We start from the raw sequence: 45,493 nt of genomic DNA, 5'->3' as shown, positions 1-45,493 counted from the left end.
CTCTGGGGCGTCTCGGCACAGATCGCCATCCGCGAAGCGCAGATACGAAAGAAGGGTTCTTCATGACCGAGCGAGGAAGAGTTCCGTCAGTTCCGCTCGTGAGTCAACAAGTTGGCACCGGCGAAGTACGCGCTATGCATCTCTGCTCTTAAACTTCAGAGACTGGTTGACGACTCACCACGGCGTCGGTCGGTGAATCGTCCGCGGTTTTTGGGGATCCCTCGGTCGCCCAAGCGCGGCTGGCTTCCGGGCCTGGGCGGCTCGTCAGGGAGTTGGAGCGCCCGGGTGCCGTCGTCCCGAGGCAGGGGCTGGACCGCCTCTGCTAGCACGGTCTTCATCCAGCTGCTGTTGTGCCTGAGGGCGAAGAACCTCGCCTTGTTGAACTCTTCCCGCAGCTCCGCACCCGTGGCGAATTTTGTCATGTCGAGCTCGTAGCCTGCATCCGCCGCCAACAACTTGAAGAACACGAACTGGCTACGGGTGTTGCCCTCACGGAATACGTGCACGAAGTTGACCTCGGACCATGCCTCAGCCAAGTCAGTCAAGAATGGATCGAATTCAAGACCCACCAGATTCTGGTGGTCGGTGATCAATCGATAGGCGCGATCCGCTGTGGATTCGAGGGCCGTATCAGATTCGTATGTGTGGCCCGTGTCGGTGTCGCCGGGGTCGACTCCTGGCCCAGCCGATACGTCGGGGCCACCCTTGACCATCAGACTCGGGAATGGCGGTCCGTCGCGGCTTTCACCCGCCCACTCGTAAACGTCCTGGAAGATCCAACGGTGCACCGATTTCATGAAGTCAAAATCGTAGGTTTCCGTCGATAGGGACACGAGCGCTTCGTCAATCCGGGCGACGGTGACGACGCTCTCGAACGTTTCGAGTTCTGAACCGTCCCGGATCTTGCGGATGTTTCGCAGCACCTTGGTGCCCGGATAGACGTAGTCGTCCCAGGACGTGAACTTGCGAGCCATTGTTAGTCGCGGACGGCTGTGATGCGCGCGTACGCAAGGTCAGCGACTTCCTCTGGCGTGATATCACCGCGAATAGACCTACGTACAAGGTCACGTCCTGCGTCGTCGAGGTAATGGCCAGCAACGGCGCTGATACCTTCGGCGGTCTGGAGACGGTGCTCCACCTCGGCCTCGGTGAGTTGCGCGTGCGCTGCGGTCGCTTTCGTCATGGTCATTAGATTCTACCTCCGCAACCTCTATGCGCGGCAGGTGGCGCAGGGAGCTCGCTGCCGCGTTTGTGGTGCTTCAGCAAGCTCAGAAAACAGTTTCTATCTCACTGGAATCGTAAGGCTGACATAGATTCGAATGCCTTGCGCCAAATCTGTGGAGAACTCTTATGCACAACTGCGGCGCGGAGTGGAGGTGAAAGCTGGACACGCGAGAGAGCGCCGGCCACGCAGGAGACCGCGGCACACGCGGGACACAGCTGGACCCGCGGGAGGGCGCCGGACGCGCGCGCGGCACCAATGCCGCGCGCAGCACCGACTGCCGCGCGCGGTGCCAATACCGCGAGCGACACCAAAAGGGTGCGCGGCACCAGTGCCGCGCCCACCCGATGCGCGTACCCCCTCGGCGGGTAGACCGATCGGGTGTTGACCAGTCCGTTGGCTCGTCGTAGGGTTCGAAGGGCGAGTCGCTGGCCGGCTCGGCAGGTTGGGCAAACGGGATTCTCACAGAGGAGACATCGTGATTCGACGCGGATTCGTTCTGCCAGCGGCCATCGCCGCCTTCGCCCTTGCGGCCGTTTCCCTCGGCACTTCGAGTGCCACGGCGGTGCCCGGGGCGGCGGGAACGGAAGCCGTCGGATCCCCCGGCCTCGTGAGCCACCAGGGCCAGTCACGCAAGGACTGCGTGGGCACCGCCCGCAACACCGAATCGAAGATCTGGTTCACCGTGGCGAACGGCATCCTCTCCGATGTCTACGCCCCGACGGTCGATGCGACGAACGTCGAGACCCTGCAATACATCGTCACCGACGGGTCCACGTTCACCGATCTGCAGGCCCGGGACATGACGTACACCGTTTCGTCGGATCCGACGGGCATGGTCTGCACCGTGACGTCGACGGCCAAGAGCGGCAAGTACAGCCTGGTGAACACCTACCTCACCGACCCCGCCCGCGACAGCGTGGTGGTGAGCACCAGGCTTGTCGGGCTCGCCAAGGGGGCGAAGGACTTCAAGCTCTTCGTGCGACTGGATGCGAATGCCGGCGGCAACGGCGGTGGAGGGTCGGCAAACGGCGGGGCGGATACCGCCGTCGTCGACACGTCGACCGGATCCGCGGTGCCCGTCTCATTCGACACGAAGACCACCAGCCAGGCCAACCGCATCGCCTATGCCGTGCCGTCCTACCTGGCGCTGAAGGCGGACCGGCCGTTCGACTCGGTCGGCAGCGGATTCGTCGGCACCGCGAGCGACGGTCTCACCCAACTCGACTCCGCCCACGCCCTTGGACCGGTGGCCACGACGGCGACCGACGGCAACGTGGAACAGACGGCTGGCGTCCGGCTCGGCCGCGACGGCCGGGCCACGATCGCCCTCGGGTTCGGCACGAGCCAGGCCGAAGCGGTGAAGACCGCGAGCGACACGGCGAAGACCCCGGTCGCACGCCTGACCGCGGGCTATCTCTCCGGCTGGGCGCGCTACGACGCGGCGCTCACTCCCCCGATCCTCACGGCGAAGGGTCTCACGGGCAGCCAGCGGCTCACCGCCATCAAGAACTACTACCAGTCGGCGAATGTGGTGAAGGCGTCCGAGGACAAGAAGTACCCGGGAGCGATCGTCGCCGGTCTGGATGCCCCGTGGGGTCAGTCCATCCCGGCCAACGACCCGAACAACCTCTTCGTCGGCGGCTACAAGGAGGTGTTCGCGCGCGACCTCTACGAGGCGTGGACGGCGCTCTACACCGACGGCGACATCCAGACGGCGCGGGACACCGTGCGCTACCTGCTGCTGAAGAGCCAGCAGGCGAACGGATCGCAGCCCCGCAACTCGCTTCTCGACGGCACGAAGGCCGCCGACGCCTTCAACGACCAGCTGGACGAGACGGCCTATCCCATCCTGATGGCGCTGCAGTCCGGCCTCGCCGGCGACAACGCCCTCTGGCCGAAGGTGCGGTCGGCCGCGAACTTCCTGATCAGCCACGGGCCGAGCTTCGGGGTGGAACGCTGGGAGGAACAGACCGGCTACTCCCCCTCCACGATCGCCGCCGAGATCGCCGGTCTGGTCGCCGCCGCCACCATCGCCGACCAGCACAACGACCCGGCAAGCGCCCGCGTCTGGCGCGCCACGGCGGACCAGTACCAGCGCACGATCAAGGCCTGGGGCGTCACGACGAACGGCCCGCTCTCGGCGGACCCGTACTTCATCCGGCTCTCCAAGACCGGCGACCCCAACGCGGCGATCAGCTACAACGTGGGCAACGGCGGCCCCACCCTCGACCAGCGAGCGGTGGCGGATGCCGGCTTCCTCGAATATGTGCGTCTCGGAATCCTTCCCGCGACCGATCCCGTGATCCTCAATTCGCTCGTCGTCACCGACGCCACCATCCAGCGGCCGACCGACAGCGGCACGGGGTGGCTGCGCTACAACGGCGACGGCTATGGTGACTGCTTCGTAGGTGCCGGCACGAGCTGTGCGGTGACCGGCGCACCGTGGACGAACAACTTCTCGGGTCTCGGGCACCCGTGGCCGGTGCTCGGCGCCGAACGTGCCCAGCAGTATCTGGCCCAGGGGCAGGCGACCGCGGCCTCCGGCGTGCTGCTGTCGATAAACCGGATGAACTCCGGCCCCGGGCTCGTTCCCGAACAGGTGTGGGACCGAGCGGATGTGCCGGCCTCGCCGTACGGGTCGGACCCGGCGACGGCATCCATCGGCTTCGTCAACGGCAAGGCGGACGGCTCGGCCTCGCCCCTCACCTGGGGCTCGGCGTCGCAGGTGCGGCTCACCGCTGACCTCGCGGCCGGCCGTAGCCTCGAACAGCCGGCCCAGGTACGCGACCGCTACGTGACGCACACGCAGGGCACCACTCCGCTCACCGTCACCTCCCCCGCCGACGGGTCGGCGACCGGCGCCACCACCACCGTGGCGGGTACAGCGGCGCCCGGGGCCACCGTCGACATCGCGGACGTAGCGACCGATGCCAACAGCGCCACGACGCTCACCAACACCACCGCTGCCGCGGACGGTTCGTTCAGCGTGGACGTGACGTCGGCCGCCGGCACCAATGTGTTCGTGATCTCGAGCACAACCGAGGGCGGCACGGCGCAACTCGTCCGCTCCGTCGTGAACGATGTCGTCAACGGCACGCTCATCTTCAGCGCCGACGACCCGACCGGCGACGACAACGGGCCGGGCAACTACGCCTATCCCCCCGCGGGCGACTTCCACGCCGGAGCCTTCGATCTCACGAAGTTCCAGGTCTACGACACCGGCTCGACGGTGACCTTCCGCGTGCAGACGCGTGACCTCACCCCCACATTCGGCTCATCGAACGGGGCCCAGCTGGTTGACGTCTATGTTCGCGCTCCCGGTGCGGCGCCCACCTCGACCGCCTCGTCGTACGACGGCATGAAGTACGCCGTGTCGCCGTGGAGCAGGCTCATCGAGGCGCAGGGCTTCGGCAACAACCGGTTCGTCGACACGACGGGCACGAGCGCGGGCACGGTCACCGTGGCCGCCAACTCGGTCTCGCGCTACATCACGTTCAGCGTCGACAAGGCGGCGCTCGGAGGCACTCCGGCGAGCGGGTGGGGATTCGCCGTGGCACTCACCGGCCAGGACGGCACTCACGGCTTCGACCAGACCCGCGCGTTCACCAGCACGCCGGGCCAATACAGCTTCGGGGTCTGCGCCGCGGCCAGCGCCTCGCCGTTCTGCGTCGCCGATCCGAATGCCGTTCCCAAGGTGATGGACACCATCACCCCGAGCGGAGTGAGCCAGTCCGCCGAGCTCGACTACACGGCGACGAACCCGGTGACGCTGCAGGCGCTCGTGATTCCCTAGCCGGAGAAGCCTAAACTGGGGCGCACATGCGACTCCTCCTGATCCGTCACGGCCAGACCCCGGCCAATGTGCTCGGGCAGCTCGACACCGCGAGCCCCGGGCCCGGGCTCACCGACCTCGGCGCGCGCCAGGCGGCGGTGATCCCGGATGCGATGCGCTTCGAGTCGATCGATGCCATCTTCGCGTCGACACTGGTTCGCACCCAGCTCACCGCAGAGCCGCTCTCGCTCGACCGTGGACTGGAGGTGCGCGTGGGACGCGGCCTGCACGAGATCGAGGCCGGGGCGCTCGAGGGGCGAAGCGATCGGGACTCCGTTCGGGCCTACCTGGACACGATCTTCGCGTGGGGCACCGGCGACCTGGACGTGACGATGCCGGGCGCGGCGGACGGGCATTCCTTCTTCCGCCGCTTCGACGCTGACATCGAGATCGCGGCCGCGGAGTCCGACACGGCCGCGGTGTTCAGCCACGGGGCGGCGATCAGGGTGTGGACGGCGGCTCGGGCACAGAACGTGCCGCCCAGCTTCGCGGGCACGAACGAGCTCGGCAACACCGGGGTGGTCGAGCTGATCGGTTCGCCACAGGACGGCTGGACGCTCGTTTCTGGGCCGGGCTGCCGGTGGGCGGGGCGAGGCTCGCTGACGAATCCGCCCAGGATCCGACCGGCGGGCCGGTCTCGAACGCCTAGGTGTACTGCCTGGCACGCCTTGTGCAGGACGCTGCCGCCGTCCACGGGCACACACCGCGCGGACTCCCGTTGTGCAGGACGGGTTGTTCAGGACCGTTCCGGCGTCCAGGGGTGCCCACCCCACAGACTCCCGTTGTGCAGGACGGGTTGTGCAGGACGGCGCGAGCGGAGAGCGAGGACCATTTGTTCAGAACCGACGGGAGCGTCCTGCAGACCGGGACCGTCCGGGTCGCCACACCCCTGTGTGTCCCGCTAAAACTGTGTTGCCCGGGCCGTCTTGCCCAAGCCGTCCTGCACAAGCTGTCCTGCACAACTGGAGTCTGCCGGGCAAGGGCCCACACCGCCGAGGCCTGTAGCGGTGTTTGCAGTCACAGCAGCGTCAGCGTGGGACACGAGGACCTCGCTCACGTTCACAGACCGAACCGAGTCGTGACACCCAATGCTGCCTGGGCAGCAGGCCCAGGCGGCAGTCGCCGCGGCGTCTCCATCAAGAAGGCGCGCACTGCGCGGCTCTTCGACATGGAGAGCGGCGCCATCGGCGAACTCTCCCAGCCCGGTGGGCCGCTGTACAACATCGAGGTCTCGAACGGCGGCCTCATCACGTTCCCGGGCGGGGTGCCCCTCATTCAGGGCGGTGTCGTGATCGGCGCGCTCGGCGTGAGCGGAAGTCTCGTCGAGAACGACCGCCGGGTCGCCCTGGCGGGTGCCGCCACGATCTCGTGATCGCACAACCCGGGTGAGACCTGCACGACGAGGAATGGCCCGGAGCGTGTGCTCCGGGCCATTCCCGTGTCGATCGTGGTGCCTTCGGCTAGGCGGCCGGGACCTCGGCGGCCTCCGTCGGGGCCACCGAGCCATTGCTGATCTCGATCTTGCGAGCGCGCGCCTTCTCGCTCACCGGAAGGGTCAGGTTGAGAACTCCGTTGTCGTACCGGGCCGCGATCTTCTCGGTGTCGATGTTGCGGCCGAGCGTGAGCTGACGCAGGAACGAGCCGGCCTGGCGCTCGCGCGACAGCCAGGTGACGTTGTCGCCGGCGGGGGCGGTGCGCTCGGCCCGGATGCTGAGCAGCTGACCGTCGACGTCGATGTCCACCGTGGTCGGGTCGATCCCGGGCAGGTCGGCCGTCACGATGTAGTTGTCGCCGTCGCGGTAGAGATCCAGCGGGATCGAGCGGGTGGCGGTGCGGGCGGTGTAAAGGGGGCGGTTGGGGTAGAGAATCGCAGTCACAGTCAAACTCCTTGTGAGTCCTTAAACTTGAGTCGGTGTGACTCAACTAGGTCCGAATTAGCACTCGGACATCGAGAGTGCCAGCCGAATCGACCCTTCGGATTCCGCCCTCAGCGATACGCCGCCGTCCCGGACTCGCGGACCGGCTGTGGAGCGCCCTGTTAGGGTTGCCGCGTGAGTGTACGAGTCGAGAAGGTCGATCTGCCGGGCATCGGCACGCGTCATGACGTGATCACCAAGAAGGGCAGACGCATCGGCGTCGTCTCCCATCGGTCGGGTGAGCGGGAGCTCGCGCTGTTCGGTGTCGACGACCCGGACGAGGCCATCGACTCCATCGCGCTCACCGACGACGAGGCGGCCGCCCTCGCCGACGTGCTCGGCGCCTCGCTCATGCTGGGCCAGCTCGCCGGCATCCGGGAGCAGGCCGCCGGCCTCTTCACCGAACAGCTGCTCATCTCGGCCGGATCCCCCTACGCGGGAGAGGTGCTCGGTGCCACCAGGGCTCGCACCAGAACGCACACCTCGATCGTCGCCATCGTGCGCGGCGCGGACGTGATCCCCTCCCCCACCCCCGATTCAGCCCTGCAGGCCGGCGACACCATCATCGCCGTGGGCACCAGGCCGGGCCTCGACGCGCTCGCCCGCGTGCTCACCGACGGCTGAAAGGCACCCATCACCCATGCATGACGCCGCCCTGCTCCTCATCGAAGTCGGGGCCGTACTGCTGGGACTGAGCCTGCTTTCCCGGCTCGCCGACAAGATCGGCATCTCCGCGATTCCGCTCTACCTCATCGCGGGGCTCGCCTTCGGGGTCGGCGGCTTCGCACCGCTCGACGCCGGCAACGAGTTCTTCCGCTTCGGCAGCGAGCTCGGCGTGATCCTGTTGCTGGCGATGCTCGGCCTCGAGTACTCGCCGACCGAGCTGATCACGAGCCTCAAACGGTCGAGGCTCGCGGGCATCCTGGATGCCGTGCTCAACGCCCTGCCCGGCGCGGCCTGCGCGCTCATCCTGGGCTGGGGTCCGATCGCCGCGGTCGCGCTGGCCGGCATCACCTGGGTGTCGTCCTCCGGCGTGATCGCCAAGGTTCTGCGCGACCTGCGCCGGCTCGGCAACCGGGAGACCCCAACCATCCTCTCCATCCTCGTGATCGAGGACCTCGCGATGGCGTTCTACCTGCCCGTGCTCTCGGCGCTCGTGATCGGCGCCGGATTCCTCGCCGGTGCGACCGCCCTCGTGGTGGCCGTGCTCGTGGTGGTGGTGATTCTCTACGTGGCGCTTCGCCACGGCAAGATCATCTCGCGGCTGTTCGCCGCCCACCATCCCGAGTCACTGCTGCTCGGGGTGCTCGGTCTCACGATGCTCGTGGCCGGCGTCGCCCAGCAGGTGAATGTCTCCGCGGCTGTCGGCGCGTTCCTGGTGGGCATCGCGCTCTCCGGACGCGTCGCCCACAACTCGCAACAGCTCCTCTCGCCGCTGCGCGACCTGTTCGCCGCCGTCTTCTTCGTCTTCTTCGGCCTGTCGACCGAGCCGGCCAGCATCCTCCCGGTGCTGCTGCCCGCGGCGATCCTCGCGGTCGTCACGATCGCCACCAAGACGCTCACCGGCTATCGCGCGGCTGCCGCGGCGGGCATCGGAATCCCCGGTCGGTGGCGCACCGGCTTCGCCCTCACCCCGCGCGGCGAGTTCTCCATCGTGATCGCGGGACTCGCCGCCGGGTCGGGCATCGAACCGCGGCTCGCCCCGCTCGCCACGGCGTACGTTCTGCTCACCGTGGTGGCCGGTCCCCTCCTGGCCAGGATGACGGACGCCCCCTGGTTCCGTCGCCTCCTGGTGGCCCGCGGCACGCGGACGGCAACCATCGCGCAGGGCGCGGACGGACACTAGCCTTTACCTGTTCGTGCCAACTCCATATCGAAGGGAATCTGCCATGCACACGAGATCCCGCCTCACGGCCGTCGCCACGGCGGCCGTCGCGGTACTCGCGCTGACCGCCACCGCGGCCAGTGCGGCTCCCCACCAAGACGCATCCAACGGTGCGTCGGCCCACCACGACGGGCCGTCCTTCGACCACATCTTCGTGATCATGCTCGAGAATCACTCGCAGTCGAGCGTCATCGGCGACGCGAATGCGCCGTACCTGACCAGCCTCGCCAGCCAGTATTCGACGGCCGACAACTACTACGGCGTCACCCATCCCTCGATGCCCAACTACATCGCCACCATCGCCGGTGACAACTTCGGCATCCAGGACGACAACGACCAGAACGTGGTCAACCTCAACCGGGTGAATCTCGTGGACCAGCTGGAGTCCCGCCACATCGGCTGGGGCGCCTATCTCGAGACCCTGCCGGCCAACAAACTGGACCGCTTCGGCCCGGCCCTCCCCGACGGCACCGTCGCGTCGCTCTATGCCAAGAAGCACAACCCGTTCGTGCTCTTCGACGACGTGAAGAACAACCCGGCACGGATGGCGCAGGTGAAGGACTACTCTCAGCTCTCCGCCGACCTCAACGGGCCGAAGGCGCCGCAGTTCGTCTGGATCAGCCCCAACCAGTGCAACGACATGCACGGTGGGGTCTACGCGGCGATTGTGGGGCATCCGGAGACACCGTGCCCCTACGGCAGCGTCAAGGATGATGCCAACGACGCCGCGCTGAAGCAGAAGGCAGACGGCTTCGTGAAGACGGCGGTCGCCACCATCACCGGGTCGAAGGCGTGGACCAAGCGTTCGGCTATCGTGATCGTCACCGACGAGAACGACTACACCGGCAACACCACGACCGGCGGCTGGGAGAGCGCGGCCGGATGCTGCGACTCGCCGTACGTGAGCGCCGCCGACCCGCGGATCAGCGCGAGCTGGCCCGGCGGAACCTACGGTGGCGGCCTCATCCCCGCGATCGTGGTCACGGCCTCAGGACCGCGGCACTTCGTGGACCACACGGCATACAACCACTACTCCTTGCTCACCACCATCGAGCAGAACTTCGGCCTGGGCTATCTCGGCCATGCCGGGGACACGGCGGGCGGCGTGGTGCCAATGTGGCCCATGTTCACCGGCCGGCGGTAGGGCACTCGGCTCAGATCGGCCCGGCGGCGCGTCCGTCCCTCGACCTCGTGGTTGAGGCGGCGGGCGCGCCGCTCTGTGGTGGCAGCGCCAATGCCGCCGCTAGAGGTCGCTGAGTTCGCTCACGTTCTGCCGGCCGGGCTCGATCGTCCCCACCGGCGCGGTGTCCGCGTGCACGTACTTGCCGCCGGCCGAGAGCGACGCGACCGCGCCGATCAGGGACATGATCGCCGCCGCGATGAACACGATCACGAGCCCGGAGTGGAAGGGCTGCGAGATCAGCTCGGGAAAGAAGGTCTTGCCGGTGAGCGCCGCGGCGTTCGTGGTGGACAGGTTCTTGAGCGCTCCGGTGGGCCCCAGGATGCTCTCGATCGGGTTGTAGCCCAGGAACGCGGCGAACAGGCTGCCGACCGGCGGGGTCGCGGCCACCTGGTTGGCCACGGCCGTGCCGACCCCATGCGACGTGAGCCCGCTGCGGAGGGCGTTGGGGAGGGTGTCCGCGAGGCCCGCGATCATCAGGGAGAAGAAGATGCCGATCGAGAGCGAGTTGCCCGCGTTCTGAAAGGTGCCGGTCATGCCCGACGCCGCGCCGCGCTGGTTCGCCGGCACGCTGTTCATGATGGCCGTGCGGTTGGGCGCGGCGAACATGCCAGACCCGACTCCGTTGAGGAAGGTGATGAGGGCGAAGACCGGATAGCTGAAGTCGACCGGGATGAGCAGCAACGCGATGAAGGTCGCCGCGACGAGCACGAGCCCACCGGTGGCGAAGAGGCGTGCGCCGAACCGGTCGCTCAGGGTGCCCGAGATGGGTCCGGAGACGAGGAATCCGATCGTGAGCGGGAGAAGATAGATGCCCGCCCAGAGCGGTGTGCTCTCGTAGGAGAACCCGTGCAGCGGCAGCCAGATGCCCTGAAGCCAGATGATGAGCATGAACTGCAGTCCGCCCCGCCCGACCGACGCGAGCAGGCCGGCGAAGTTGCCCCGGGCGAAGGCCTGGATGCGGAACAGCCGCATGTTGAACATGGGCTCCGCGGTGTGCAGCTGCAGGAACACGAATCCGATGAGCAGCGCGACGCCACCGATGATGCCGGCGAGCACCCAGGGGTTCAGCCAGCCGGTGGAGCTCGAGCCGTAGGGCTGGATACCGTAGGTGATTTCCGCGAGCAGGGCGGTGAGTCCGACGGCGAAGACGATGTTGCCCGGCCAGTCCACCCTTCCAGGGCTCTTCACGCCGACCTCGTGCAGTGACTTGTATGACCAGATGGTGCCGAGGATGCCGAACGGCACGCTCACCAGAAAGATCGCGCGCCAGTCGATCTCGGCGAGCACCCCGCCGATGATCAGGCCGAGGAAGGTGCCCGCGATGGCCGCGATCTGGTTGATACCGATGGCCATGCCCCGCTTGTTGGCGGGGAACGCATCGGTGAGGATGGCCGTCGAGTTGGCGAAGATCATCGATCCGCCCACGGCCTGGAGCACACGCCACCCGATCAGCCACATCGCGCCGGCACCCGACGTGAACGGGTCGAAGACGAGCGCGATCGCGGCCACGGTGAAGATCACGAACCCGAGGTTGTAGATGCGCACGCGCCCGTAGATGTCGCCGAGCCGTCCGAAGCTCACCACGAGAACGGCCGTCACCAGGATGTAGCCCATCAGCATCCACAGCAGGTAGCTGACATTGCCCGGCTGCAGCGGGTCGAGCTTGATGCCCTTGAAGATCGCCGGGAGCGAGATGAGCACGATCGACCCGTTGATCGTGGCCATGAGCATGCCGAGCGTCGTGTTGCTCAGCGCGACCCACTTGTAGCGGGGGTGATCCTTGTTGAACATTCCGGTGCGCGTCGCGGTTGCGGTCACGGGGGCCTCCAGGGTGCGGGGCGTCGACGTTGAGCGCCAATAGTTAGTTGTTGTGTACTAATAATACGCCCGTCGCGGGCGTGCGCCGGCGGGGTGCCGCCGGCTCACGAGCCGGTCTTCGGAATCGACCCGTCTCGATGGCGGTGGGCGGCCGTTGCTGTCACAGTGGGTGACGAGGGATCGGAGCGATGATGAGATTCATGATCATGGTGTTCGGCGAGCGGGCGGAACTCCACGCGAGACCGACCGAATGGATCGAGAGGATGGTGGCCTTCATGGTGCGCCTCGACGACGAGCTGGCCCAGAGCGGCGAACTGGTCTACTCCGAGGTGCTGGAGGCCGCCGATGCCGCGACCCTCGTCGGTTCGGACGGTGCCGCGGGCCGCGGCGCGTTCAATGTCTCGGACGCACCGCTTTCGCGCTACTGGGTGGTGAAGGTGCCCGACGAGTCCCGCGCGATCGCCATCGCCGCGAGCGTGGCCGCGATGGTCGAGTCCCCGGTCGAGGTTCGCCAGTGCATGGAGCAGTCCCTGCGGCCCTGACGGCGCGCCCGCTACTCGACGCGGGCAAACCGCGGGACGCTCTGCCCGTCGACCTCGACGGTCTCCCGGAACATCCCGAGCGGTCGCACCCAGAGTCCGTTGTCGCCGTAGAGCGCCCGGTAGACGACCAGCCTCTCCTCGGTCTCTGAATGGGTGGCGGTGTCGACGACCTCGTAGAGGTTGCCCTTGTAGTGACGGTAGAGGCCGGGTTCCAGTTCGGACATCTGCACACGGTACCGGACTCACCCGCGGGGATGTCGAATTGCGGAGTTCGGAATCGTCTCCGTGCTGATCGTGCCTCTCTGGCACGATGGACGAAGATCAAGGAAACGAGGAAACCATGAAATACCTCCTGATGATGCAGGTCGATCGCGGCGTCTTGGACTCGCTGACGGCGGAACAGAATGAAGCGATCGGCACCGGCCACGGCGCGTTCATGGATGCGATCACGGCATCCGGCGAGTTCATTCTCACGCAGGCCCTCGGCGACCCGGCCGAAAGCAGCGTGATCCGGGCCTCGGGCGGCGTGCCCCAGGTTCAGGACGGCCCCTTCCTGGAGGCGAAGGAGTTTCTGGGCGGGTTCTACCTGGTTGATGTGGACTCGAAGGAGCGCGCCCTCGAACTGGCCGCGATGATCCCCGACTCGAAGATCGACGGCCTGGCCATCGAGGTGCGTCCCGTCATGTTCTCGAAGGCGGCGGATTTCTGAACACCCCTGCCTCGATCGGGGGCCTGCTGCGCGAACTCGCGCCGCAGGTCCTCGGGCGGTTGATTCGCCGGTACGGCCAGTTCGACCTCGGCGAGGATGCGGTGCAGGATGCCCTGCTCAAGGCCACGACGCTCTGGCCGGAAGAGGGAGTCCCAGACAGCCCCGCCGCGTGGCTGTACACGGTCGCCTCCCACCGGTTGATCGACCTGATCCGGAGCGAGGTCGCGCGCCGATCCCGGGAGAAGGACTATGCCCTGGACGACTTCGCGCTGACCGAGGGACGCCACGAGCCTGCCGACGCCAGGGACGACACACTGGATCTGCTCTTCCTCTGCTGTCACGACTCCCTGTCTGCGTCATCGCAAATCGCCCTCACCCTGCGTGCCGTGGGCGGACTGACAACCGGCGAGATCGCCAGTGCCTACCTGGTGCCGGAGTCGACGATGGCCCAGCGCATAAGCCGGGCCAAGCAGACGATCAAGGCGGCCGGCGCGACCTTCGGCGAACTCTCCCCCGAGCAACGACGGGAGCGCTCGGAGGCGGTCACGCGGGTGCTCTACCTCATGTTCAACGAGGGATACACCGCGACCGGCGGAGACGAACTGCTGCGGGTGGATCTCTCGGCCGAGGCGATCCGACTCGCGCGACAACTCGTGCGACTTCAGCCCGACGACGGCGAGAGCGTGGGGGCGCTCTGCCTGATGCTCCTGACCGACGCGAGACGACCGGCGCGCATCACGGCCCGCGGCGACCTGGTTCCGCTCGATGAGCAGGATCGCTCGCTGTGGAACCGGGAGGCCGTCGCGGAGGCCATCGCGCTGTTGGTCACCGCGCTGAGGACGTCGACGGCGGGTCCGTATCTGGTTCAGGCCGCGATCGCCGCGATCCACGCCGAGTCGTCGTCGACCGAGACGACGGATTGGGAGCAGATGTCCGCCTGTACACCCTGCTCGAGCACATGGTGTCCAATCCGATGGTCACGCTGAACCGTGCCGTGGCCGTGGCGATGGTCGACGGCCCCGAGGCGGCGCTCAGACTGCTCGATCAGCTGGCGGATGACCCGAAGATCGCCGGGCACTATCGGCTGACCTCGGTGCGAGCCCACCTCCTGGAGTCATCGGGCGACCTTGTGGGTGCCCGGGAGGCCTACCGGGCGGCCGCCCGCGCAACGTTGAGTTCGCCGGAGCGCCGCTATCTGCAGGGGCGTGCGGACAGGCTCTGACGCCTTTCGGACGGAAACGCATCGGAGTTCGGATGTCGAATTCCTTGTCTCGTCACCGTCTCCTTCCCGACACGGAGGTGTCGCTCCACCACGAGAGGGAAGACCATGACCGCACAGCCAGCACGTGACGAGACAGAGACGTCGAGCAAGGACTCGCCCGAGCGGGCCCCCGTGATTCGAGACGTGCCGGAGACGGCCGGCCCACGACAGTGGATCGGGTTGGCCGTGCTCGCGGTCCCGCAGTTGCTCGTGTCGGTCGACACGTCATTCGTTCTCCTCGCCCTGCCCCGCATCGGCGAGGCGCTCCACGCCAACGCGAGCCAACAGCTCTGGATCACCGACATCTACTCGTTCATGCTCGCCGGCTTCCTCATCACCATGGGGACCCTGGGCGACCGCATCGGACGCCGACGGCTCCTGATCATCGGCGGTACGGGCTTCGCCGCGGCCTCGATCGCCGCCGCCTTCGCCGCCTCGCCCGAGATGCTCATCGTCGCCCGGGCGCTGATGGGGATCGCGGGGGCGACGCTCGCGCCCTCGACGCTCGCCTTGATCGCCAACATGTTCACAAACGCCGCCCAGCGGGGAGTGGCCGTCGGCATCTGGTTCGTCGCCTTCATGGGCGGCCTTGCCGTGGGTCCCGTTCTCGGTGGCGCCCTCCTCACTCACCTGTGGTGGGGATCCGTGTTCCTGGTCGGGGTGCCGGTCATGGTGCTCCTGGCGATCCTTGCGCCCCTCTTTCTGCCGGAATACCGCGCGCCGTCGGCCGGGAGGATCGACCTCACCAGCGTCGTCCTGTCGCTGGTGGCGGTGCTCACGGTCGTCTATGGGCTCAAGCAGATCGCCCAGTCCGGCTGGGGCACCGTGCCCGTCGGGATGCTGCTCGTCGGGGTCGCCGTCGGTGTCGCCTTCGTCGCCCGGCAGCGTCGGCTCGCCCATCCGCTGCTCGAGCTGAGCCTGTTCCGAAACCGGGCCTTTGCGGCGGCCATACTCTGCCTGCTGATCGGCACGCTGGTGACCGGTCCGATGATGCTGTTCAATACCCAGTATTTTCAGCTCGTTGCCGGTCTGTCGCCTTTGGCCGCGGGACTCTGGACGCTGCCGTCGGTGCTCGGCTCGCTCACGAGTTTCGGACTCTCCCCGGTGCTGGCCCGGCGCATCCGTCCCGCCTACCTGATCTCCGGCGGCCTGGCACTGTCCGTGAGTGGTGCCGTCGTCGCGGCCCAGGTGACCCCGTCCTCCGGCATCCTCCCCCTCGTGATCGGGTTCACCCTGGTTTCGATCGGGAGCGGCCCCCTCGTCACCCTGAGCACCACCCTCGTGCTCGGTTCGGTTCCTGCCGAGCGGGCGGGGTCCGCGGCATCCCTGTCTGAAACGGCCGGCCAATTCGGCTACGCGATCGGGATAGCGATCCTCGGGAGTGTGGTGACGCTGATCTACCGTGCACAACTCGCACACCTGCCGGCCTCCCTACCCGCCGCCGCGGCAGCCGGGGCCCGGGACGGCCTCGCGACGGGTCGCACCGCGGCGCTGGCCCTCGCCGATCCTGCTGGCGCCACCCTCCTGGCGGCGGCACAGGCCGCGTTCACCAGCGCCATTGCTGCCACCGCCGTGATCAGCGCCATCGCTCTGGCTATCGTGGCCGTCATCGCCGCGGTCGCCTTCCGCGGGGTCCCACCGACGAAGTCGGAGTAGGGGCTATGCGAGCCCCAGCAGTCGGGATGCCACCGCCATGCCTGCGCCCACCAGCAGAACAACCCCGCCGCCGAACCAGAGCGTCTGGCGCTGTGCGGCAGACCGCACCGCCGCGTCGAGCGCCGCGAAGCGGCCCGGAACATCCGCCGCCTGCTCCGGCGTCTCCCGCCAGACGGCGGGATTGTCGAGGAGATGGGCGAGATCCGCGACCTCGGACGCACCGAGCATCTCCGGCTGCTTGAGGATCCAGCGCACCAGATGCCGTGCGTCGATCACCGTGACGAGCTCTGGCCGCTCACGGATTCTGATCGACCCGGGATCGACGAGAACGATCATCGCCCGCACGAGGGTGCCGCTCGGCAGGTGCCTCGCGATCAGTTTGCCGACGCTCGCCGCCTCGGATTCGGCCCTGTCGATGTACGGCATGCTTCTGCCGGACACCAGGAATCCGCGCCCGCCCACCCAGATCTTCTTGCCGCTGTGGTGCTTGGTGTTGATCGTGAAGACACCGGCCGGCCCCACGAGCAGGTGATCGATGTCGCTCTCCGTCTTGCCCACGGGCAGGGAGTGCAGCACGGTCCATGCGGCGGGGAGGCGCCCGAGGGCTCGCGCCACGGCGATCTCGCCCCGCGCGCCCACGTACCAGGGCGTCTCGGTGGCGTTCAGCGGCGGCAGCCCGAAGAGCCTCGCCAGCCGGGACTGCGCCGGGCGCACGTCGTGTAGCGCGAGCAGCTTCTCCATGAGTGATTGGGCGGCGGGTCGTGACCGCATCGTGCCGACGTCAGGCATCGAGCATCTTCCTCAGGTGTTGCTCGCCCGGAAGGAGCTGGGTCGCCTGGGGGTCCATCACGGGGAATCCCGGCATTGCTGGTCCCCCGCTTTCGGACGCGTCGACAGGCTTCGACGTTATCGAGTTTCCCTCTGCTCCTGAATCCCCAGTGCGAGGGGTGCGGGGCGGGCGTGGTCGCTGCGCCGATCGAAACGTGCCTGGCGCCGGCCGCCCGCTGCCAGGCCGCCGGAGCGGTGCGGGCCATCTCTTCGAGAGGTCCCGGTCGAGTCGGATGCGAAGCCCATCGAGTTGGGGGGCGACTACTCCTTCACAGCGGACGGCGGCGGGCGACAGTCCACAGGAAGTGCTGGTCAAGGGGTGGTTTGAGCGGAAGAATGTCGGTGGGTGGTGCGAGAGTTGGGGCATGAACAGCCTCACCGTGACCGCCGCTCCGCCGGTGGATCGAGCGTGGTCGGACCGGTCAGATCCGGCCTGCGGCGGGCTCACCGACGGCGAGCTCATGCGCGCCCTCGCGGAGCAGTTTTCGGCGCGACGAACGACGGAGGCGAACATCGTGCGCCTGACCGCGGAGGTGGCGGAACGCTCCCGGTCCACCCTGGGTCGGGGCGGTCTCGCGCATCGGATGATGGACACCAGTCCGGTCGGCTCGCTAATCCGAGTGGGGAGGATCGGGCGACAGGAAGCGGCGCGGCTAGTGCGGGTTGCCACCGCCACCTTCCCGTCTCTCAGCATCACCGGAGAGATGATCGCGCCGCGTTATCCGCATGTTGCAGCCGCCCTCGACGAGTGTGCGATCGGAGTGGATGCCGCAGCCGCCATCGTCACCAACCTCGACCAGGCGAGCCCCCGAGCCCATCCAGACGATGTCGCGTACGCGGAAGAATTCACGGTCGACTTTGCTCGCACGGCCCCGGCCGACCTGGTGCGCAAGCTGGCGATCCAGTGCCGTGACCGTCTCGACACCGACGGCATCGAACCCCGCGAAGAAGACCTTGTGCGTCGACGGAAGCTGTCGATCGTCGAACTGGCGAACGGCATGCACCGGCTGGTTTGGGAGATGGACCCGCTCACCGCCGCCTCCGTGCGTGGGTTCCTCGACGGGTATGTCGACAGCGTCTACCGTGCGGGCAGGCGCAACGATCCAGAGGACGGCCCAAACCGTGCGGACACGAACGAGGGTGGCGCGGAGTTGATCTGCGAGCTTTTTGACGGCCCGCCGCCCATCGTTGCGGAGCTGCGGGACCCACGCACCCGCGCGAACATGGCGTCGGATGCGATGCTGGCGTTGTTCGGGCACGTCTCGAACTGTGCCCACGCGGTGAGTCCGCTGCCGAAAACCACCCTTGTCGTGCGGCTGACTCTCGACGCTCTGCTCTCCGGTCTCGGCGAGGCTCGTCTCGACGGCATGGACCAGCCCATCGCGGCGGGGACCGCCAGGCGGATGGCCGCCGAGGCCGGCATCATCCCGGTAGTGATGGGCGGCCCGAGCGAGGTGCTCGATCTGGGACGTGAGCAGCGCCTGTTCACCAAGAAGCATCGGCTGGCGATCGGTGAACTGTATTCCGCCTGCGCGGCCTGCGGCGGGCCGGCGGCGTGGGCCGAACTCCACCACATCGACTGGTTTGTGAGGGACGGCGGGTTGACGAACCTGAAGAATGCGATTCCCCTCTGCGCGTCCGATCACCATGCGGTTCACGCGAACGGATGGGAGGTCTCTATTCGGCGTGGAATTGCGTGGTTCATTCCGCCGAGCTGGATCGATGCGTTCCGCACGCCGAGGCGCGGAAGCTCACCGCCGCGCATCGAGTTCCCGCGTCGACAGTGAATCCTCACGTCGGAATGATCGGGAAGATATCCACGAGTCCCGAGCAACGGCTCTCGGTATTGAGTCGACAGTTGGACGATGCGGGAATTCCCCCACATCCTCGCCGGTTGCCCCAGACATGAGCACACCCATCACGATGTACGGCGCCGACTGGTGCATAGACTGCCGCCGGTCGAAGCGCGTCCTCGACGAACTGGGGGTGGCCTATGACTATGTGGACCTCGAGGCCGACGTCACCGGGGCCGATCGGGCATACGCCATCAGCGGGAGGACCAACATCCCGGTGATCGTCTTCGCCGACGACAGCCATCTTGTCGAGCCCAGCGATGCCGACTTGCGCGAGCGCGTGGCGGCCCTCTCGGCGTAGCGCGCCCAATCCTTAGTGCGTCGTGGGCGACAGCTGTGCCTCGAGGGCTGCCACGTCTTCCGGGCGGCACAGGTCGGTGGCCGGGGTCATGGTCGTGGCTGTTCCCGCGGCGACGGCGGTGCGGAACGCTGTCTCCGGATCGTGACCCTGGGCGAGCCGCAGCACGAAGGCGCCGAGGAAGCCGTCGCCGGCTCCCACCGTGCTCAACACGCGCACCGGCGGAACGGTCAGCCGGGAGATGCCCGCGGATGACGCGAGCAGGGCGCCCTCCGCGCCGCGGGTGAGGGCCACGAGTTCGGTGGAACCCTTGGCCACGAGTTCGGATGCCGCATCCGCCTCGCCCTGGTCGCTCTCCAGACGCTCGCCGAGGAGTTCGCCGAGCTCGCGCCGGCTCGGTTTGACCAGGTAGACGCCCTCGGAGAGCGCCTCGCGCAGGGAGTCGCCCGAGGCATCCAACACCAGTCGCGCATCGCGGTCGCGGGCCAGACGGGCCACTCGAGCGTAGAAGTCGTCGGGCACGCCCGGCGGCAGGCTGCCGCTCGCCACGACGTAGCCGCCCGTCACGATGGTCTGCTCGAGCGCGGAGAGGCAGGAGCGCCACTCGGCCTCGGTGAGTTCCGGCCCCTGCAGCACGAAGCGGAACTGCTTGCCGGTGTCCGTCTCGTCCACGGTGAAGCTCTGGCGGGTGGTGCCGGCGATGGGGATGGCGCGGCTGGAGATGCCCTCGGTGTCGAGCATGCGGCGCAGCGACTCCCCGGTGAGCCCGCCCACGGCGAAGATGGCGAGCGACTCGCCGCCCAGCCGGTGCACCACCCGCGACACGTTGATGCCGCCGCCGCCCGGGTCGAGCCTGGTGGGGCCGCACCGGAGCTTGTGCTCGCTCACGACCGTTGCCGTGGAGGTGCTGAGGTCGAGCGCCGGGTTGACGGTGATCGTGACGATAGCCCGCGTCGCGCCAGAGGTCGAACCCGCGATGGATGCCATGCCCCACTGTACGGCGCGCGTCCGCGGCGCGGAGGGATTTCGGAGCGGTCGGCACGACCCGCGAACAGGGACTGACCGTTCCGCCGATCCCCGCCTAGGTTCGACTGAGGACACCTAAAGAAAAGCGAGCCGATGCCCGAGAGTTTTGAACCCGTGCGAGTCTCGCGCTATTTCACCCGACCGAGCTTCTGGATCGCCGCTGGGCTGATTGCGGTGTTTGCCATCTTCGCCGTCCCCACCGGCGGCATCGGCGGGTTCCTCATTATGCTGGCCTTCGGATGCCTGCTCACGGGCTTGTACTCGCTCGTCACCGGGCGCCGGAGTTGGGCATCCATCCCGAGTCGCAGGGCTGCGGCGCTCGTCGTGGCGGCGTCGGTGTTCGCCGCCATCATCGGCGGGGCTCTCGTGCCGGCCGAGCACCGCGCGGACTCGGCGGCCAGGAGCGTTGCCCCCGCCTCGGGGCAGGCTCGGTTCGATTTCACCGCCGAATCGGCACCCGACCCGCGCCGGGTGACCGAGCCGACGGGCTCCGCGTCGACGGGTACCACGCTGGTGGTCATTGCCGATTCATCCGGCACCGATTCGACCGCGCTCGCCCTTCTCGCCAAGCTCCCGGTCAAGGGCAAGGCGCCGATGACGGGATATGCCCGAACGGTGATGTTCGGAGCGGCCTGGATCGACCAGGACCGGAACGGATGCGACACCCGCAATGACATCCTGAACCGGGACCTCGTGAAGGTGTCCAAATCGGGAGGCTGCCGGGTGATGAGCGGCGAGCTGGTGTCGCCGTACACGGGCAAGACGATCGATTTCGTGCGTGGGAATCGCACATCCACCGCCGTGCAGATCGACCATGTGGTGTCGCTCGGCGACGCCTGGCGCACCGGAGCGCAGCAGTTGAGCCAGGCGCAGCGGGTGGCCCTGGCCAACGATCCGATCAACCTGTTCGCGGTGGACGGCCGGTCCAACGAGCAGAAGAGCGACGGCGATACCGCCACCTGGCTGCCCGCCGCGAAGGCATTCCGCTGTGAGTATGTAAGCCACCAGGTGTCGGTCAAGGCGACCTACGGGCTCTGGGTGACGGTGGCGGAGCGCGCCGCGATGCTCCGTGTGCTGTCCACCTGCCCGGCCGAGGCTGCCGTCTCGTCGCCGTTCGCGTCGGCCCCGGCTCCGGCCGTAGTCGCTCCCCCGGTCGTCGCCGCGCCCCCGGTTGTTGCGCCGGCACCAGCGCCCGCTCCGGTCGCTCCGGCTCCCGCGCCTGCCCCGGCGGGAGTCGTCCATCCCGGCGCCTTCTGTTCGACCGCGGGCGCGACGGGCGTGACGGCGAAGGGCACCGCCATGCGCTGCACGACCACCGCCACCGATCCGCGGCTGCGCTGGCGTTCAGCCTAGGTACTGAGAGACTGGGGGCATCGATACCTCCACCGCCCTCACCGACTGGGCAGCGCTCTTCGCCCGAACGGCACCCGTCGCGATCTCCCCTCCGCTGCTGATCGGCATCCTTGTCGCGGCCGCGGCGCTGAGCATTCCGCGCGCAACCTGGCAGTACTTCGGGTTGTTCACCACCCTCGTACACGAACTCGGTCACGCGTTGGCCGCGGTGCTGTCCGGGCGGGTGGTGCACGGCATCCGGATCCGGCGCAATCATTCGGGCGACGCGCTCAGCAGCGGGCGGGGCGGCTTCGGCACCGTCGTGAGCGGCGTGCTCGGCTATCCGGCACCCGCCATCGTGGGCGCCGCGCAGCTCTGGAGCGTGTTCAACGGCTATACGGCCATCGCGCTGTTCGCGGGTGGAGTTGTGCTTCTCCTCACCCTGCTCGTGATCCGAAACGTGTTCGGCGCCCTGGTCGTGCTCGCCTCGGCGGCGGTGAGCGCGGCCCTCTGGGTCTACGCGACCCCCGCGGTGCAGAGTTATGCGCTGCTCGTGCTCGGGGCGGCACTGCTTGTCGGCGCGGTGCGCGGGCTCGCCACGGTGATCGGCGTGCACGTGCGACGCCGCGACCAGCTGCCCACCTCGGACGCGTACCTGCTTTACCGACGCACCGGGGTTCCCTCTGTCGTCTGGCTGGCGATCTTCGCTGCGCTGATCGGCGGATGCTGGCTTCTGACGGTCATGGCGTACCTGGCTCGATGACTGGCCTGGGCATCCCCGGCGACCCCAGCACCGTGTCGATCGGGATCTCGATCACCACGCGTCGGGGATTGACCCCGGGCTGCCGATAGCGCCGCGAGTACAGCTCCACGGCGTGGGCCACGGCTGCCGGATCCCGGTTGATCGCTGCGGTGCCGACGAAGGTGATCCAACGTCGACCGTCCACCTGCGCCACCGTCGCCTGCCCGGACCGCTCGACATTTCGCACCTTCTGGGTGCCGTCGGAGGTGATGATGCGCACGACGCCGCCCTCCACGGTGAACCCGACCGGCACCGAGTGGATGCGACCGGTCGGGCCGAGCGTCGACAGCACAGCAAGGTGGCGTTCGGTGACGAACTCCACGGCGTCTGACGTGAGCCCGGCGTTCACGCGGGCGTCCGGCGCGGCACTCTCGGCCGCACGAGCGCGTGGCTGGAGGCGAGGAGTTGCTCGACCAACTCCTCCGGAACTCCCTCGAGCCGCACCGTGACCCAGTGCCGCTTGTTCATGTGGTATCCGGGCGTGATCTGGGCGAACTCCGCCTGGAGGGCGACGCTCTCCTCGGGGTCGCACTTGAGGGTGACCGAGAGCGGCTCGGCGCCGAGAGCCGCGATGGCGAAGATCTTGTCGTTCCCGCTCGTTTTGAAGACGCTGGTCTCCTCGCCGAAGGGGAACGTCTCGGTCGCCTGGGGCAGGGCGAGGCAGGCGTCGCGGAGGTCATCCGGGGTCATGCGGCGGTTACTCCGCCGGGTCGGTGATGACGCCGGTGGGCTCGGAGGGCACCACGATGTGGGCCGTGCCGAGCTGCCGAGCGAGCGAGCGGCCGGCCTCGACGGCCTCCTCCCTGCTGGAGAAGCTCTCCGAGAGTTCTGGCTCGCCAATCACCCGGTTCACCCACTGGCCACCCTTGTCGATGGTTTCCACGTCGCCGTCAGGCATGGTCGCTCCGTTTCGTCAGGGTTACTCCCCTAGCCTGCCATCGTGGGCTCTTCTCCGCATGACATCTGTGCGTAAGAAGCTATCTCCATTGCCGCAAGGTGGTCGAACAAGCGCGCGAGTGAGGCATGGAATCGGCAGTGTCATGGGGAATTCCGCCCACTCCTGGCGCTAGGCGTGGGCACCGACGGTGACCTCGCCGATCGTGAGTTCGGCATCGCCCTCGAGGATCTCGCCGATTCGCTGCGTCTCCGCCTCGAGCTGGGCGCGCTGCCGGGCGCGCAGCGGCGAGAAAGACTCGACCGACACGGCAATGCGTCGTCCCGAGCGGCGCTGGTGCCAGATTCCGCCGACGGTCCCGTCGACGAGCAGCACCGGAAACACCCCGGCCTGGCCGTTCCCCAGCGCGCGCTCGGACGCGCGCCCGGGGAAGAGCATTGCCCTCGGGTGGGAACCGACAACATACGGATCGAAGTAGGGAAGCAGCCGGACGCCGCGCGCGAGCGGGTCTACCGGCTCAGCATCGCCGGAGTTGAGCCACGCCTCCGTTCCCTCAAGGCTCACCGGTTCCAGGTCGGAGCGGTCGAACACGCTCGACGCCCAGGCCACGGGAGCGGCGAGCCATTGCGCAAAGTCCCGTGGTGTGGCCGGACCGTAGACGTGCAGGTATCGACTCAGCAGCCCGAGAGCCGGATCGGGATCGGGCTCGCCAGCCATCGACGAGACGGGGGCCCGCGAGTAGGTGGTCTTGGGTCCGCGGTTGGGGCCGAAGACGACGACACCCGCGTAGGCGGCGGCGGCAATCGCCTGTCGCCAGCGCGGGGCCATCGAGCCGAACATCGGAACGACCGGGTCGGCCGCCCACGGGCCAGTGCGCTCGATGACCTCGGAATCGAGCTCGTCGATGGTGAGGCACGCACCATAGGGGGTGACCCCACCCGCAGCTGTCGGGGCGAGAGTGTCGAGATCGAGCGCGTCGGCGATCGCCTGAATCACCAGCGTGGTCTGCGCCGCGGAGAGCCGCGAGGCCTCCGGCAGGCCGCTGCGGGAGGGAATTGCGGAGAGCGCACCGTTCCACATCGCGAGGTCCGACGCGGGAAGCCAATGCACGGTTCCCCGCGGACCGTAGGTCTTCACGAGGGACTGGTCGGTCCAGAGCGCGCGCCGCACGTCGGAACGAGTGATCGCGGCCACTCTGATGCCGAGCTGCAGTTCGGCGGAAGAGGCGATCTGGGCGTGCACGCCACAGATCGCGGCCGCCACGGCGGGGATGCCGGCGGGCGCGGGCGCGTCGACGGGCGCAGTGAGGTGCTGGCGTGCCATCCGCCGTCTCACGACCTGGCGCCACGTCCAATTCATGCAATCAGGCTAGCCGGGACGGCCGACGGCGCCGCCCGCCCGTAGGTCATCCCAGGTGCGCGACGAGGGCGGCAAAGCTTGGGGAGGCGAGGGTCAAAAACGCCGCGATGTTGAGGAGCACGGTGCCCCAAAATGCCAGTTGAAAACTCACCTTGCGCGTCTTGTGACGCAGTCTCTGCTGGGCGAAGATCGACCCCGGCCACCCCCCGAGGAGGCCGAGCACGAGCAGAGTGCTCTCGGACGTGCGCCACCGTCCGGCCGTCGCCGCGACTTTGTCCGAGGCGTAGGTGAAAAAGCTGAGGACGCTCATCACGAGATAGAGCGCGATCGGCCAATACGGCACGGTCCACGCAACGCTGACGACCACGTAAAGCGCGATGAACGCGAGGATGGCCAGATAGCTCACCGGACTCTGGTTGGCCGGCCCGGGGATGCGGGGCGGCACTGCGGCGTGCTGCACGGCCGTGCGGCGCTGAGCGGCGCGATTCGTGGACTTGGGCACGGGCATCGCGACCGGTTTCACGCCTCTCGCCTGCTCCCGACCTCCCGCGCCGACGGACCTCTCAAAGGTCAGCAGCTCGCCGGTGAACGGTCGGGTGTCACGGTGCGCGAACGCGGAGATGTGCACGAAGACGGTGCTACCGCCGCCCGAGGGGGTGATGAACCCGAAACCGCGCTCGTCATTCCACGTGGTGAGGGTGCCTTCGAGGCGCCCGACGACGGGTTCTCGCGGGACGGCCATGAGTCGATCTTAACGGCAGGATCGGGCGCTCGACGGCAGCACGGCGCCCGTGCGCCGCCGCGTTCCGACCGCGCGGCGCCGACGACGGGTGGCCCGACTAGACCGTCGCGCCGCTCATCGCCTCGGCGGTGAGTTCCACGGACCGCAGCCGGTCGGCCACGTCCCGGGACTGGTGCGCCAGAATGAGCTCGTCGGCCGCGGTGGAGGCGGCGAAGTCCTCGAGCCAGGCGCGAACCTCGGCGGGTGTGCCCACGGCCGTGTAGCGCATCATGTTGGCGATGTTGCGCCCCTCCGGCGTGGTGAGGAACGCATCGATCTGGTCGTCGGAGTAGTCCGGAGCCGACGGCCCACGGGCGATCATGCCGCGCACCCGGGAGCGTCGGGTCGTCTCGAACTGGAGGGCGGCATCCGCCCCGTCCTCGGCGGCGATCACGTTGGCCGCCACGATCAGGTGCGGCTCCGCGAGTTGTTGCGACGGCTGGAAGTCGCGCCGGTAGGTCGCGATTGCCTCGTGCAGAGCATCCGGCGCAAAGTGCGAGGCGAACGCGTACGGCAGACCGAGGGCGGCCGCGAGCTGCGCGCCGAAGAGGGAAGAACCGAGGATGTAAAGGGGCACGTTGGTGCCCGCACCGGGGACCGCCTGCACGCCGGGGATTATCGACTCGCCGCGCAGGTAGGCCTGCAGCTCGAGCACGTCCTGCGGAAACTGGTCGGAGGCGCGAGGGTCGCGTCGCATCGCGCGGGCCGTGGTCTGGTCGCTGCCGGGAGCCCGGCCGAGACCGAGGTCGATGCGGTCCGGATAGAGCTCGGCGAGGGTGCCGAACTGCTCCGCGATGGTCAGCGGCGAGTGGTTCGGCAGCATGACGCCCCCCGAGCCGAGGCGGATCGTCGACGTGTGGGCGGCGATGTATCCCACCAGCACGCTCGTGGCCGACGACGCGATGGTGGGCATGTTGTGGTGCTCGGCGTACCAGACTCGCGCGTAGCCGTGCCGTTCCGCGGTCTGCGCGAGCGCTACGCTCGCGGCAAAACTCTCCCGAACGGTGTGCCCCGGCGCGATGGGGGCGAGGTCGAGAATGGAAAGCGGGATGGTCATGAAGCGAGCCTCTCTGTCGTGCGCCGCCGAGGCGCACTCCTCATGCCAACCGCGTCGACGCCCCAATCGTTCCCGATTCCGTAGACCTCGCCCGCGCGGCCACTCGATCCGCGATGAACGCCGCGTCCCGGCCGACTCCCCCGATGAGCCCGGAGGTGAGCGCGTACTGGAACGGCATCCCCACGAAATAGAGGCCGGGAACGTCGTCGACCACGCCGCGTCTGGTGGCCGGCAGCCCATCCTCGTTCAGCGGCAGGTCGGGCAGCCAGCGGAGGTCCGGGCGATAGCCGGTGGCCCAGATCACGGTGGCCGGGGATTCCGGCGACCAGACCGAACCGGCCTCTCCCGCGACGCGGCGGCCGCCATGCGCGCCGGTGATGCGGGGCAGGCGCGTGACTCCCGCGGCATCCAGTTGGCGCATCGAGACGCTGATGAGCGGCGCTCCCCGCTTGCCGAACCCCGCGGCGACCCGGCGGCCGGGCGGAGTGTCCACCGTGAGCAGGTTGCTCACCAACCACCAGTAGGGAGCCCCGGCGTAACGGAACACCGCATCCGGGATGTGCACCGTCGGCCGGCCGGCGATGGTCACCCGGTGGGTGGCCGCGAGTTCGAGCGCGATCTGCGCCCCGGAGGTGCCGGCGCCGACGACGAGCACGTCTCCCGCCGGCAGCTGCGACGGGTTGCGGTACTCCGACGAGTGCAGCTGTCGGATGCCCGGGTCGAGTTCCCGGGCGAAGTCGGGAACGCGCGGCAGCCGGTTCGGTCCGCCGGCGACCACCACCTGCCGGGCGCTCATCGGCCCCGCCGTGGTCGTCAGGACGAACCCGTCGGCGACGCGGCCGAGGGCGGTCACGGTGACGCCGGAACGGGTGGGCAGGGCGAACGCGGTCGCGTAGGCCCGCAGGTAGTCGGCAAACTCGTCCCGGGTGGCGGTGGAGTCGCGCCCGACGGGGTTGGGCATCCCGGGTAGCCCGCTGAACCTGCCAGGAGTGAAAAGTCGCAACGAGTCCCAATGCCGGCGCCAGCCGTCGCCGATGCGCTGCTCGCTGTCCAGGATCACGAACGTGCCGTCGAGCCGGGCGAGGTGGTACCCCGTGGCGAGGCCGGCCTGGCCGCCTCCGACCACGATGGTGTCGATGTGTTCCATGGCTCCTCCTTGAGTTCTCACTAGAATAGCGTTCTAATCAGTGGAACGCTATGCTAACTTTTGTGACCAACGAGGCCGTCCCGACCCTGCGCGAAGCTCAGGCCGCCGTGACCCGGCGGCAGGTGGTCGACGCGGCGAGCACGCTCTTTCTGGCCAACGGCTACGTGGGGACCTCGATCGGCGCCGTCGCGCGCCTCGCCGGGGTCTCGGTGCAGACGATCTACAACTCCGTGGGCAACAAGGCCGCGCTGCTCTCGGCGATGCTGGATTCCGCGGCGTCCGGGCCGGCGTCCCCGACCCCGGTTGCCGAATTCATGAGGGAGCGATCGCGCGCCGCCGTGGACGCCGCGGGGGTGGTCGACGTGCTCGCCGACTGGTTCGTGGAGGTGCACGGGAGAACGGCGACCGTCTGGGCGGTGATTCACCAGGCCGCCGCTGTGGACGGGGAGGCGGCCGCAGTGGAGCGCGCGCGCAATGAGCAGCGGTTGCGCAACTACCGGCTCGCTGCCGCCGACCTTCGATCGCGCGGATGCCTCGAGGGGCTCACCGACGACGAGGCAGCCGCGGCGATCTGGGCCATCGGCAACCCGGAGGCCTACCAGGTGCTGGTCGGCGGGGCGGGCTGGACGGTCGCGGCCTACCGCGACTGGGTGCGCAAGGCACTCGGAGGCGCGCTCGGCATCGTCTGAGCGGCACGTCGTGGGCATCGGTCGCGACTAGCGTTTCCGCAGCCGTCCGATGCCCGGCAGGAATCGGCCGACCCGCGCGGCGTAGTCCGCGAATTCCGCGTGTTCGGCGAGCAGCATCCTCTCCTCCCAGCGCGTCTTGAACGACAGCAGCAGCACCAGTGATAGCCAGGCGACGATGTGCCAGACCGAGTCGCCGAGCAGCGTCAGGCCCACGCCGCCGGCAAGGAGACCGGTGTAGATCGGATTACGCACCACCGCGTAGACGCCGCCGGTGACGAGCGACGCGTTCTGCTTCGGAATCGGACTCGCCGTGAGCGCCGGGCCGAGTCCCACGAGACCCAGGACGGCGAGCAGCAGCCCGGCAGCGACAACCACGACCGCAACCGCGACCACGATGCCGCTGACGGGCCAGAGCGTGCCGCGCGGCAAGAAGACCAGTGCGGCGAGCAGCACGAACTGCGCACCGACCAGACCGAACGCCAGCGCACGTCTCATGGGTCGAGGCTACGCCGTGACGCGCGGTGTTCTCTAAGGTGCGACCGAGCCGAATTCGCTACGCTGTGTTCTCGACGGCGGCCGTCGATCGTGCCGCCCGGCGCGGTTCGAGCGGCTCGAAGAGGGTGATGCGAATGCGCAAGGGGATCACGCTCCTCGTGCTGCTCGCCGGGCTCCTCGCTGCGGCGGTGGCCGGAACCGCCGTCTTCGCTCCGGCGATCTTCGCGCGAATCTGGAGCACGGCATCCGCTCCCGTCTGCCCATCTGCCACCACGATCACGGTGCGGGACATCTCCGTGCCGGCCGGTCCGGTGGCCGGGTACTGCCAGGACCGGCTCGCGAATGCTGCGCAGGTGATCGCGGCCGCGCGTTCGCTCGGCATCGGGCGGCACACCCAGGCCATCGGGGTGATGACCGCGATGGGCGAGTCCGGACTCCGCGTGCTCGACCACGGCGACGCTGCGGGAGCCGACAGCCGAGGGCTGTTCCAGCAGCGCGCCAACGGCGCCTGGGGCTCGCTCGCCGACCGGATGGACCCATACACCTCGGCTCTCAACTTCTTCAAGAAGCTCGTGACCATCCCGGGCTGGAAGAACATGACACCGGGCCAGGCGGCCCACGCCGTGCAGGTGAACGACGACCCGCATCACTACGACCGTTACTGGGAGCGCGCGCAGTTCATCGTGGAGGCGCTGGGCTCGTAGCCGCGTCCTCGGCCGGCTCGGCATCCAGCGCGGCGCGGGCGAGCAGGGTGGCTCCCGCGACCGCCGCCGGCATGATCACCACGGCGGCGAAGGGCACCAGGAACAACAGGTAGGTGGGGATGCCGAAGCCGAGAGCCGCGGCCCGGTTCGCCCCGAGAGCCCGGCGCCGCTGCCGCAGGCGCTGTCCGCGCGCGTCGAAGGCGAAGCCGGAGAGCTCGAGCGCCAGGATCCAGCCGCCGAGGAACGCCCCCAGCACCGGGACCACGGTCTGGCCGACCACGGGGATGAAGCCGCAGGCGAAAAGCAGCGCGCCCACGGCGACGGTGAGCCCGAACAGGCGGATGCCGCTGCCGATTCCGCGCGCGACCGCGCGCCAGGCGGGTTCGCCGAGGTCTGCGGGCTCCTCCCCCAGCGTCCGCTCCGTCGCCCGCCAGATCTTCTCGTAGAAGGGGTCGCCCACCGCGAGGGTCACCGCGGCGAAGGTGAAGACCGCCGCGAACGCCAGCCCGCCGACAAGTGCGGTCGCCGCGACAACCCGCATCGCCGTGCGCCACGGCTCACCCCACTGGGCTGCGAAGGGAACCGCCCAGGAGGCGATCGCCTCGAGGTTCACCAGCACGAGCACGAAAGCCGCCGTGTAGACGATGCCGACGATGAACGCCGGGATCGCCCCGAGCAGCATGAGCCTGGGCGAGGTCACCCAGAGACGGAGTCCGGAGCCGAGGTAGCCCACCCCGGTTCCGAATCGCCGCGCAACGCCCATGATCCGGCGCCCCGCTAGAGCAGGACCGAGAGCAGCAGCACGACGGCGAGCCCGACGACGGAGATGATTGTCTCCATCACGGACCAGGTCTTGAGGGTCTGTCCGACGGTGAGACCGAAGTATTCCTTCACCAACCAGAATCCCGCGTCGTTCACGTGGGAGAAGATGAGCGACCCGGCGCCGATCGCCAGCACGAGCAGCGCGAGGTGCGCGGGCGAGAGGCCGGCCGCGAGGGGCGCCACGATCCCCGCCGCGGTGACCGTCGCGACGGTCGCGGAGCCGGTGGCGAGGCGGATGAGCGCTGCGACGATCCAGCTCAGCACGAGCACGGACACGTTCGTGGCGATGGCGATCTTGGCGATCGCGGTGCCGGTTCCGCCGTCCACGAGCATCTGCTTGAAGCCGCCGCCGGCACCGACGATGAAGATCACCCCGACGATGGGCAGCAGGCTCTGCCCGATCTTGGTGCTGAGCGTCGACGCGCCGAAGCCCACGCTGGTGCCGAAGGTGACCATGGCCAGCAGCACGGCGAAGAGCAGCGCGAACACCGGGTCGCCCACGAAGTCGAGGAACGCGCGGATGCCGGAGCCGGCCGGCAGCCAGATGTCCGCCGCCGCCTTGACGAGCATGAGCACGAGCGGCGACAGCAGCGTGACGAGGGTGAGGGCAAAGGACGGCGTGCGCGTGGCATCCGAATCCTGGGCCCGCCCCGGCTTGCCGTCTGCCGTCGAGCCGCCGGTGACCGCGAGGGCCGCGCCCGCCGCGCCGATCGGCACCCAGCGCGCGGCGAGTCGACCGAACAGCGGCCCGGCGACGATCACGGCCGGGATCGCCACGAGAAGGCCGAGGGCGAGGGTGATTCCGACATTGGCGTGCAGGATTCCGATCGCGGCGAGGGGCCCGGGATGCGGCGGAATGAAGCCGTGCAGCACACTGAGCCCGGCCAGTGCCGGGATGCCGAGGCGCATGGCCGGTCCCTTGACGCGGTGCACGGCGAGCATCACGATCGGGATGAGCAGCACGAGGCCGATCTCGAAGAACATCGGGATGCCGATGATGGACGCGATGAGCGCCATCTTCCAGGGCAGGCTGGCCGGCTTTCCTCGCAGCAGGGTGTCGACGACGCGGTCGGCTCCCCCGGAATCGGCGAGAAGCTTGCCGAGCATGGCTCCGAGGGCGATGAGCACGCCGACGTAGCCGAGTACGCCTCCGACCCCGGTCTCAAACGAGAGGGTGATCTTGTCGAGGGCGATGCCGGAGGCGATCCCCACGAAGAGCGCCCCGATGGTGAGGGCCAGGAAGGCGTGGAACTTCGCCACCACGATGAGCAGAACGACCATCGCGATGCCGATCGCGGCCACCACGAGAACCTGGGTGTCGTGCGCGGTCCAGGGTTTGTCCGCCGGATTGACCGCCGCGAGGTGGCTGCCGGCTAATGCTGCTCGTTGGATGATGCTCACGGTGAATCCCCCGGTGGTCGTGGTCTGGCTTCGGGGCCGCTCTCGACCCCCGCCCGACGTTAGACACTACGCCTCATTTGAGGCGTGTCACCCCGCTGCCGCGACCGGGACATCCGCGCTGTAGGAGGCGGTGACCAGAATCGGAAGGTGGTCTGACGTGCCGCGCGGGAGGGTGGTCACGTTGTCGATCGTGAGTCCGATCGATGTTGCGAGGTCGAAGTGGCCTCGGAAGAACTTGTAGCGCGTGTAGGTGCGCCGATCGCTGAGGGTGAGGTCGTAGCCCGACTCGAGCATCCTCTCGTTGAGGTGGTTCTTGAAGATCGGGTAGTTGTAGTCGCCCACCATGAGGGTGGGCAGGTTGGGTCCAAGCACACGCAGCTGCTCGTGGGCGGCGGCGATCTGGTGCCGACGCAGGGAGTTGAGCGCGGTCAGCGGTGCGGCGTGGAACGAGGCGACCACGAGCTCCCGCTTGGCCGCCGTGTCGACCAGCCGGGTGGCGATGAGCCGCTCGTGGGCGGGCCGCAGCAGGCGGTCGTGCAGGGACTTCTTCAACTCGAAGGCCTGGGTCTTCACCGCGCTGAAGCGGTCCTCCCGGTAGTAGAGGGCGAGGCCGAGACGGTTCCGCAGGGTCGAATCGGCGAGGTGAAGCACGCCGAGATCCGACGGGAGCGCCGACGTGTCCGCCTCCTGGAGGCACAACACATCTGGCTCGAAGTCGGCGGCGAGAGCGGCGAGCTCGGTGCTCGCGCGATTCTTGCGGAGGTTGTAGCTGATGACCTGCACTCGTGACCTGCCCCGGGGATCGATGTTGCGACATTCCAGCCTAAGGTCAGTGGGCGTGCGGCGCCGACTCGGCGGGTGAAATGCTCAGAGCCGACCGGTGAACGCGCGGAACTGGAGCGACGCCTGCAACTCGTCGAGCCTGACCGACTGGAGGCGTTCGATCGCCCACGCCTGGCGGATGTCGCGCAGCCGGCCGGAGAATTCTGTGAGCGCAGCGGGGGCCGGGAGGGGAATGGGCATCGATATCAGGCTCTTCGCGGTGATCGAAGCCAGGGATCGGAGGGCTGCCCTCCCCGGGACGCTGTTGAGGTAGGCGGCAAGGAAGTCCCCCGCGTCCGCCAGGGCCGGCCGAATCCGGAGCAGCGGGGCGCCATAGGACGCCCCATCGCCGCGAAACACCGCCGCCTTCGCAATGGTCGCGGAGTTGCCGGTCCGGCAGAACAGGACGTCGCCGCTTCGCACCAGCCGGTTCTGGTCGGCCGATTCCAGGCCGCGCGAGTCGAGGCCGCGAGCGTCGGTGCCGGTCTCGGTGAGGCCGGCTGGATCGATTTCGCCGTCGAGGATGTTCGATGCCCGGATGAACGGCAGGGCAGCCCCGCCGCCCGGCTTCCCCAGGAAACCCGGGGTCGCCGACTCGATCAGGTCCCGGAGCCGACCTACTCGCTCGGCGGATTCCAGTAGATCCAGGAGAGTCGCGTCGACCAGTTCGTCGAGAAGGGCGATGGCTCTACGCCTCTGGTGCCGAAGCTGATCTGACTGGTCCAGAACGTCTGCCGCCCGGCGTTGGTCGGGTAGCGAAGGAACCGGAATCGACGACTCCCGCACCTGAAGATCGGAGACGACCGGCGTCGCGCCGCCGGTGGCAAGCCGCGTCATCTCGGCCACGAACGAGGGCGCCTGCACCCAGTGGAACAGGTAGCGGTCATCGATGAGCTCGGGCCTCGGCCGAAGCACGGAGAATGCGGTCGAGGCCGTCGCGCCCTCGAGCGGCGGAGAGACCGATGCCACACAATTCAGTGCGGGCCGCACGGTCGAGACCAGCACGTCACCGCGTCGCAGGCGTTGCCGGGCGCGGGAGGACGCCGCAGAAACGAGGGTGGGTTTCGGGGAGGAGACAAGCTTGGAAACCGCATCCACGGATCCGAGGTCGACGTACAGGAACTCCGGCGAACCGGGGTCCGGTACCGATGGCTCGACGATGTCGGTGACGTCCGAGATCCGCATCGCGGTGTTCACTGCCAGGCGCCCGGCTGGGGCGCGCCCGCCGGGAGCTCGCTCAACGATCGGGCGAGGGCGGCCGCGGCCTGCTGGATCTGCAGCTCGAGCCGAGCGATGTCGATGAGGATGTCGTTGGGCGAGCGATGCACGACGCGCTCGGCGGGCACGACGCGATACCGGTTGAAGGTGAGGTCGTAGTCGTGCTCGGCGATCTCCTCGCGCGGCACGAGAAACGACTGCGCGGTGCGTGGGCGTTTGTGCTCTGAGACTTCGGGAGGCGATCCCTCTGCCTCGGCCGAAAGAGATCGCCAACGGAACAGGAGGTCTGGCAGGTCGTTCGATTCGCTCGGCAGGCCACTCTCGCCGGCGGTGATACCGTCCGCCCGCACGTCGTAGAACCAGACGTTCTTGGTGACGCCGCCCCGGCGAACGAGGAGGATCGACACAGACTGGCTGCCCGCCGACGGGGAGCTTGGGCGCACGGCGCCGGCAGGAAGGCGCACGACGGCCTCCAGCGAGTGCTCATCGACGAGCGTGCGCTTCAGGTCCCTGTGCGCCTTCGTCGTGCCGAACAGCACGGTGTCCGGCACGATGATCGCCGCGCGGCCGCCGTCGCTCACCAGGCGCAGGCTGTGGGCGACGAAGAGAAGGTCGGTCTTTCTGGTCTTGACCACGGAGAGCAGCTGCTTCGCCGCGACGAGGTCGCGCGTACCGTCCGTCGGCGGGTTCGCGAAGACGAGCGAATACCGGCCGCCACCGCCCTCCTCAGCCAGCGAGTCGCGGTGCAGGACCTCGGGGTTCTGCACCCCGTGCAGTCGGAGGTTCATGCGTGCGATGCTGCACAGTGCGGCGTCGGAGTCGACGCCGGTGAAGGCGGCATTGTTGAAGTGCTCGCGCAGGTCGGTGTCAAGCCAGGCCGTGGGGTGGTGATCGCGCAGATAGTCGGCCGCGGTCACGAGGAAGCCGCCGGTGCCGACCGCCGGGTCAATGATGGTGTCGGTGGGCGTCGGGGCGGACATCTCGACCATGAGAGAGACGATGTGGCGGGGTGTCGGGGCCGTTGGCGATGCCCCGGACTCGCCGAGCTTGCCGAGCAGGTACTCGTAGACGCGCTCCTGGGTAGCGCGGTCCCGCATCGGCGCGCTGTCGAGAAGCCCCACGACCTCGGAGCGGAGCTCCGGACTGCGGAACGCCGACGTGACGCTGGCGCGATCGTCGAGCAGGCTGGTGATCTGTTCGATCGCCTCGAGCGGATCCACTGCCCCGGCCCGTTCGAAGGCGTGCAGCACCTCATCCACGTGGTCGGTGAGTTCCGCTGCGAACAATTGCGGGTTCCTTTAGGGTTCGGGCCCTGGGTCGAGTACCAGTCTTTCGAACCTACCCGGATGGGAGTGCGCGGGGGCAGTCCCAGAACGGGGTGGGCGCCCCCGCGGGAGGGTATCGGCGGCACTCGTGGTCGGAGGCCCGTGAGACGATTGGCGGATGCCGTCCGAAGCCGCTCCGCTGGTGGACGTGAGCGACATCATCCGCCTCGTCGGACCCGACGCCTTTCAGCGCGGGCAGGGCTATGCCAGGCTCGGCGCCGTCCTCGAGACGCACTGGGACGCGGAGGCCAACATCCTCACCGGGACAGTGCGCGGCACGAGGCCGCAGCCCTACCAGTGCAGCGTGCTGCTGGCGTCCACCCCGGGTGGTCGACTTCGGCCGACCAGCAGCATCTGCAGCTGCCCGGTGGACGTGGATTGCAAGCACGTGGCGGCGACCCTGCTGGCGAACAATGCCGCCCAGGTGCGCGGGCTCGACCAGGTGCAGGCCGCGAGCGGACTCGTCGGCGCCACACCCGCCACCGGTTCGGCGGGCTGGAAGACCGCGCTGTCCGATCTCGCCGGTTCCTCCCCCGCGTCTCCTCGCGGCGCGGCGCACACCCCGATGGCTCTCCAGTTCGAACTCCGGGAGCAGCTCCCCCGGTCCCGCAGCCGCTGGAACGGCCCGACCGCGAGGCCGGCCGGTGCGGTGGTCGATCCGACGGCGACCCACCGCCTGGGGGTGCGCCCGGTGATCCGGAGCAAGACCGGCAATTGGGTGCGCTCGAACATCACCTGGAATTCCCTCGCCTACCTCAGCAATCGACTCGAGCTCGAGCCACGCCAGCAGCTCTGGTTCGCCCAGTTCGCGGCCCTGCACCGCGCCACCCGGGAGACCTACAGCGGGCAGGAGGCCGACTGGCTCTACCTCGACGACTTCCAGAGCCCACTGCTGTGGCGCCTGCTCGATGATGCCCGTGAGATCGGCATCTCGCTGGTGGGCAGCAAGAAGGACGTCTCCGTCTCCGTCGGCGCCCGGGCCGAGCTGAGCATCGATGCGAGCGCGGACCAGGGGGGCGACCTGAGGCTCGCGACCGTGCTGGAGATCGACGGGGCGAGGCATCCGGTCTCCGCTGCGGCCACCGTCGGCGACCACGGGATCTATGCCTGGGCCGTCGCGCCGTGGACGTTCACCATCGCCCCGACGGAACGGGCAATCGGGCCGGATCAGCGGCGGCTGCTCGGCCAGGCCGAGCTCGTCGTGCCGCGAGACGACGTCGACGAGTTCCTGCACGACTTCTACCCCGCCCTGCGCCGGAGGCTCGAGGTGACGAGCGTCGACGACTCGGTGACGCTTCCCGAACTCGCCCGTCCCGAGCTGCTACTCACCGTCACCTTCGCACCGAAACAGACGATTCGGCTCGAGTGGGCCTGGCTGTGCGACGGAACTCGCAGCTCGCTGCGTGATGCGGTCATCGACGACGACCAGGCCGAGATCCTCGCGCGGGTCGAGCACCTCACGGGCAGTCTCGAGCCGACCGCCACTCTCCAGGGACTCGCCGCCGCGGAGTTCGCCGGCACCGTGCTTCCCACGATCGAGGCGACCGAGGGGGTGACGATCGAGACCGTCGGCGAGCGTCCTGACTATCGGGAGCTCACCGACCTGCCGAGGCTCACCGTGAAGACCGTCGAGACCGACAAGCGGGACTGGTTCGACCTCGGCGTCTATGTCACGGTCGAGGGTCGGGACATCCCGTTCACCAAGCTCTTCAAGGCGCTGTCCAAGGGGCAGAAGAAGCTCCTCCTCGTCGACAACTCCTACCTCTCGCTCGACCAACCCGTCTTCGACGACCTCAAGCTGCTCATCGAGGAGGCGAGCGCCCTCGCGGAGTGGGAGACCGGCCTGCGCATCAGCCGCTACCAGGCGAGCCTCTGGGCAGACTTCGAGGATCTCGCCGACGAGACGGAGCAGGCCGTGTCCTGGAGGGAGGCCGCCGCCGGACTCCTCGCCGTGGAGTCGGTCGAGACGACTCCGCTTCCCGCTGGGGTGAACGCCACCCTGCGGCCCTACCAACAGGACGGCTTCAACTGGCTCGCGTTCCTCTGGCGGCACCGGCTCGGCGGGATCCTCGCCGACGACATGGGACTCGGCAAGACCCTCCAGGCGCTCGCGCTCATCGAGTACGCCCTGAGTGACCGTCAGAACATTGACAGTCGAAACGAGCAACGTCGTCCGTTCCTCGTGGTGGCGCCCACGTCCGTGGTCTCCAACTGGGTGACCGAGGCCGGTCGCTTCACGCCGGGCCTCGCGGTGCACGCCATCACGGCGACCGAGTCGAAGAGCCGCACGTCGATCGCGGCGCTCGTGACCGGGCCGGACGCGCGCGCGGACGTCGTGGTCACCTCGTACGCCCTCTTCCGGCTCGACTTCGACGCCTACCAGGCGCTCGACTGGGGCGGCCTCATCCTCGACGAGGCGCAGTTCGTGAAGAATCACGCCTCGAAGGCGCACGAATGCGCCGTGGAGTTGCGGGCGCCGTTCAAGCTCGCCATCACGGGCACCCCCATGGAGAACAGCCTCACCGACCTGTGGGCGCTGTTCGCCATCGTCGCCCCCGGCCTCTTCGCCTCCGGGCGCCGGTTCGACGACGAGTATGTGCGCCCGATCAGCGGAAAGCCCGGCAGTCAAGCGCCCGGCGGTGCCGGCTCACGCGGCCGCGCCGCCCGGTTCGCGGTCTCCGTCACCGAGGCCGAGGCCTCCGCGCACGCGGCCGAGCGACTGGCGCGGCTTCGGCGTCGCATCCGTCCGCTCATGATGAGGCGCACCAAGGAACTCGTCGCCACCGAACTCCCGGCCAAGCAGGAGCAGATTCTGCGCATCGACCTCGCCCCGCGGCACCGCAAGCTCTACGACACCTTCCTGCAGAAGGAGCGCCAGAAGCTGCTCGGTCTCATCGAGGATCTCGACCGCAACCGCTTCATCGTGTTCCGATCGCTGACCCTGCTGAGGATGCTGAGCCTCGACGCCTCGCTCGTCGACGAGGCGTACGCCGACATCCCCTCGTCGAAGCTCGACGCGCTGCTCGAACAGCTCGACGACGTGGTGGCCGAGGGCCACCGCGCCCTCATCTTCAGCCAGTTCACCTCGTTCCTCGGCCGGGCCGCCGAGCGGCTGGACGCCGCCGGAATCCGGCACGAGTACCTCGACGGGTCGACGTTGCACCGCCCGGAGGTGATCGCGCGGTTCAAGAACGGTGACGCCCCGGTCTTCCTGATCAGCCTCAAGGCCGGCGGATTCGGGCTCAACCTCACCGAGGCCGACTACGTGTTCCTGCTCGACCCGTGGTGGAACCCGGCGACCGAGTCCCAGGCCGTTGACCGCACGCACCGAATCGGACAGACCCGCTCCGTGAACGTATACCGTCTCGTCTCCACCGGCACGATCGAGGAGAAGGTGATGGCGCTGCGCGACCGAAAGGCGGCGCTGTTCGACGCGGTGATGGATGACGACGCCCTGTTCTCGACGGCCCTCACGGCCGACGACATCCGTGGCCTGCTCGACGGCTGACAAGCCCCTATCGTTGAGGGACATGATTACGAGACGTGAAGCCGCCCTGCGGCTGGATATCCCCCTCGAGATGGCGCACCGCCATGGCATCCCCGCGAAGTTGAGCGAGGCGGAGTTCGCCGAGCTCGAGGCGAACCCTCCCGCATGGCTGCAGCAGTCGCGCGCCAACCGCACCGGAAAGAAGCCGGTCTGGGTGCAGCTGAAGTGCGACGTCTGCGGGTTCACCGAGGCGGCGCGACCGAAGAAGTGGTGGCCGGCCTTCACCTACCTGAGCTGCGACTTCCATCTCGCGGAGGAGCTTCCGCCGCCCGCGCCGACAGTGCACCGCCGGGAGATCGACGGGATCGGCAGCCGGTTCGTGGGGATCGTGGACGAGAAGGCCTAGGCCGCCGTTCCGCGAGGGGCGATCAGACCGCGCCGTCGTCCACCGGCTGGAACCATGGCGGGTATACGGCCACCTTGGGCTTCGTGGGCGAGGCCTTGAGAATCGCCTTCACGGCGTCCCGGGCCTTGTCGTTCGCCACACCGATGAGGGTGACGAGTTCGAACGGAACGGCATCACGCACGAGGTACTCGGCGTGCAGGATCGAGTCCTCGTCCGCGCGCAGGCGCCGCAGCATCCGCTCGGCCGCCTCCGGGTTCGAGCCGAACCGGGTGAGCACGTGTGCCGCGTCCCCGTCGGTCACGGCGGTGTCTACCTCGGTGTCCACGATCTTCTTGACCGTGGTCACGAGAAGCACGAAGTCCGACGGCGCGGTGTCGGCGATGTCTGCCGACAGGCGCGGGTCGGCGACTCCGGTGCGGATGCTCTGCCAGATGCTGGCGTTCGGGGACAGCACGAACGGCACGTAGTGGGCGACGCTCGGGCCCTCAGAGCCGGCGACGAGGGTGCTGCGACGGGACTCGCGAGCATCGGTCGAGGAGATGTCCACGGCGGGACGCGAATCCCACGCCTCGCTCAGGTCGGAGAGGATGCCGCTGCCGAGGATTCCGGACAGGTTGGTCATGTGGGTGACGTGATAGATGCGCTGCTCGCCCACGTCGTCGAGCGGAGTGGTGGACAGCCGGCGCGGGGCCAGCGTGCGTCGCGGTGCGGCACGGGAGGAGAGCTTGGGTCTGGTGGGAGTGCGCGTGCTGGTGGAGACGACGACGTCGACCTCGGGTGCCGGTTTCGGATAGCACTGGTCGCAGAGGCCGGCATCCAATCCATGAATACATTCGTCGGCCACGGCAGAACCCTTCGTAAGCGCGGCGCCCCGCTCGAGCGCTACCTGTCCACGTTACGTGCAATTCGACACACAATTCGCCCAAAGTGGCCTCGAATCCCGTCTTTCCTTGGATTCCAGCGGGGCGTACCGTGCGATTACCGCAACATTGAAGGAGCAGCAATGGCGAACCTGACGGCCGCCGACCTCGGAATCGATGTGACGCACGCCGAGGCGGATGCGCTGTTCCGTTGGTTTCTGGCGAGCCTGCTCTTCGGCCGACCGATCAGGCAGGAGGTTGCCGCGGAGACCTGGCGGGTGCTGATCGCGCACGGGCTCACCTCGCTGGACAGCTTCGCGGACTACGACCGGGAGAAGCTTCGTGCCCTGCTCGACGAGGGACACTACGCGCGCTTCGACTACCTGATGACCGACGAGTTGCACGAGGTGATGGCCACGGTGAAGCGCCACTACGGTTCCGTGAGCGCCATGGTCAAGACGTCCGGCTCCCGCAAGGAACTGAGCGAGAGGCTCTACGCCCTGCCGGGCGTCGGACCGAAGACCCTCGAGATCTTCTTGCGCGAGGTGCCGGATGCGGTGATCGGCAGTCGGTAGTCCGCCGTCCTTTCGCGCTCTGCATACACTCGGTGGATGCCCGACAACACACGACCCGCCGGCGACGGGGTGGATCCCCTCACCCGCGCCGCCCGCCTGCTGCTGGATCGGCTCTCGTCGGAGTACGACGTGACCGTCTCGCCGCTGCCGGGCTACCGCCACGACGGGGCGGCGGTGAGCGAGGCCGTGCTGGTCGTGCCGGCCGAGCCGCACGGCGCGCCCGTCGTGCTCGCCTTCACCATCGAGCCGAGGGTGATCGTGCACGCTGGCGCCCTGCACGAGTTCTGTTTCCCGCCCCTGGACAACGCGCGGGAGGATCCGGCGAGCCTCATCGGACAGCTGGAGGACCTGATCCTCACGATCGTGACCGGCGGCTACACGGAGACGGTGGACGGCAGCATGGTGAGCTTCACTCTGCGTCACGCCAACGGCTGGCAGTCCGGGGAGTGTCACAGCGGCCAATTCCCGGCGGAACGAGTCGCCGAGGCCCGAACTACGCTCGCGGCGTCACCGGGCGGCTGGGCTCCATGGCCGCGTCGGCCGGCCGCGCGACCCTAGTCGGGCAACACCCAGCTCTCCACACTGCGCTTCTCCAGGAGGGGCACGATCTGCCCGAGCACGAGCCGGGCGAAGTGCTCGGTCTCGCGGTGCAGGCCGAAGTCGGCCTCCGATCGGTAGCGCTCGATGAGCACCAGGTCCCGGTCGGTACCCAGCTTCAGGTAGGCGTCGAAGGCGAGGCAGCCCGGCTCCGCTCGGCTGGCCGACGCGAGTTCCGCGACGAGCGCCAGCACGTCGGCCTCGTTGCCTTCGGCGATCGTGTACTGGGCGAGTGCGAGGAACATCGGTCTACCTCTCGGAGGGAGTGGACGGGGCGAGGAACGCGCCGATCGCCGCCGCGAGGGCGGCGGGGTCCTCCACGCCGCACAGCTCGCGGGCTGAGTGCATGGAGAGCAGGGCGATTCCCACGTCGAAGGTGCGGATGCCCAGGCGGGTCGCGGTCAGCGGACCGATCGTCGACCCGCACGGCACCGCGTTGTTCGACACGAACTCCTGGTAGCCGACCCCGGCCTGCCGGCAGGACCGCGCCCACTCCGCGGCCCCGAAGGCGTCGGTGGCGTAGCGCTGGTTGGCGTTGATCTTGAGGAGGGGGCCCCGACCGACCACCGGGCGGTTCGCCGGATCGTGCCGCTCCGGATAGTTCGGATGAACGGCATGGCCCGCATCGGCGGAGAGGCACCACGACCTCGCGAACGCGCGGGCGCGATCCGATTCCGTGGCGTCCGGCTTGATACGGGCGAGAATGTCGGCGAGAAACGGTCCGCTCGCGCCGGACCGGGTGTCTGAGCCGACCTCCTCGTGGTCGAAGGCGGCGAACACGGGGATGTCGTCGAGCCCGTCTGAGCCGGCCTCGGCGAGTGCGATCAGGGCGGCGAGTCCCGCGTGCACTGACGAGAGGTTGTCGAGCCTGGCCGAGGCGAACAGGGCACCATCGAGGCCGAAGACGGCGGAGGGCTGGGTATCGGCGACGACCACGTCGTAGCCGACCACGTGCCTGCCGGCCCGGCCGACGAGGCCGGCGAGGTGGGCGATCACGTCGGTGTCCGCGGCGCTGCCGACGCCGATCACCGGGTTCAGGTGGGACTGCGGATTGAGCGTGAGCCCGTCTGAGTTCACTCCCCGATCGAGGTGCACGGCGAGCTGCGGGAACCGCAGGAAGGGGCCGGTGCGCACGAGGGCGCTGCTGCCGTCGTCGAAGACGAGGCGACCGGCGAACTCGAGCTCGCGGTCGAGCCAGGAATTGAAGAGCGGCCCGCCGTAGACCTCTACTCCGGCCTGCAGCCAGCCCTGGGATCCCGTGGTCGGCTTCGGCTTCAGCTTGAATCCGGGCGAATCGGTGTGGGCCCCCACGATGCGGAACGGTGTGGCGGGGCCGGCGCTCGGCGGCAGGATCCAGGCGGCGATCGCGCCATCTCTGATCGCGAAGTAGCGGCCGGGGCCCGTCGCCCAGTGCTCCGCCTCGTCGAGCGCGGTGAATCCGGCCGCCTCGAGCCGCCTCGCCGCCTCGGCGGCCGCGTGGTAGGACGACGGTGACGCCCGAACGAAGCTGGCGAGGTCGTGCAGGTGGTCGGCCGAGGCGGGGGAATCGCTCATGGGCCAATTCAAGCATCCGGGTGGAGTCCGTGCGTTCGGCCGCGGCCGCACTCGCGTTTCTCCGGAGGTTTCGCCGCTGGGGCACCCCATCCGTCCCCAAATCGGCGGCGTGGCTGCCTCGCGCGCCAAAACCTCCGGAGAAGCGCTGGTCGCCGGGGATCGGGCCGGGGCGCCTGGGGCACCGATAGCCTGAGGGGATGACGTCCGAATTCCAGCGCACCCCGATCGATTCCCGTTCCCACGAGCGACTCGCCGCCGAGGGCCTGCGGCTCGACCTCGTCGACCCGGGCGACCGGGCGGCCTTCGACCTCTGGTTGCGGGCCGAGGCGCGCGGGTTTCACGGCCCGCGCCCATCCGAAGAGTCGCTGGGCGAGCAGTTCGCCGGCTATGCGGACCGACGCACCAGCGGGGTGTGGGACGAGACGGCCGCCGAGCCTGACTCGCCCGTCGCCACCGTCAGCTCCTGGCCGGCCGAGCTCACGGTGCCCGGCCGGCGCTCCGTCACCGCCTGGGCCATCAGCGCGGTCACGGTCGCTCCGACCCATCGCCGGCTCGGCATCGCCCGGGCGATGCTCGAGGCCGAGTTGCGCACCGCGCACCGGCTGGAGGTTCCCGTGGCGATGCTCACGGTGTCCGAGGCAACGATCTACGGCCGCTTCGGGTTCGCCCCTTCTGCCATGACCGCGGATTGGCGCATCGACACCACGCGGGCGAAATGGACCGGCAAGGAGGCGTCGGGCAGGGTGCAGTTCGTGTCGCTCGAACACCTGCGCGACGAGGGACTTGCCATCGTGGAGCGGGTGCGGCTGCGGACGCCGGGTCAGATGGAGTTCGGCGGCCAGCTCTGGACGCGGCTCTTCGGGCTAGTCGGAGACGACAAGGACGCGGCCAAGCACCTGCGCGCGGTACGGTTCGACGACGCGGCCGGCGTCGCCCAGGGCTTCGCGGTCTATCGGATCACCGAGTCGCCGACCGACTTCGCCGCCCACACCCTCGACGTGAAGTTCCTCGTCGCGGCGACCGATGATGCCTACGCGGGCCTCTGGCGCTTCCTGCTCGAGCAGGATCTCGTGAGCGAGCTGACGGCGACGCTGCGCCCGGTCGACGAGGCGGTGCTCTGGCAGGTGTCCGACTTCCGGGCCGTGCGGGTGGCCCAGCGGCGGGATCACCTCTGGACCCGCATCCTGGATGTCACGGCGGCGCTCGAGGCTCGGCACTACTCTCGCTCCGGTCGCACGGTGCTCGAGGTGAGCGATCCGCTCGGTTTCGCGGCCACGCGCGTGCTGCTCGACGTCGCCGCCGACGGTTCGGCGACCGCCGCGCCGTTCGACGGGGACGTTCCGGACGACGCGGCCGCGGTGGCTCTCTCGGTCAACGCGCTCAGCGCGCTCTACCTCGGCGGGGTGTCGGCGGTGTCACTGACGATCGCTGGACGGATCACCGAGTTGCGCGAGGACTCGGCACTCGCGGTGGACCGCACCTTCCGCTCGTCGGTCGAACCGTGGTTGAGCATCTGGTTCTAGCCGCGCCGACCGGATGACGCGACGAAGCTCGGATGATCGGAGGCGGCCACCGTGCGAAGGTCTTGCCCGAACTCGAAGGTGGCGGTGACGAAGCCGCCGCCGAGCGCGTCGTGCAGCCAGTACTTGGCGTCGTCCCACATCCGATGCACCGGAATGGCGCCGATCGGAAACCACTCCGGGGCCAGCTCGTCCGACTCCCGAGGCAGGCCGGACCAGTCGCGGGTGACGAACACCCAGGACTTCTGGCTCCAGGCCGGCCGATGCGGAAACGGGTAGGTGAGCTCCCCGGCGAGCCTCAGGCCCTCCGCGGCCACGACCACTCCGGTCTCCTCCGCCACTTCCCGGATGATCGCCTGCACCGGCGTCTCCCCGGATTCGATCTTGCCACCGGGGCCGACGAGGTTACCCTCCCCCAGGCCGAATTTCTTCGCCCCGAGCAGCACCTCGTCGCCAGATGCACCGGATCGAATGAGGTAGCAGACGCACACCTCGGGCAATTCCATGCAGCGAGCCTAGCTGTACTGCTCAGGGACGTTGGTTGATGTGTGATGTGTTGATATGAGGAAGACCTCCGGTGGAGGGTGGAGCTGTCTAGGTCCCATTCCTCAATCCGGAGGTCTTCGTGTCTCACGCTAATGCTGCTCTTGCTCCTGTTCAAAGGTTGCGCATCGCGCGGCTGATCGTCGATGAGGGGTGGCCGGTCGCTCACGCGGCCGTGTTCTTCCATGTTTCCTGGCCGACCGCGAAACGGTGGGCCGACCGGTATGCGGTGATGGGCCGCGACGGGGTCCAGGATCGCTCCTCGAGGCCGCACCGGTCGCCGAACCGCACGAGTCAGGCCATGGTGCGCAAGATCGTGCATCTGAGATGGAAGAAACGATTGGGACCGGTCGCGATCGGAGCACGACTCGGGTTGCCTCCCTCAACCGTCCATGCCGTGCTGGTGCGATGCAGACTCAACCGCCTGCACCATGTCGACGTTCGAACCGGGGAGCCCATCCGTCGCTACGAACACGACAAACCCGGGGCGATGATCCATGTCGACGTGAAGAAGCTCGGTAACATCCCGGACGGCGGCGGCTGGCGGTTCGTCGGCCGCCAACAAGGCGGTCGCAACCGGGCAGCGACCCCGGTGACGGCCAAGAACAAGTCCCGGCAGCCTCTGATCGGCACCGCATTCGTCCACACCGTCATCGATGACAACTCCCGAGTCGCCTATGCCGAGATCCACGACGACGAAACAGCTGCGACCGCGATCGGCGTCCTGCGCCGGGCAGTCAGCTGGTTCGCCGCCCGCGAGGTGAGGGTCGAACGTGTGCTCTCCGACAACGGCTCCGCCTACAAATCTCATGCCTGGCGGGACGCCTGCGCCGAGCTCGGAATCACGGTCAAAAAGACACGCCCCTACCGGCCGCAAACGAACGGGAAGATCGAACGCTTCCACCGCACCCTCGCCGACGGGTGGGCCTTCTCCCGCCACTACAACTCCGAGTCAGCCCGCCGAGCAGCGCTCCCCGCATGGCTCCATGACTACAATCACCACAGACCCCACACCGCCATCGGAGGCAAACCACCCATCAGCCGGTTAACTAACCTCCCTGGGCAGTACA

At 68.5% G+C, this 45,493-nt stretch carries 47 protein-coding genes; 23 read left to right on the top strand and 24 right to left on the bottom strand.

The annotated features are described in order from the left end of the window. Positions 1–155: 155 nt before the first annotated feature. Together ACHZD8_RS12545 and ACHZD8_RS12540 are read right to left on the bottom strand one after the other, a co-directional pair. Complete coding sequence (locus ACHZD8_RS12545) at positions 156–974, bottom strand: Fic/DOC family protein (RefSeq protein WP_394770763.1); 819 nt, start codon at positions 972–974, stop codon at positions 156–158. A 2-nt stretch (positions 975–976) separates the two neighbouring features. After that, on the bottom strand, positions 977–1,183 hold the full coding sequence (locus ACHZD8_RS12540; protein ID WP_394770762.1) for an antitoxin VbhA family protein: 207 nt from the start codon (positions 1,181–1,183) through the stop codon (positions 977–979). A gap of 517 nt (positions 1,184–1,700) precedes the next feature. Between ACHZD8_RS12540 and ACHZD8_RS12535 the strand changes: the two genes are divergently transcribed. The 3 genes from ACHZD8_RS12535 (at position 1,701) to ACHZD8_RS12525 (ending at position 6,429) form a co-directional block, all read left to right on the top strand. Further along, a complete protein-coding gene (locus ACHZD8_RS12535) occupies positions 1,701–5,018 on the top strand; it encodes a glucodextranase DOMON-like domain-containing protein (RefSeq protein WP_394770761.1) in 3,318 nt (1,105 codons plus the stop codon). Between the two features lie 26 nt (positions 5,019–5,044). Continuing rightward, a complete protein-coding gene (locus ACHZD8_RS12530) occupies positions 5,045–5,962 on the top strand; it encodes a histidine phosphatase family protein (RefSeq protein ID WP_394770760.1) in 918 nt (305 codons plus the stop codon). Between the two features lie 173 nt (positions 5,963–6,135). Beyond that, positions 6,136–6,429, top strand: a complete 294-nt coding sequence (locus ACHZD8_RS12525) for a heme-binding protein (RefSeq protein WP_394770759.1) — start codon at positions 6,136–6,138, stop codon at positions 6,427–6,429. An 88-nt stretch (positions 6,430–6,517) separates the two neighbouring features. Here ACHZD8_RS12525 and ACHZD8_RS12520 read toward each other — a convergent pair whose 3' ends face one another. Beyond that, complete coding sequence (locus tag ACHZD8_RS12520) at positions 6,518–6,934, bottom strand: Hsp20/alpha crystallin family protein (RefSeq protein WP_394770758.1); 417 nt, start codon at positions 6,932–6,934, stop codon at positions 6,518–6,520. A 174-nt stretch (positions 6,935–7,108) separates the two neighbouring features. Here ACHZD8_RS12520 and ACHZD8_RS12515 point away from each other — a divergent pair, with 174 nt between their 5' ends. The 3 genes from ACHZD8_RS12515 to ACHZD8_RS12505 are packed head-to-tail and all read left to right on the top strand — an operon-like array spanning position 7,109 to position 10,002. Then, entirely contained in the window at positions 7,109–7,597 is a 489-nt protein-coding gene (locus tag ACHZD8_RS12515; protein ID WP_394770757.1) for a cation:proton antiporter regulatory subunit, read from the top strand. A 16-nt stretch (positions 7,598–7,613) separates the two neighbouring features. Beyond that, positions 7,614–8,819 carry a cation:proton antiporter gene (locus tag ACHZD8_RS12510; RefSeq protein WP_394770756.1) on the top strand — a complete coding sequence of 402 codons (1,206 nt, stop codon included), beginning with the start codon at positions 7,614–7,616 and terminating at the stop codon, positions 8,817–8,819. Positions 8,820–8,862: 43 nt separating this feature from the next. After that, a complete protein-coding gene (locus ACHZD8_RS12505; RefSeq protein WP_394770755.1) occupies positions 8,863–10,002 on the top strand; it encodes an alkaline phosphatase family protein in 1,140 nt (379 codons plus the stop codon). A 99-nt stretch (positions 10,003–10,101) separates the two neighbouring features. Here the strand turns inward: ACHZD8_RS12505 and ACHZD8_RS12500 are convergent, their stop codons facing one another. Continuing rightward, positions 10,102–11,859 carry an MFS transporter gene (locus ACHZD8_RS12500; protein ID WP_394770754.1) on the bottom strand — a complete coding sequence of 586 codons (1,758 nt, stop codon included), beginning with the start codon at positions 11,857–11,859 and terminating at the stop codon, positions 10,102–10,104. Positions 11,860–12,047: 188 nt separating this feature from the next. On the opposite strand from ACHZD8_RS12500, the gene ACHZD8_RS12495 reads away from it, so the two are divergent. Then, positions 12,048–12,401 (top strand): hypothetical protein, encoded by a 354-nt coding sequence (locus ACHZD8_RS12495; RefSeq protein ID WP_394770753.1) that lies wholly within the window; start codon positions 12,048–12,050, stop codon positions 12,399–12,401. A gap of 11 nt (positions 12,402–12,412) precedes the next feature. Here ACHZD8_RS12495 and ACHZD8_RS12490 read toward each other — a convergent pair whose 3' ends face one another. Then, positions 12,413–12,625 carry a DUF1653 domain-containing protein gene (locus ACHZD8_RS12490; protein WP_394770752.1) on the bottom strand — a complete coding sequence of 71 codons (213 nt, stop codon included), beginning with the start codon at positions 12,623–12,625 and terminating at the stop codon, positions 12,413–12,415. 116 nt (positions 12,626–12,741) lie between these two features. Between ACHZD8_RS12490 and ACHZD8_RS12485 the strand changes: the two genes are divergently transcribed. The 4 genes from ACHZD8_RS12485 (at position 12,742) to ACHZD8_RS12470 (ending at position 16,027) form a co-directional block, all read left to right on the top strand. After that, positions 12,742–13,110 carry a YciI family protein gene (locus tag ACHZD8_RS12485; protein ID WP_394770751.1) on the top strand — a complete coding sequence of 123 codons (369 nt, stop codon included), beginning with the start codon at positions 12,742–12,744 and terminating at the stop codon, positions 13,108–13,110. Positions 13,111–13,169: 59 nt separating this feature from the next. Beyond that, positions 13,170–14,096, top strand: coding sequence for an RNA polymerase sigma factor (locus ACHZD8_RS12480; RefSeq protein ID WP_394770750.1), 927 nt, complete (start codon positions 13,170–13,172; stop codon positions 14,094–14,096). After that, positions 14,069–14,332 (top strand): hypothetical protein, encoded by a 264-nt coding sequence (locus ACHZD8_RS12475; protein WP_394770749.1) that lies wholly within the window; start codon positions 14,069–14,071, stop codon positions 14,330–14,332. Before ACHZD8_RS12480 ends, ACHZD8_RS12475 begins: the two co-directional genes overlap by 28 nt. A gap of 105 nt (positions 14,333–14,437) precedes the next feature. Beyond that, positions 14,438–16,027: an MFS transporter gene (locus ACHZD8_RS12470; protein ID WP_394770748.1), complete on the top strand. Its 1,590-nt coding sequence runs from the start codon at positions 14,438–14,440 to the stop codon at positions 16,025–16,027. A gap of 3 nt (positions 16,028–16,030) precedes the next feature. Here the strand turns inward: ACHZD8_RS12470 and ACHZD8_RS12465 are convergent, their stop codons facing one another. Further along, a complete protein-coding gene (locus ACHZD8_RS12465) occupies positions 16,031–16,816 on the bottom strand; it encodes a nuclease-related domain-containing protein (protein ID WP_394770747.1) in 786 nt (261 codons plus the stop codon). Positions 16,817–17,316: 500 nt separating this feature from the next. Between ACHZD8_RS12465 and ACHZD8_RS12460 the strand changes: the two genes are divergently transcribed. Together ACHZD8_RS12460 and ACHZD8_RS12455 are read left to right on the top strand one after the other, a co-directional pair. After that, positions 17,317–18,642, top strand: a complete 1,326-nt coding sequence (locus ACHZD8_RS12460; protein ID WP_394770746.1) for a DUF222 domain-containing protein — start codon at positions 17,317–17,319, stop codon at positions 18,640–18,642. Positions 18,643–18,760: 118 nt separating this feature from the next. Further along, positions 18,761–19,009: a glutaredoxin domain-containing protein gene (locus ACHZD8_RS12455; RefSeq protein ID WP_394770745.1), complete on the top strand. Its 249-nt coding sequence runs from the start codon at positions 18,761–18,763 to the stop codon at positions 19,007–19,009. 12 nt (positions 19,010–19,021) lie between these two features. On the opposite strand, the gene ACHZD8_RS12450 is transcribed toward ACHZD8_RS12455, so the two are convergent. Continuing rightward, a complete protein-coding gene (locus tag ACHZD8_RS12450) occupies positions 19,022–19,993 on the bottom strand; it encodes a 1-phosphofructokinase family hexose kinase (RefSeq protein ID WP_394770744.1) in 972 nt (323 codons plus the stop codon). A 132-nt stretch (positions 19,994–20,125) separates the two neighbouring features. On the opposite strand from ACHZD8_RS12450, the gene ACHZD8_RS12445 reads away from it, so the two are divergent. Next, a complete protein-coding gene (locus ACHZD8_RS12445) occupies positions 20,126–21,385 on the top strand; it encodes an HNH endonuclease family protein (RefSeq protein WP_394770743.1) in 1,260 nt (419 codons plus the stop codon). 19 nt (positions 21,386–21,404) lie between these two features. Continuing rightward, entirely contained in the window at positions 21,405–22,127 is a 723-nt protein-coding gene (locus ACHZD8_RS12440) for a M50 family metallopeptidase (protein WP_394770765.1), read from the top strand. Here ACHZD8_RS12440 and ACHZD8_RS12435 read toward each other — a convergent pair. The 7 genes from ACHZD8_RS12435 to ACHZD8_RS12405 form a co-directional block, all read right to left on the bottom strand. Continuing rightward, positions 22,105–22,515: a PPOX class F420-dependent oxidoreductase gene (locus ACHZD8_RS12435; RefSeq protein WP_394770742.1), complete on the bottom strand. Its 411-nt coding sequence runs from the start codon at positions 22,513–22,515 to the stop codon at positions 22,105–22,107. The two genes, ACHZD8_RS12440 and ACHZD8_RS12435, sit on opposite strands and share 23 nt — an antisense overlap. Continuing rightward, complete coding sequence (locus tag ACHZD8_RS12430) at positions 22,512–22,856, bottom strand: MmcQ/YjbR family DNA-binding protein (protein ID WP_394770741.1); 345 nt, start codon at positions 22,854–22,856, stop codon at positions 22,512–22,514. The genes ACHZD8_RS12435 and ACHZD8_RS12430 overlap by 4 nt, the downstream gene beginning before the upstream one ends. 7 nt (positions 22,857–22,863) lie before the next feature. After that, positions 22,864–23,064, bottom strand: coding sequence for a DUF2188 domain-containing protein (locus ACHZD8_RS12425; protein ID WP_394770740.1), 201 nt, complete (start codon positions 23,062–23,064; stop codon positions 22,864–22,866). Positions 23,065–23,232: 168 nt separating this feature from the next. Beyond that, positions 23,233–24,420, bottom strand: a complete 1,188-nt coding sequence (locus ACHZD8_RS12420; RefSeq protein ID WP_394770739.1) for a winged helix DNA-binding domain-containing protein — start codon at positions 24,418–24,420, stop codon at positions 23,233–23,235. A 46-nt stretch (positions 24,421–24,466) separates the two neighbouring features. Then, entirely contained in the window at positions 24,467–25,162 is a 696-nt protein-coding gene (locus ACHZD8_RS12415; protein WP_394770738.1) for a DUF1294 domain-containing protein, read from the bottom strand. A 97-nt stretch (positions 25,163–25,259) separates the two neighbouring features. Next, a complete protein-coding gene (locus ACHZD8_RS12410; RefSeq protein WP_394770737.1) occupies positions 25,260–26,258 on the bottom strand; it encodes an LLM class flavin-dependent oxidoreductase in 999 nt (332 codons plus the stop codon). Between the two features lie 40 nt (positions 26,259–26,298). Continuing rightward, on the bottom strand, positions 26,299–27,405 hold the full coding sequence (locus ACHZD8_RS12405; protein ID WP_394770736.1) for a flavin-containing monooxygenase: 1,107 nt from the start codon (positions 27,403–27,405) through the stop codon (positions 26,299–26,301). A gap of 62 nt (positions 27,406–27,467) precedes the next feature. Here ACHZD8_RS12405 and ACHZD8_RS12400 point away from each other — a divergent pair, with 62 nt between their 5' ends. Then, positions 27,468–28,094, top strand: coding sequence for a TetR/AcrR family transcriptional regulator (locus ACHZD8_RS12400; RefSeq protein WP_394770735.1), 627 nt, complete (start codon positions 27,468–27,470; stop codon positions 28,092–28,094). Between the two features lie 27 nt (positions 28,095–28,121). Here ACHZD8_RS12400 and ACHZD8_RS12395 read toward each other — a convergent pair whose 3' ends face one another. Next, on the bottom strand, positions 28,122–28,589 hold the full coding sequence (locus ACHZD8_RS12395; RefSeq protein WP_394770734.1) for a methyltransferase family protein: 468 nt from the start codon (positions 28,587–28,589) through the stop codon (positions 28,122–28,124). Positions 28,590–28,723: 134 nt separating this feature from the next. Here ACHZD8_RS12395 and ACHZD8_RS12390 point away from each other — a divergent pair, with 134 nt between their 5' ends. Next, positions 28,724–29,293, top strand: coding sequence for a hypothetical protein (locus ACHZD8_RS12390; protein ID WP_394770733.1), 570 nt, complete (start codon positions 28,724–28,726; stop codon positions 29,291–29,293). On the opposite strand, the gene ACHZD8_RS12385 is transcribed toward ACHZD8_RS12390, so the two are convergent. The 5 genes from ACHZD8_RS12385 to ACHZD8_RS12365 form a co-directional block, all read right to left on the bottom strand. Then, positions 29,268–30,056 (bottom strand): EI24 domain-containing protein, encoded by a 789-nt coding sequence (locus ACHZD8_RS12385; protein WP_394770732.1) that lies wholly within the window; start codon positions 30,054–30,056, stop codon positions 29,268–29,270. The genes ACHZD8_RS12390 and ACHZD8_RS12385 overlap by 26 nt on opposite strands. Before the next feature lie 14 nt (positions 30,057–30,070). Continuing rightward, positions 30,071–31,507, bottom strand: coding sequence for a gluconate:H+ symporter (locus ACHZD8_RS12380; protein ID WP_394770764.1), 1,437 nt, complete (start codon positions 31,505–31,507; stop codon positions 30,071–30,073). Positions 31,508–31,603: 96 nt separating this feature from the next. Further along, positions 31,604–32,299 (bottom strand): endonuclease/exonuclease/phosphatase family protein, encoded by a 696-nt coding sequence (locus tag ACHZD8_RS12375; RefSeq protein WP_394770731.1) that lies wholly within the window; start codon positions 32,297–32,299, stop codon positions 31,604–31,606. A gap of 84 nt (positions 32,300–32,383) precedes the next feature. Beyond that, on the bottom strand, positions 32,384–33,535 hold the full coding sequence (locus ACHZD8_RS12370) for a restriction endonuclease subunit S (protein ID WP_394770730.1): 1,152 nt from the start codon (positions 33,533–33,535) through the stop codon (positions 32,384–32,386). Next, on the bottom strand, positions 33,532–34,842 hold the full coding sequence (locus ACHZD8_RS12365) for a class I SAM-dependent DNA methyltransferase (RefSeq protein WP_394770729.1): 1,311 nt from the start codon (positions 34,840–34,842) through the stop codon (positions 33,532–33,534). The genes ACHZD8_RS12370 and ACHZD8_RS12365 overlap by 4 nt, the downstream gene beginning before the upstream one ends. Positions 34,843–34,999: 157 nt before the next feature. Here ACHZD8_RS12365 and ACHZD8_RS12360 point away from each other — a divergent pair, with 157 nt between their 5' ends. Next, positions 35,000–38,389, top strand: coding sequence for an SNF2-related protein (locus tag ACHZD8_RS12360; protein ID WP_394770728.1), 3,390 nt, complete (start codon positions 35,000–35,002; stop codon positions 38,387–38,389). Between the two features lie 22 nt (positions 38,390–38,411). After that, the gene (locus tag ACHZD8_RS12355; RefSeq protein ID WP_394770727.1) at positions 38,412–38,774 is read left to right on the top strand and encodes a hypothetical protein; all 363 of its coding nucleotides are present in this window, start codon (positions 38,412–38,414) and stop codon (positions 38,772–38,774) included. Positions 38,775–38,796: 22 nt separating this feature from the next. On the opposite strand, the gene ACHZD8_RS12350 is transcribed toward ACHZD8_RS12355, so the two are convergent. Next, the gene (locus ACHZD8_RS12350) at positions 38,797–39,618 is read right to left on the bottom strand and encodes a DUF4433 domain-containing protein (protein WP_394770726.1); all 822 of its coding nucleotides are present in this window, start codon (positions 39,616–39,618) and stop codon (positions 38,797–38,799) included. A 159-nt stretch (positions 39,619–39,777) separates the two neighbouring features. On the opposite strand from ACHZD8_RS12350, the gene ACHZD8_RS12345 reads away from it, so the two are divergent. Together ACHZD8_RS12345 and ACHZD8_RS12340 are read left to right on the top strand one after the other, a co-directional pair. Then, positions 39,778–40,209: a hypothetical protein gene (locus tag ACHZD8_RS12345; protein ID WP_394770725.1), complete on the top strand. Its 432-nt coding sequence runs from the start codon at positions 39,778–39,780 to the stop codon at positions 40,207–40,209. A gap of 36 nt (positions 40,210–40,245) precedes the next feature. Continuing rightward, positions 40,246–40,767, top strand: a complete 522-nt coding sequence (locus ACHZD8_RS12340; RefSeq protein ID WP_394770724.1) for a DUF6226 family protein — start codon at positions 40,246–40,248, stop codon at positions 40,765–40,767. On the opposite strand, the gene ACHZD8_RS12335 is transcribed toward ACHZD8_RS12340, so the two are convergent. Beyond that, positions 40,764–41,051: a putative quinol monooxygenase gene (locus ACHZD8_RS12335; protein WP_394770723.1), complete on the bottom strand. Its 288-nt coding sequence runs from the start codon at positions 41,049–41,051 to the stop codon at positions 40,764–40,766. The two genes, ACHZD8_RS12340 and ACHZD8_RS12335, sit on opposite strands and share 4 nt — an antisense overlap. Before the next feature lie 4 nt (positions 41,052–41,055). Continuing rightward, positions 41,056–42,360 carry a M18 family aminopeptidase gene (locus ACHZD8_RS12330; RefSeq protein WP_394770722.1) on the bottom strand — a complete coding sequence of 435 codons (1,305 nt, stop codon included), beginning with the start codon at positions 42,358–42,360 and terminating at the stop codon, positions 41,056–41,058. Positions 42,361–42,557: 197 nt separating this feature from the next. Between ACHZD8_RS12330 and ACHZD8_RS12325 the strand changes: the two genes are divergently transcribed. Continuing rightward, complete coding sequence (locus ACHZD8_RS12325; RefSeq protein WP_394770721.1) at positions 42,558–43,883, top strand: GNAT family N-acetyltransferase; 1,326 nt, start codon at positions 42,558–42,560, stop codon at positions 43,881–43,883. Here ACHZD8_RS12325 and ACHZD8_RS12320 read toward each other — a convergent pair. Beyond that, positions 43,880–44,386, bottom strand: coding sequence for an 8-oxo-dGTP diphosphatase (locus ACHZD8_RS12320; protein WP_394770720.1), 507 nt, complete (start codon positions 44,384–44,386; stop codon positions 43,880–43,882). The two genes, ACHZD8_RS12325 and ACHZD8_RS12320, sit on opposite strands and share 4 nt — an antisense overlap. Positions 44,387–44,505: 119 nt before the next feature. On the opposite strand from ACHZD8_RS12320, the gene ACHZD8_RS12315 reads away from it, so the two are divergent. Next, positions 44,506–45,493, top strand: a 988-nt coding sequence (locus ACHZD8_RS12315; protein ID WP_394770719.1) for an IS481 family transposase, incomplete at its 3' end; no start/stop codon positions are given.

Origin of the sequence: Lacisediminihabitans sp. (assembly GCF_043726815.1) — a bacterium.
Classification (GTDB): Bacteria; Actinomycetota; Actinomycetes; order Actinomycetales; family Microbacteriaceae; genus Lacisediminihabitans.
This window is presented reverse-complemented; position numbering and strand designations above follow the sequence as displayed.

Coding starts and splice junctions, on each gene's coding strand:
- ACHZD8_RS12335 (WP_394770723.1), bottom strand. CDS start 41,051: ATGTTCCTCGCACTCGCCCAGTACACGATCGCCGAAGGCAACGAGGCC.
- ACHZD8_RS12360 (WP_394770728.1), top strand. CDS start 35,000: ATGCCGTCCGAAGCCGCTCCGCTGGTGGACGTGAGCGACATCATCCGC.
- ACHZD8_RS12450 (WP_394770744.1), bottom strand. CDS start 19,993: ATGGCATCCATCGCGGGTTCGACCTCTGGCGCGACGCGGGCTATCGTC.
- ACHZD8_RS12465 (WP_394770747.1), bottom strand. CDS start 16,816: ATGCCTGACGTCGGCACGATGCGGTCACGACCCGCCGCCCAATCACTC.
- ACHZD8_RS12540 (WP_394770762.1), bottom strand. CDS start 1,183: ATGACGAAAGCGACCGCAGCGCACGCGCAACTCACCGAGGCCGAGGTG.
- ACHZD8_RS12425 (WP_394770740.1), bottom strand. CDS start 23,064: ATGCCTGACGGCGACGTGGAAACCATCGACAAGGGTGGCCAGTGGGTG.
- ACHZD8_RS12340 (WP_394770724.1), top strand. CDS start 40,246: ATGCCCGACAACACACGACCCGCCGGCGACGGGGTGGATCCCCTCACC.
- ACHZD8_RS12445 (WP_394770743.1), top strand. CDS start 20,126: ATGCCCGAGAGTTTTGAACCCGTGCGAGTCTCGCGCTATTTCACCCGA.
- ACHZD8_RS12505 (WP_394770755.1), top strand. CDS start 8,863: ATGCACACGAGATCCCGCCTCACGGCCGTCGCCACGGCGGCCGTCGCG.
- ACHZD8_RS12410 (WP_394770737.1), bottom strand. CDS start 26,258: ATGACCATCCCGCTTTCCATTCTCGACCTCGCCCCCATCGCGCCGGGG.
- ACHZD8_RS12320 (WP_394770720.1), bottom strand. CDS start 44,386: ATGGAATTGCCCGAGGTGTGCGTCTGCTACCTCATTCGATCCGGTGCA.
- ACHZD8_RS12345 (WP_394770725.1), top strand. CDS start 39,778: ATGGCGAACCTGACGGCCGCCGACCTCGGAATCGATGTGACGCACGCC.
- ACHZD8_RS12495 (WP_394770753.1), top strand. CDS start 12,048: ATGATGAGATTCATGATCATGGTGTTCGGCGAGCGGGCGGAACTCCAC.
- ACHZD8_RS12490 (WP_394770752.1), bottom strand. CDS start 12,625: ATGTCCGAACTGGAACCCGGCCTCTACCGTCACTACAAGGGCAACCTC.
- ACHZD8_RS12470 (WP_394770748.1), top strand. CDS start 14,438: ATGACCGCACAGCCAGCACGTGACGAGACAGAGACGTCGAGCAAGGAC.
- ACHZD8_RS12390 (WP_394770733.1), top strand. CDS start 28,724: ATGCGCAAGGGGATCACGCTCCTCGTGCTGCTCGCCGGGCTCCTCGCT.
- ACHZD8_RS12510 (WP_394770756.1), top strand. CDS start 7,614: ATGCATGACGCCGCCCTGCTCCTCATCGAAGTCGGGGCCGTACTGCTG.
- ACHZD8_RS12385 (WP_394770732.1), bottom strand. CDS start 30,056: ATGGGCGTTGCGCGGCGATTCGGAACCGGGGTGGGCTACCTCGGCTCC.
- ACHZD8_RS12430 (WP_394770741.1), bottom strand. CDS start 22,856: ATGACCCCGGATGACCTCCGCGACGCCTGCCTCGCCCTGCCCCAGGCG.
- ACHZD8_RS12460 (WP_394770746.1), top strand. CDS start 17,317: ATGCGCGCCCTCGCGGAGCAGTTTTCGGCGCGACGAACGACGGAGGCG.
- ACHZD8_RS12395 (WP_394770734.1), bottom strand. CDS start 28,589: ATGAGACGTGCGCTGGCGTTCGGTCTGGTCGGTGCGCAGTTCGTGCTG.
- ACHZD8_RS12485 (WP_394770751.1), top strand. CDS start 12,742: ATGAAATACCTCCTGATGATGCAGGTCGATCGCGGCGTCTTGGACTCG.
- ACHZD8_RS12420 (WP_394770739.1), bottom strand. CDS start 24,420: ATGAATTGGACGTGGCGCCAGGTCGTGAGACGGCGGATGGCACGCCAG.
- ACHZD8_RS12475 (WP_394770749.1), top strand. CDS start 14,069: ATGGTGTCCAATCCGATGGTCACGCTGAACCGTGCCGTGGCCGTGGCG.
- ACHZD8_RS12530 (WP_394770760.1), top strand. CDS start 5,045: ATGCGACTCCTCCTGATCCGTCACGGCCAGACCCCGGCCAATGTGCTC.
- ACHZD8_RS12355 (WP_394770727.1), top strand. CDS start 38,412: ATGATTACGAGACGTGAAGCCGCCCTGCGGCTGGATATCCCCCTCGAG.
- ACHZD8_RS12405 (WP_394770736.1), bottom strand. CDS start 27,405: ATGGAACACATCGACACCATCGTGGTCGGAGGCGGCCAGGCCGGCCTC.
- ACHZD8_RS12415 (WP_394770738.1), bottom strand. CDS start 25,162: ATGGCCGTCCCGCGAGAACCCGTCGTCGGGCGCCTCGAAGGCACCCTC.
- ACHZD8_RS12325 (WP_394770721.1), top strand. CDS start 42,558: ATGACGTCCGAATTCCAGCGCACCCCGATCGATTCCCGTTCCCACGAG.
- ACHZD8_RS12330 (WP_394770722.1), bottom strand. CDS start 42,360: ATGAGCGATTCCCCCGCCTCGGCCGACCACCTGCACGACCTCGCCAGC.
- ACHZD8_RS12545 (WP_394770763.1), bottom strand. CDS start 974: ATGGCTCGCAAGTTCACGTCCTGGGACGACTACGTCTATCCGGGCACC.
- ACHZD8_RS12455 (WP_394770745.1), top strand. CDS start 18,761: ATGAGCACACCCATCACGATGTACGGCGCCGACTGGTGCATAGACTGC.